Annotated in this window: 48 protein-coding genes and 1 other RNA gene (1 of these 49 running past the window's edge); 13 read left to right on the top strand and 36 right to left on the bottom strand. The window is 45.7% G+C overall.

The features are described 5' to 3' along the window. Positions 1 to 138: 138 nt before the first annotated feature. The 4 genes from ACFPFU_RS18185 to ACFPFU_RS18200 all read right to left on the bottom strand — a co-directional run bounded on the left by ACFPFU_RS18185 (position 139) and on the right by ACFPFU_RS18200 (position 3,574). On the bottom strand, positions 139 to 273 hold the full coding sequence (locus tag ACFPFU_RS18185; RefSeq protein ID WP_377066698.1) for a hypothetical protein: 135 nt from the start codon (positions 271 to 273) through the stop codon (positions 139 to 141). Next, positions 270 to 1,454, bottom strand: a complete 1,185-nt coding sequence (locus ACFPFU_RS18190) for a hypothetical protein (RefSeq protein ID WP_377066700.1) — start codon at positions 1,452 to 1,454, stop codon at positions 270 to 272. Before ACFPFU_RS18190 ends, ACFPFU_RS18185 begins: the two co-directional genes overlap by 4 nt. A 101-nt stretch (positions 1,455 to 1,555) precedes the next feature. Continuing rightward, positions 1,556 to 2,698, bottom strand: a complete 1,143-nt coding sequence (locus ACFPFU_RS18195; RefSeq protein ID WP_377066702.1) for a tyrosine-type recombinase/integrase — start codon at positions 2,696 to 2,698, stop codon at positions 1,556 to 1,558. Positions 2,699 to 3,214: 516 nt separating this feature from the next. Next, positions 3,215 to 3,574 (bottom strand): winged helix-turn-helix transcriptional regulator, encoded by a 360-nt coding sequence (locus tag ACFPFU_RS18200; RefSeq protein WP_377066704.1) that lies wholly within the window; start codon positions 3,572 to 3,574, stop codon positions 3,215 to 3,217. Between the two features lie 204 nt (positions 3,575 to 3,778). On the opposite strand from ACFPFU_RS18200, the gene ACFPFU_RS18205 reads away from it, so the two are divergent. Further along, the gene (locus ACFPFU_RS18205) at positions 3,779 to 4,264 is read left to right on the top strand and encodes a dihydrofolate reductase family protein (RefSeq protein WP_377066706.1); all 486 of its coding nucleotides are present in this window, start codon (positions 3,779 to 3,781) and stop codon (positions 4,262 to 4,264) included. A gap of 637 nt (positions 4,265 to 4,901) precedes the next feature. Here the strand turns inward: ACFPFU_RS18205 and ACFPFU_RS18210 are convergent. From ACFPFU_RS18210 to ACFPFU_RS18250, 9 genes are all read right to left on the bottom strand, one after another. After that, on the bottom strand, positions 4,902 to 5,432 hold the full coding sequence (locus tag ACFPFU_RS18210; protein WP_377066708.1) for a GNAT family N-acetyltransferase: 531 nt from the start codon (positions 5,430 to 5,432) through the stop codon (positions 4,902 to 4,904). A 622-nt stretch (positions 5,433 to 6,054) separates the two neighbouring features. Next, entirely contained in the window at positions 6,055 to 6,303 is a 249-nt protein-coding gene (locus ACFPFU_RS18215; RefSeq protein WP_377066710.1) for a hypothetical protein, read from the bottom strand. A gap of 15 nt (positions 6,304 to 6,318) precedes the next feature. Beyond that, entirely contained in the window at positions 6,319 to 6,975 is a 657-nt protein-coding gene (locus ACFPFU_RS18220) for a hypothetical protein (protein WP_377066712.1), read from the bottom strand. Between the two features lie 753 nt (positions 6,976 to 7,728). Next, positions 7,729 to 9,084: an enolase C-terminal domain-like protein gene (locus ACFPFU_RS18225; protein ID WP_377066714.1), complete on the bottom strand. Its 1,356-nt coding sequence runs from the start codon at positions 9,082 to 9,084 to the stop codon at positions 7,729 to 7,731. Positions 9,085 to 9,220: 136 nt separating this feature from the next. Continuing rightward, positions 9,221 to 10,486: a galactonate dehydratase gene (gene dgoD / locus ACFPFU_RS18230; protein WP_377066716.1), complete on the bottom strand. Its 1,266-nt coding sequence runs from the start codon at positions 10,484 to 10,486 to the stop codon at positions 9,221 to 9,223. Between the two features lie 40 nt (positions 10,487 to 10,526). Then, positions 10,527 to 11,594, bottom strand: coding sequence for a LacI family DNA-binding transcriptional regulator (locus ACFPFU_RS18235; RefSeq protein WP_377066718.1), 1,068 nt, complete (start codon positions 11,592 to 11,594; stop codon positions 10,527 to 10,529). Between the two features lie 96 nt (positions 11,595 to 11,690). Then, entirely contained in the window at positions 11,691 to 13,229 is a 1,539-nt protein-coding gene (locus tag ACFPFU_RS18240; protein WP_377066720.1) for a SusD/RagB family nutrient-binding outer membrane lipoprotein, read from the bottom strand. 5 nt (positions 13,230 to 13,234) lie between these two features. Then, a complete protein-coding gene (locus tag ACFPFU_RS18245) occupies positions 13,235 to 16,366 on the bottom strand; it encodes a SusC/RagA family TonB-linked outer membrane protein (RefSeq protein ID WP_377066722.1) in 3,132 nt (1,043 codons plus the stop codon). Between the two features lie 522 nt (positions 16,367 to 16,888). Then, a complete protein-coding gene (locus tag ACFPFU_RS18250) occupies positions 16,889 to 18,133 on the bottom strand; it encodes a mandelate racemase/muconate lactonizing enzyme family protein (RefSeq protein ID WP_377066724.1) in 1,245 nt (414 codons plus the stop codon). Between the two features lie 248 nt (positions 18,134 to 18,381). On the opposite strand from ACFPFU_RS18250, the gene ACFPFU_RS18255 reads away from it, so the two are divergent. Then, positions 18,382 to 18,876 carry a DUF4494 domain-containing protein gene (locus ACFPFU_RS18255; RefSeq protein WP_377066726.1) on the top strand — a complete coding sequence of 165 codons (495 nt, stop codon included), beginning with the start codon at positions 18,382 to 18,384 and terminating at the stop codon, positions 18,874 to 18,876. Positions 18,877 to 19,351: 475 nt separating this feature from the next. Here ACFPFU_RS18255 and moeB read toward each other — a convergent pair whose 3' ends face one another. From moeB to ACFPFU_RS18270, 3 genes are read right to left on the bottom strand one after another with little or no spacing between them, the layout of a single operon-like run. Beyond that, entirely contained in the window at positions 19,352 to 20,776 is a 1,425-nt protein-coding gene (gene moeB / locus ACFPFU_RS18260; protein ID WP_377066728.1) for a molybdopterin-synthase adenylyltransferase MoeB, read from the bottom strand. 3 nt (positions 20,777 to 20,779) lie between these two features. Then, the gene (locus tag ACFPFU_RS18265; protein WP_377066730.1) at positions 20,780 to 21,211 is read right to left on the bottom strand and encodes a M67 family metallopeptidase; all 432 of its coding nucleotides are present in this window, start codon (positions 21,209 to 21,211) and stop codon (positions 20,780 to 20,782) included. Positions 21,212 to 21,256: 45 nt separating this feature from the next. Beyond that, positions 21,257 to 22,657 carry an NAD-dependent epimerase/dehydratase family protein gene (locus ACFPFU_RS18270; protein ID WP_377066732.1) on the bottom strand — a complete coding sequence of 467 codons (1,401 nt, stop codon included), beginning with the start codon at positions 22,655 to 22,657 and terminating at the stop codon, positions 21,257 to 21,259. 284 nt (positions 22,658 to 22,941) lie between these two features. Here ACFPFU_RS18270 and rfbC point away from each other — a divergent pair, with 284 nt between their 5' ends. Next, on the top strand, positions 22,942 to 23,472 hold the full coding sequence (rfbC, locus tag ACFPFU_RS18275; RefSeq protein ID WP_377066734.1) for a dTDP-4-dehydrorhamnose 3,5-epimerase: 531 nt from the start codon (positions 22,942 to 22,944) through the stop codon (positions 23,470 to 23,472). A gap of 4 nt (positions 23,473 to 23,476) precedes the next feature. Then, the gene (locus ACFPFU_RS18280; protein WP_377066736.1) at positions 23,477 to 24,793 is read left to right on the top strand and encodes an NAD(P)H-dependent oxidoreductase; all 1,317 of its coding nucleotides are present in this window, start codon (positions 23,477 to 23,479) and stop codon (positions 24,791 to 24,793) included. Between the two features lie 29 nt (positions 24,794 to 24,822). Here ACFPFU_RS18280 and ACFPFU_RS18285 read toward each other — a convergent pair whose 3' ends face one another. Next, positions 24,823 to 25,398: a DUF3109 family protein gene (locus tag ACFPFU_RS18285; protein WP_377066738.1), complete on the bottom strand. Its 576-nt coding sequence runs from the start codon at positions 25,396 to 25,398 to the stop codon at positions 24,823 to 24,825. 324 nt (positions 25,399 to 25,722) lie between these two features. Then, positions 25,723 to 28,185 (bottom strand): TonB-dependent receptor domain-containing protein, encoded by a 2,463-nt coding sequence (locus tag ACFPFU_RS18290; RefSeq protein WP_377066740.1) that lies wholly within the window; start codon positions 28,183 to 28,185, stop codon positions 25,723 to 25,725. A 217-nt stretch (positions 28,186 to 28,402) separates the two neighbouring features. On the opposite strand from ACFPFU_RS18290, the gene rnpB reads away from it, so the two are divergent. Together rnpB and ACFPFU_RS18300 are read left to right on the top strand one after the other, a co-directional pair. Continuing rightward, an RNA gene (rnpB, locus tag ACFPFU_RS18295) (RNase P RNA component class A) lies at positions 28,403 to 28,790 on the top strand. A gap of 24 nt (positions 28,791 to 28,814) precedes the next feature. Beyond that, positions 28,815 to 29,972 (top strand): sigma-54-dependent transcriptional regulator, encoded by a 1,158-nt coding sequence (locus ACFPFU_RS18300; protein ID WP_377066742.1) that lies wholly within the window; start codon positions 28,815 to 28,817, stop codon positions 29,970 to 29,972. A 312-nt stretch (positions 29,973 to 30,284) separates the two neighbouring features. Here ACFPFU_RS18300 and ACFPFU_RS18305 read toward each other — a convergent pair whose 3' ends face one another. Next, positions 30,285 to 31,280, bottom strand: a complete 996-nt coding sequence (locus tag ACFPFU_RS18305) for a LuxE/PaaK family acyltransferase (RefSeq protein WP_377066744.1) — start codon at positions 31,278 to 31,280, stop codon at positions 30,285 to 30,287. A 77-nt stretch (positions 31,281 to 31,357) separates the two neighbouring features. On the opposite strand from ACFPFU_RS18305, the gene ACFPFU_RS18310 reads away from it, so the two are divergent. Next, on the top strand, positions 31,358 to 32,026 hold the full coding sequence (locus ACFPFU_RS18310) for a hypothetical protein (protein ID WP_377066746.1): 669 nt from the start codon (positions 31,358 to 31,360) through the stop codon (positions 32,024 to 32,026). Between the two features lie 72 nt (positions 32,027 to 32,098). Here the strand turns inward: ACFPFU_RS18310 and ACFPFU_RS18315 are convergent, their stop codons facing one another. Then, a complete protein-coding gene (locus ACFPFU_RS18315; protein ID WP_377066748.1) occupies positions 32,099 to 34,519 on the bottom strand; it encodes an alpha-ketoacid dehydrogenase subunit alpha/beta in 2,421 nt (806 codons plus the stop codon). Between the two features lie 415 nt (positions 34,520 to 34,934). Here ACFPFU_RS18315 and ald point away from each other — a divergent pair, with 415 nt between their 5' ends. The 3 genes from ald to ACFPFU_RS18330 all read left to right on the top strand — a co-directional run bounded on the left by ald (position 34,935) and on the right by ACFPFU_RS18330 (position 38,479). Beyond that, the gene (gene ald / locus ACFPFU_RS18320) at positions 34,935 to 36,047 is read left to right on the top strand and encodes an alanine dehydrogenase (RefSeq protein ID WP_377066750.1); all 1,113 of its coding nucleotides are present in this window, start codon (positions 34,935 to 34,937) and stop codon (positions 36,045 to 36,047) included. Between the two features lie 154 nt (positions 36,048 to 36,201). Further along, positions 36,202 to 37,551, top strand: coding sequence for an oxygen-independent coproporphyrinogen III oxidase (gene hemN, locus ACFPFU_RS18325; protein WP_377066752.1), 1,350 nt, complete (start codon positions 36,202 to 36,204; stop codon positions 37,549 to 37,551). Positions 37,552 to 37,615: 64 nt separating this feature from the next. Beyond that, positions 37,616 to 38,479, top strand: coding sequence for a hypothetical protein (locus ACFPFU_RS18330; protein WP_377066754.1), 864 nt, complete (start codon positions 37,616 to 37,618; stop codon positions 38,477 to 38,479). Here the strand turns inward: ACFPFU_RS18330 and ACFPFU_RS18335 are convergent. From ACFPFU_RS18335 to ACFPFU_RS18410, 16 genes are all read right to left on the bottom strand, one after another. Continuing rightward, a complete protein-coding gene (locus tag ACFPFU_RS18335; RefSeq protein ID WP_377066756.1) occupies positions 38,431 to 39,147 on the bottom strand; it encodes a sulfite exporter TauE/SafE family protein in 717 nt (238 codons plus the stop codon). The two genes, ACFPFU_RS18330 and ACFPFU_RS18335, sit on opposite strands and share 49 nt — an antisense overlap. Next, positions 39,148 to 39,573, bottom strand: coding sequence for a FixH family protein (locus ACFPFU_RS18340; RefSeq protein WP_377066758.1), 426 nt, complete (start codon positions 39,571 to 39,573; stop codon positions 39,148 to 39,150). It abuts the gene before it with no gap. An 83-nt stretch (positions 39,574 to 39,656) separates the two neighbouring features. Further along, a complete protein-coding gene (gene ccoG / locus ACFPFU_RS18345; RefSeq protein ID WP_377066760.1) occupies positions 39,657 to 41,084 on the bottom strand; it encodes a cytochrome c oxidase accessory protein CcoG in 1,428 nt (475 codons plus the stop codon). 65 nt (positions 41,085 to 41,149) lie between these two features. After that, on the bottom strand, positions 41,150 to 42,082 hold the full coding sequence (locus ACFPFU_RS18350) for a cbb3-type cytochrome c oxidase N-terminal domain-containing protein (protein ID WP_377066762.1): 933 nt from the start codon (positions 42,080 to 42,082) through the stop codon (positions 41,150 to 41,152). Then, positions 42,069 to 42,260, bottom strand: a complete 192-nt coding sequence (locus tag ACFPFU_RS18355) for a cbb3-type cytochrome c oxidase subunit 3 (protein ID WP_377066764.1) — start codon at positions 42,258 to 42,260, stop codon at positions 42,069 to 42,071. Before ACFPFU_RS18355 ends, ACFPFU_RS18350 begins: the two co-directional genes overlap by 14 nt. Before the next feature lie 11 nt (positions 42,261 to 42,271). Next, the gene (gene ccoN / locus ACFPFU_RS18360) at positions 42,272 to 44,404 is read right to left on the bottom strand and encodes a cytochrome-c oxidase, cbb3-type subunit I (protein WP_377066766.1); all 2,133 of its coding nucleotides are present in this window, start codon (positions 44,402 to 44,404) and stop codon (positions 42,272 to 42,274) included. Between the two features lie 11 nt (positions 44,405 to 44,415). After that, positions 44,416 to 44,586 (bottom strand): cbb3-type cytochrome oxidase assembly protein CcoS, encoded by a 171-nt coding sequence (ccoS, locus tag ACFPFU_RS18365; RefSeq protein ID WP_377066768.1) that lies wholly within the window; start codon positions 44,584 to 44,586, stop codon positions 44,416 to 44,418. Between the two features lie 2 nt (positions 44,587 to 44,588). Further along, complete coding sequence (locus ACFPFU_RS18370; protein ID WP_377066770.1) at positions 44,589 to 47,027, bottom strand: heavy metal translocating P-type ATPase; 2,439 nt, start codon at positions 47,025 to 47,027, stop codon at positions 44,589 to 44,591. A gap of 64 nt (positions 47,028 to 47,091) precedes the next feature. Beyond that, positions 47,092 to 47,733, bottom strand: a complete 642-nt coding sequence (locus tag ACFPFU_RS18375; protein WP_377066772.1) for a hypothetical protein — start codon at positions 47,731 to 47,733, stop codon at positions 47,092 to 47,094. A gap of 219 nt (positions 47,734 to 47,952) precedes the next feature. Further along, positions 47,953 to 48,567, bottom strand: a complete 615-nt coding sequence (locus ACFPFU_RS18380; protein WP_377066774.1) for an alpha/beta hydrolase — start codon at positions 48,565 to 48,567, stop codon at positions 47,953 to 47,955. A 2-nt stretch (positions 48,568 to 48,569) separates the two neighbouring features. Beyond that, a complete protein-coding gene (locus ACFPFU_RS18385) occupies positions 48,570 to 49,517 on the bottom strand; it encodes a ring-cleaving dioxygenase (RefSeq protein ID WP_377066776.1) in 948 nt (315 codons plus the stop codon). Positions 49,518 to 49,597: 80 nt separating this feature from the next. Beyond that, positions 49,598 to 50,125, bottom strand: a complete 528-nt coding sequence (locus ACFPFU_RS18390; protein ID WP_377066778.1) for a YceI family protein — start codon at positions 50,123 to 50,125, stop codon at positions 49,598 to 49,600. A gap of 91 nt (positions 50,126 to 50,216) precedes the next feature. Beyond that, a complete protein-coding gene (locus ACFPFU_RS18395; protein ID WP_377066780.1) occupies positions 50,217 to 50,666 on the bottom strand; it encodes a MarR family winged helix-turn-helix transcriptional regulator in 450 nt (149 codons plus the stop codon). A gap of 97 nt (positions 50,667 to 50,763) precedes the next feature. Further along, complete coding sequence (locus tag ACFPFU_RS18400) at positions 50,764 to 51,570, bottom strand: alpha/beta fold hydrolase (RefSeq protein WP_377066782.1); 807 nt, start codon at positions 51,568 to 51,570, stop codon at positions 50,764 to 50,766. Positions 51,571 to 51,645: 75 nt separating this feature from the next. Beyond that, complete coding sequence (locus ACFPFU_RS18405) at positions 51,646 to 54,141, bottom strand: ABC transporter permease (protein WP_377066987.1); 2,496 nt, start codon at positions 54,139 to 54,141, stop codon at positions 51,646 to 51,648. A gap of 19 nt (positions 54,142 to 54,160) precedes the next feature. Beyond that, on the bottom strand, positions 54,161 to 54,838 hold the full coding sequence (locus ACFPFU_RS18410; protein WP_377066784.1) for an ABC transporter ATP-binding protein: 678 nt from the start codon (positions 54,836 to 54,838) through the stop codon (positions 54,161 to 54,163). Between the two features lie 115 nt (positions 54,839 to 54,953). On the opposite strand from ACFPFU_RS18410, the gene ACFPFU_RS18415 reads away from it, so the two are divergent. The 3 genes from ACFPFU_RS18415 to ACFPFU_RS18425 all read left to right on the top strand — a co-directional run. Beyond that, on the top strand, positions 54,954 to 55,634 hold the full coding sequence (locus tag ACFPFU_RS18415) for an arylesterase (protein WP_377066786.1): 681 nt from the start codon (positions 54,954 to 54,956) through the stop codon (positions 55,632 to 55,634). Positions 55,635 to 55,770: 136 nt separating this feature from the next. Continuing rightward, positions 55,771 to 57,510 (top strand): GMC oxidoreductase, encoded by a 1,740-nt coding sequence (locus ACFPFU_RS18420; RefSeq protein WP_377066788.1) that lies wholly within the window; start codon positions 55,771 to 55,773, stop codon positions 57,508 to 57,510. Positions 57,511 to 57,524: 14 nt separating this feature from the next. After that, positions 57,525 to 57,671, top strand: the start of a protein-coding gene (locus ACFPFU_RS18425) for a gluconate 2-dehydrogenase subunit 3 family protein (protein WP_377066790.1). The gene runs 561 nt beyond the window's last position; only the first 147 of its 708 coding nucleotides appear in the window; its start codon is at positions 57,525 to 57,527; its stop codon lies beyond the right edge, outside the window.

Here is a 57,671-nt window from a genome sequence, read left to right on the forward strand (position 1 = left end):
GGGCAAGCTGTGTGCGGTCGGTGCCTTGTATGAATTTCATGGTAGAATTTACAAAAATTACCCTATATATCCCATAGAAAAAGTGTGAAATTTAATCTCCTACAGAACAGGGTTTTTAGACAGTCTGACGGTTCTCAGCTATACGCAGGCAGGGATTTGTACCACTGAACTTCCTACGAAGAACTGAACTTCAAATTTACCACTTTCCTGTCCTACGAAGCTCGAAACCCCTGCTTGCGTATAGGTGATGTTATGGCACGTTATTCTTTTCATTCTCTGTCTTTTATTACTTTTAAATTCGTTGAAAAATCGGAATATCGGTCGTCTTCTAATAGTCTTGTCCGAACTTCTTTTAACTGTTCAATCAATGGGTCAGGTATATTATATCTTGCTCCCAAACTTCTTCTTCTTTCTGTTTCTGTGAAATTTTGATATTCTTCCCAATGTATTTCTGGTGTATTCACTAAGTCAATCATTTCTCTTAATATCTCGAAAAGTTCTTTTGTCTCGTTTGAGCTACTGTCAAAATAGTCAAGTTGCTTCAGAATGTCGTTAGGAAGTGCATATCGCCAATTCTCCATTGAGTTCCTTCTATAATAATACCATCCGCCTTCCTTAAGGTTTCTGACAATTATCTTTTGAAGAATTATTGTATCCATTGAGACAGGTTTGTCACTAGAAAATGCTCTTTTAACTCTTGCAATCCGTTCCACAGAACTTTCAGTAATCTGTTTTTTCAAAATCTCAATGGTCTGTTCATTAATGTCCACCCCATATTTTTCCTTTGCATTTTTAATTTCTTGGTCAATATAGTTGTAGTCTTTTTCAAATTTTTGGTGATATGCTGAGTTGAGTTTTTCTTGATTAACTGTAGTTGATAATTGAAGTGTAAATGCTGTTAGTATGCAGAAAAGGAACGAAAGGAAAATCCACCTTCCTGCTTGATAGACAAGTCTAACCGTAAACCAACTTTGCATAAATACCACAATTGGTATTAGGACGAACAGTATCCAAAATTCTTCATAAAGGTTTAAATGATTGTCGTAACCGGGGGTTCCGAATAAAACAATTGGTAAGATTGAGCCAAACCGAGATATTATCATCAGAATGACCCAAAAAATCAAAATTACATTTGTGACTGAAAGATTTTTATAAATTCTGTCTTTTCTCCGATTTTGTTTCTTGTTCTGCATCCAAATCCATATTGTGATTGAAAGTCCCAATACAGTTGAAAGGAATGAGAAGAAATAATTAAAAAATAGAAGTTCATTGTTTTTTAAAATCAGTAAGTCCGCAGACATACTTGTTAAAAGTCTAAGCGATTCTCTTGAATGATTGAAAAATAACGAAATTGAAATTGCTGAAATCAGTCCTGCAACAATTCCAATCCAAAATCTCTGTCGACCGATATTCTGAATTGATATTTTTTCTTTTCTAAATAGAATGTTTGTCATTTAGCTCGGTCTTTCTATAATGTGCCATAACTCGTTTATTGGCGCGGTTTTTCCCCGCTCTATTGCAACATGCTGTTGGCTTGGCGCGGTTTTGCCTCCTTTTATATTTGAATGTCCATGTCCTCAATAGGGCTCCGGATCTCCCTGATTTCCCGGTTGCTCACATGGGTGTAAATTTCGGTCGTTCTGCTGCTTTGATGTCCAAGCAACTCTTGTATATACCTTATATCCGTCCCCCCTTCATGCAGGTGGGTCGCCCCGAAAAATCGGGGTAAACTATAGCTGTGGCGTAGCCAATGCGGCGTCACTGGCTTCTTGATGCCTGCCTTTTCTACCGCATTGTGTAAGACTTCAGCCAGGCTTCTCTCACTGTATTTGCCCCCTCCTTGCCCTTCAATCAGATAGTTTTCGGGTTTATAAGTTTTTAAATAGCTGTTAAAGTGAGTTTTTAGCATTTCTGGAAACCGGACAATCCTATCTTTGTTCCCCTTTCCTCGCCTCACTGTCACGATACCCCGGTCTGTATGGATATCCGTAACCCGCAGATTTAAAAGCTCACCCCGCCTCAGACCGCATGAATATAACAAAAGTAGCATAAACCTGTGCTTTGTGTTTGATAAGGCCTGTAGAATCGCCATTACTTCTTCCTTGCTCAGCACGTTCGGCAATGTCTTCGGCTTTTTTGGCCGCTTAATAAGTTCCGGGTTGAGTTGCCTATCCTCCAAAATGCTACAATATAACTTCACCCCATTAATTACCTGGGACTGGTAGGATGCGGAATACTTTCTTCTGATAATATAATCCCTGTTAAAAACCTCCAGGTCTTCGTTGGTAATGTTTCCCGGAGACTTGTTGTCCAAAAACCTGAAAAACAAGGCCACCGCTTCCGAATAGGTCTTGACGGTGGATGATGCATACCGCCTGTTTCGCAGCCAGTCCCTGAAGCGCTGTATTTCCTTTTCTAAAAAATCTTCCAATGCCGGCAAATCAGCGTGCCTCTCAGGCAAATCCACATCCTTAAATAAACTATAGTCCAGCCATACCTTCTTCCCCCTGAAATATTCCATCATTGAAGCAAGCTGAGTAGGCGTATAGGGAACCGCCCAAACCTTCTCTTTTACATGCCAGGTGCAGCCGGGATAGCCTTTCACCAATTCTTTTAACTCAAAGTCATAAGGGAACTCAAGCCGGATTACCGGACGCTTTTTTAAAGTTCCATTTTCCAGAATAATGGTTTTCCACATCGCTTTCAAAAAGTCGGTACAACCAATATATAAATTTAGTTCGAAACCCACCTGATTCATTGTTCTAAAACCCGGCTCCCAAATCCCCAAACCCCTCACTAAAACTAAAAAACATTTTCCAATTTAAAAATCCCCTGTTCACGGTATTTTTTCTTCATTACTCGTTAAAAAGCCTTATTATATATTTAAATAACCATACAAAAAGGATAACCCTACCGGTACCGCCCAGTCAGAAATCCCCTGCCCCCTACTTTTTTGCTATTGATTAAAGATGAAATTTTTTACACCCATAAGTGCCGATGGGACCATTTGATGACCACGTAGAGCAAAAGACTGTTTTCCCAGTTGGAAAAAACGCCATTTCCGCCTTGCGGATTTCCGGCGTTAGGAAATTTAAGAAGCGGGGGGCAAGGACCCACGCATGTCTGAGGAGGTTTTTGGCAGCAGATGCGGCAGATTAGTTTACTGTAAACTAAAAATTCACAAACACGCTTCACTGCCCTGTACCGCAATCTTTCACTTCATCATCGCCTTATGCCTTTCGCCCCAGGCTTGCAGTTCATTGATAATGGGATCGAGTTCACGGGTGATATCCGTCATTTCATATTCTACCCGCGGTGGCACCTCGGCATAGACGGTGCGCTTTACCAGCTTGTTGGCTTCCATTTTCCGCAGTTGGAGCGTAAGCATCCGCTCAGTGATTCCGGGGATGCTTTTTTTCAGCTCTCCAAACCGCAGCCTGCCTTTTTCCAATGCACAGCATATCGCCAGTGTCCATTGGCCGCTGATAAGGCCGGTGGCATAGACGACGGCGCAGCAGGCAGCCAGGGTTTGCTTGTTCTCAAAATTAACGGAGGATTCCTTTACCTTAGTCATTACTTACATTTATGTGAGTACCATACAATTGGTTGCAAATATACTAATAAGGGGAAACCCCTGTATATTGCACTGGATCCAATTTGATTTAAATAACCAAAAAAAGCAAAAATATGAAATCGAGCATGACGGGATCGTCACAAGCTGGGATGATTATAAAACATGCGAGATTCCATCTGACCTTAAAAAAACAATTATAAACAGATGAAAACTATTCTCTATGCTGCTGTTACGGCAAATGGAAACTACGGCGACAGCGATGCCGGGCAAATGCCAAAACAGGAAGAGCTGAACGACCTTTTCAACCACGCAAAAGAAGCGGGAAATATTGTGATGGGCCGCAGAACCTATGAAATTTTTGGCGGAGACGATACCTTTGCCGGCCTTGATGTGGTGGTGGTTTCGAGAACCGCTTCATTTGAAGGCGTAAAAACAGTGGCTTCGCTGCAAGAGATGCTGAATTACCTGGGGGAGAAAGGTTATCCGCAGGCATTTGTCATTGGCGGCGTTACCCTGCACAATGCCCTGCTTACCGAGGGGCTGATTGACGAATTGTACATCAACATCGAATCCTACATCGCAAAAGGGCTGGATTTAGGCCCTACCGATGACAGGTTTATCGAGTTGGAATTGATAGATCACCAACATATCGGCGCCGGCATCGTACAGATCCATTATAGAACAGTCTAAATACTTCTCTTATCCAAGAGCCACGAATGCCCTGAGGTGTACGTCTTTGTATGGGGATTCGTGGCTATTTTACTAAAGCAATACAGGCATTCTCTAGCCGATAACCTGAAAGAAGAGACTGCGTTCCCGGTTTGCGCGGGATTACCTCCTATCAAATCCGGACTTCAGAAAACCTTTAAAAATCAGTTTTCAGGGCATTTTTTGATCCAAGGCGGCAAAGCGGCTCAGCCCGGCATCCCGTACCGATCATTTGTTAATCGTTTTTAATTAACCGGCCGATTAAAAGCAAGTTAAAGCCAAATCTAAAGCAAGATTAAAGCAGGTTAGAAGCAAGAATACTTTATACCCTATTCCTATCAAAGCCGATGCCTACCTACCCTCTACCCCAGTCCCATACCTAGGCACGGCCGATAACTGATCCCAAAGAAGCGTGGCATCCCAGCCCCCGCATGAGAAAGATGCACCGTGCCTGCAGTATTTCCAGGGAAGGTTTAAGGTTCCTCTTTTTCCCCGGGGTTGAAACCCAAGGTTACATGATACCACCAAAACGGCATTTTGTAGCTGCATATCGGGCCTTAAAACCATGCAGACCGGCGTGGGTGCCTTCACCACTCTTTATCAGCAATATGAGGTCTTCTCATACTGTTTCGAATTCCTTTGGGTAAACTACCCTTCCCGAAATGTTTTTAAGCCCGTCCTTTACCAACTCAATGGCCATAAAAACGTTGGAAGGGACTTCAAACGGTGCTTTGATATTCCATTTTTCGGCTGGTTCAAATCCAAATTTTGGGTAATAGTGTTCGTGTCCCAATACGATGACCGACTGGAATCCCAAACCTTTTGCTACTTCCAATCCCTTTCTTATGAGTTGTCCGCCTATTCCGCATTTTTGAAATTCAGGTCTTACCGCCATGGGTGCAAGGGCCAAACTTTCATGAGCCTCTCCCTGGTCGTCTATTATGTTGATTTTGGTAAACAGAATGTGCCCCACCGTTTGATTGCTTTCGGTTGCGACAATTGAAAGTTCCGGAACAAAAACCACCGGGTTATTTCTTAAAGCATCCACCAATTTTGCCTCGCTGTCCTGTCCGAAAGCCAGGTGGTTTACTTCAAAAACTGCTGAAAAGTCGTCTTTTGTTTCTTGTCTTATATTTATCCGTTCTGTCATGCTGTTTACGGTGTCGTTTCAGGGTGAGGTAAAATCTCCCTGTTCTCTTTTCCCTATTCACTAAGTATTCAGAAAAGGAAAAATAGGGAACAGGGAACAGAAAATCGGGAACAGGGAACAGAAAATCGGACGAAAACTTCCCATTCCCGTTTCCCTATTCACTTTTAACTCAGTATTCAGGAAACAGAGAACAGGGAACAGGGAACAGAAAATCGAACAAAATCCCCCCATTCCCTTTTCCCTATTCACTTTTAACTCAGTATTCAGCGAGCCAGGAAACCGGGAACAGAGAACAGAAAATCGGACGAAATCCCCCATTAACTTTTCCCTATTCACTTTTCACGGAGTACTCAGGAAACAGAGAACCGGGAACAGGGAACAGAAAATCGGACGAAAACTTCCCATTCCCGTTTCCCTATTCACTTTTAACTCAATATTCAGGAAATGGGAACCGGGAAACGCAGGTGGCAAAAAGCCATCGCCCCTATTGCAATGACGTGGTATTTGGTCAGCTTGCTATATGGAAACTTTCAATAAAAGCCCGGAAGAGGTAAGGGCAAAAGATGGCAGAAACTAAAATTTGGATGTTTCTACCATCTTTTTTAAACAAAATCGTAGGCGATTATTCCTCAAACATCAGTTCATTGTAGTATTTGAAGCTGATCAATCCCAATGAACGTATAAATTGTTTTCGGGTAACCAAACCTTTTCTTTTGAGCTTTTTATAATCCACGATGTTCCTGTACACAAAAGCGTACAGCACCATCAAAAGTGCAAAAAGACCGTTTCCTATATTCTGAAAATAGTACAGATAACCGATTAAGGCAATAGGTCCTACTGTAATAATATGGTACTTAACTAATCTATTCATTTTTAACAGTTAAATTTACTGATTTTCTGGCTGTAATGCTCCATACCCTGCACATACTACGATTGAAAGTGGCGTATAAAGCCCTCTTGTAGATGCATTAAAAACCAGCGATATTCCATAGTCAGCAATTGAATACCCGGTAAAAGTATGGAACTTGTTGAAACAATCATTCGCATGCTCCCAAGTTTTAGAAAACCACCCACTGGTACCGTAACCCAAATCGGGATTCAAATAAATCATATCCCGCGAGCCGTCATTATAATCCCTATACCTCATTACAACCATCCCTTCTAAAGTGCGGATTTCGTTGTAAATACTTCCATCCCGCTCGACCCTCGTTGTACTCGCGAATGCCAGGTTGACTTCTCCTAAATTATTCAATGAGAAGGAAATCGCTTTGCTAGGATCGTTACTCAAAGGAGCCGAAATAAGGCTTCTGCTATACTCCGTATTTGTAATCTTAACCATATCAGCCGTGTTAAAGTTATAGTCATATCGGGCATTTGGATTGGCATTTAGCCAATTTTCTATTGGCTCTTTGTCAAGATGACCAGCGGATGAAATAATAAACAAATCCACTTCTTCGAATTCTTCATAAATATCCTGTTGACAAGAAAAAGTAACAGGAACCAATGCAAAAAGCAACAGACGATAGTTTAAACAGATTTTCATAATTACAAAATTTAAAGGTTAATAGATAAAACAATCAGCTGATGTGATACCAAACTTAACTAAAAAAACCAAAACTCAAAATAAATTCATAGTTTTCTAAACATTACCTCCCCCAAAATCAAACCTATTGCCGAGACTTTGGGGGCAATACGATTTTTGCTACTGGCATGGGCCTGGGAAATATGGTTCAGGTTCCATTTCCCCTTTCTCAAAAGAAGGCATGGAGGTTGCCTGCCATAAAAAATGGGGGCTTTACATCTATGGTGAAATAATAACCGTTATTCAGGGAACAGGGAATCGGGCGGAACTTTTCCCCATTCTCTATTCACTTTTAACTCAGTATCCAGGAAACAGAGAACCGGGAACAGGGAACAGAAAATCGGACGAAATCCCCCCATTCCCTTTTCCCTATTCACTTTTAACTCAGTATTCAGGAAACAGAGAACCGGGAACAGGGAACAGAAAATCGGACGAAATCCCCCATTCCCTTTTCCCTATTCACTTTTCACGGAGTACTCAGGAAACAGAGAACCGGGAACAGGGAACAGAAAATCGAACAAAATCCCCCCATTCCCTTTTCCCTATTCACTTTTAACTCAGTATTCAGCGAGCCAGGAAACCGGGAACAGAGAACAGAAAATCGGACGAAATCCCCCATTAACTTTTCCCTATTCACTTTTCACGGAGTACTCAGGAAACAGAGAACCGGGAACAGGGAACAGAAAATCGAACGAAAATAATCCCCCATTCACGTTACGGCCGTATGATCGTGCCGTCATGCTTCCTTACCGTCCAGTTGGACTTGGTGAACATGGGGTATTTGGCGGCGAGCTTTTCGTTGATGTCCACGCCCAGGCCGGGCACCTCGTTCACATACATGTAGCCATCCTTCATGGTCGGGGAACCGGGGAAAATCTCCCGCGACAGGTCCGAAATCCTGGCGGCCTCCTGAATGCCGAAATTCCACACCGCGAAATCGATATGGGCATTGGCGGCGTGTCCCACCGGCGACACATCCCCCGGCCCGTGCCAGGCGGTCTTGATGCCATAAAACTCGCCCAGCCTGGCCACCTTCATGGCGGGCGTGATGCCCCCAATCTGGGAAATGTGGATACGGATATAGTCAAACAAACGGTTGACCATAGGTTCCTTGAACTCGTTGATGTTGTTGAACAACTCACCCATGGAAATGGGCACCGAGGTGATTTTCCGGAGTTCTTTGAACCACTCCATCTGTTCGGGTGAAAAAGGATCTTCGATAAAGAAGGGCCGGTACGGCTCGGTGCTTTTGACCACGTTGATGGCGTCGATGGGATCCAGCCGCTCATGGATGTCATGCAGGAGCTCCACTTCCTCCCCGCACTGCTTGCGCACCTCTTCGAAAAGCCTGGGCACGGAGCGGATGTACCTGCCCTGGTCCATGTACTGGTCGGAAGGGATCCCGAATTCGGCCTTCTTAAAATCGGGCTCATCCGTAAGCCCCGTGCCCCCATAGCCGCCCTGCTGGATGCGGATGTACTTGTAGCCTTCCTCCATGAATTTGGTGACACTGTCGGCGGCTTCCTCGGGGGTCTTGCCGCTGGCGTGGGAATAACAGGGGATGGCAAAACGGCACTTTCCACCCAACAACTGGTAAACAGGCATGTTGGCCCGCTTGCCCTTGATGTCCCACAGGGCCTGATCCAGGCCGCTGATGGCATTGTTCAGCACCGGTCCGTTTCGCCAGTAGGAGCTGACATAGGCTGACTGCCACATGTCCTCGATGTTGTCCACATCCTTGCCCACGCAGAATTCCTGCAGGTATTTTTCTACGGCGGTGATGACCGTAAAGGCCCGCTGGGTAAAGGTGGCGCAGCCCAGGCCATACAAGCCCGGTTCGGAAGTCTCCACCTTGACCACGATCAGGTTCGAGCCGCTGGGAGCGGTGCCGATGGCCTTGACGTTGGTGATTTTCAATGGTGGCAGGCCCCTCATGTAGGAAGGTGTCTCTTTTTCTGCTACAGCTGCTTTGGCCTGTGCGCCGGGATAAAGCCCCAGCATGCCGGCCATGGACCCCAATCCAAGGCCTTTGAGTACTTTTCTTCTGGTGTTTTGGGTAAACTTGTTCATGTTTTTATTTTAATGGTTTAGGGAAACGTCAGGCCGGAAGTGCAAAATCCGAAACGCTGCTGGTGTTTCCCGTTATGGTTATTATTTTAATTTGTTGCATAATCCTGTCATCAGGTTCATGAGGTGAAACGCTTCTTCACCAGTCCACCACGGATCCGTCGAAGGGATGGTAGGACTCTGGGTTTTTCCAGTCATGGCCGATCTTGTCTTCCAGGGCATCTTCATCCAATTCCACACCCAGTCCCGGTCCCTGGGGGATCATGACGCTGCCGTCTGATTGCAGTTTAAAGGGATTCTTCAGATACCCCTCCCCCAAAGACACCTGTTCCTGTACCAGGAAATTGGGGATGCTGGCGGCAAGGTGCAGGCCACAGGCCAGGGAAATCGGCCCCATAGGATTGTGAGGGGCAATGGCCGCGTAGTAAGCCTCGGCCATGCCGGCAATCAGGCGGCACTCCGTCAGGCCACCCGCATGGCAGATGTCGGGTTGCAGGATACTGGCAGCCCCTTTCTCCAGGATTTCCCGGAAGCCCCACTTGGTAAAGATCCGCTCCCCGGTGGCAATCGGCAGGTGGGTGCCTCTGGCAATGTCCGCCATCACATCCACGTTCTGTGCCTGGCACGGCTCTTCAATGAACATGGGCTGAAAGGGTTCCAGTTCTTTGATGAGCAATTTGGCCGTTTGCGGGGAGATGGCGCCGTGAAAATCAATGCCGATATCCATCTCATCCCCTCCGGCCTCTCTCAGTGAGGCAAAATTGTCTATCGCGTATTTGACAAAGGCAGGATTTTCCACGATGCCGGCAGGCTGTTTTTTGGCCACGCCGGTTTTGATGACGGTATAGCCTTCCTGCTTGCGCTTTTTCATATCTTCGGCATTGCTGGCCCTTCCGTAGATGCGCACCCTGTCCCGGGTGGGGCCGCCAAAAAGTTCATACACCGGCACGCCCAACAGTTTTCCTTTGATGTCCCACAATGCCTGGTCGATCCCGCTCAGGGCACTGGTAAGGATGGGCCCTCCCCTGTAAAAAGCATGCCGGTAAATGGCCTGCCAGTGGTGGACCACCTGCCGGGGATCCTTTCCGACCAGGTAGGGCTCAATCTCCTTGATGGCCGTCTGTATGGTCAGCGCCCTGCCTTCCAGCAGCGGCTCGCCCAAACCCACGACACCTTCGTCGGTATGGATTTTCAGAAATATCCAGCGGGGTTTCACCAGAAACGTCTCCAACCGGCTGATCCTCACCTGCCCAGGCTCCTTTTTGGCAGCAGGCTGGTGGGCATAGGAAGAAAGCGGGAGCAAAAGACTGGTCCCCGCCAGACCAAGCACCGACTGTATGGCGGACCGGCGGGAAACAGTGGATGACTTGCCAACCCTGTTTTGCTTGATGGGTGGTTTTTTCATGGTTTATGATTAGTTAATTTTAATTTGCACACTACAAAAGTCATGGATGAGGTAATTTGGATGATTCTCCGATTTTTAATTTCGTTTCCATTAAAATTCTTTGAGACTGACGTTGGGGATCATGAAGCTTTGAGATCAATAACTCTACCGCTTTCCTTCCCAATTCACCCAGCGGTTGTTCGAGATAGGTAATCGGACACTCATATAATTCAAAGCTTTCGGCCTGTCCGTAACTCACAATAGCAAGCTGCTGGGGTATTTTGATCTTCAACTGTCTGATGTATTTTAATCCATTAATGGCCAAGCGATAAGTACCGAAGACAACGGCATGAACCGGATCCTCTGCTCGGAGCATTTCGTTCATCGCATTCTTCATATCCGTTTCTACTTTATCAAAACCGATATCTTTAAACCACGCTTCCTTTGGTTGAATACCTGCTTCCTCAAGGGCGCTGATTACGCCACGCTTCCTTTCCTGCATATGGAAAAGTTCCGATTCATATCCTATGAAGCCTATTTTATGAAATCCGTTTTTCAGCAAATGGTCCGTAGCCGAAAAGGAGGCCTGATGGCTGTCGATAGAGACATAATCCGTATCCAATTCAGGGAAGTACCGGTCCAAAAGCACAAAGGGATAATTTTTTTCCTGCAATATCCGGATCTGTTTGGAGGATTTTTCGGTACAGACAATGATCAAACCATCCACTTGCCGGTTGACAAAAACATTGATAAGATCTTTAAAATTTTCGGGTTTCTCATCCGAACTTCCTATTAAGACGGTATATCCCGATTTTTTGGCCTGGTCCTCTACTACCCTGGCAATATTGGCGAAAAAAGGATTGGCAATGTCTGCAATAATCAATCCTATCGTCAGCGTCTTGCCACTCCGTAAGCTTTTTGCTACATAATTGGGTTTGTATTTAAGATCCTGCGCGATTTTTCTTATTTTTTCGGTCATCGCTATCCCTACACGGCTTTCTTTCTCCTTCCCATTAAGCACATAAGAAACCAACGCAGTAGACACACCGGCTTTTTTCGCGATATCTTTTAATGAAATTTTCTTTTTATAAGTCATTGAAAACCGATGAAAGGCTCGAAATCCAGGCATAGCACCAAATATTAAAGATAACAAATTTTAATGTTTGGCGCTATGTTCTATGACAGCAATCCATACTGACCATGGTTTTTGCAAGTGAAACTGCCTTTAGGGAACGTCCCACCAGACTCTGCGATCCAGATTATTGGGTCCTTGCCTGCTCAAAGCTTCTTGCAGGTTGGAAAGGTTAACCACCGTTTCGCTATCGGGATAGGGCATGCTTCGAATGAAATCCCCCGAAATTTCAGAACCGGTATAGGGGTTTTTTTGCAATACGGGATAGCCGCTTCTTCTAAAATTGGCGAACAACTCTGATCCATCCAGGAATGATGCAATCCAGTACTCCGTATTGATCTGTTCCAACGCCGCTTCGGCTCCCAAAGGATGATCGGCAATGTATTGCCCGATATCATTTTCGGCGATGGCCGCAGCATCGTCATACAAAGCCATTTGCTCCATATGAGCCCTAATACCTGCATGGTAATAGTCAGCAGGACTTCCTGAGACCCAACCTCTATGAGCGGCTTCCGCAAGCAGCAACAGGGTTTGGGCATAAGTCAGGAAAAACTGGGGGGAATCGATTTTCAAAACCGTATAAATATTGGCCTGGGAAAAATCCCACAGGCTCACCACACCGTTTTCCGCCAGCACGCTATTGATGGACACATCGTCGTGTCCCATAGGCATCCCCACCTGTAGGGCAGGATCCGTACTGATCCGGTTGATGGTTTGGCTTGGCCCGTTGGTAGCCCCTACATGCCTTATGGCAATCGACTTCAATCTGGGATCATGGTTGTTTTTCAGATGATTAACAAAAGGAGCCGTCAAGTAGTAGTTGGCTTTTTCTCTGGCACCCAGATGTACTCCCAGGTGATTGTTGAAAACAGATGTGTTTCTTAAAACCGCGTTTTCGGCGTTGGAGGTGATAAGTCCTCCGTTCACAGCCACATTGACATAATTTTGGGCGGTGCCGGGATCTACTTTGGAAAGCCTCATGGCGGCCCTCAACATTAAGGAATAGCCGAATTTTTTCCATTTATCCGGCGAACCCCCATAAAGAATTTCACTGGTGGCAGTCGGGAGGGAAGGGTTAAGCGCGGCGGATGCCTGCTCAAGTTCGTTCAAAATGTCTTTATAAATGACTTCCTGACTATCGTACGCAGGAGTTACGATCTGCTCAATAAAACCTTTGGCCCCCTCATAATAGGGAATATCCCCATAATTATCCGTCAACACCATAAAACAATACGCTTTCCATATCCTTGCCGCATGGTAGAGATTGGCGTTTTCGGGATCTTCCTGGCTCTTTTCCAAAGCCTCCACTGTATTTTTCAGCGCGTTGCGGTAGGTGTTTTGCCAAATGTTCTGCGCTATGGGAAGGTTCAATTGGTTATAATTAGCGCCTGCAAGTGAGCTTCCAAAGGGAGTGATGATCTGCTGGACGATGCCGAAATTGTAGGACAGATCCTGTAAGGTAGCAAACCCATCCCTGTACCTCATATCCAATATTCCCTGGTTGAGCAAAAACAATGGGCTTAATGTGGTAGGATCCACTTTGTTGGTATTGATGTCATCAAAATTTTCGTCACAACTGAATACACCCATTCCTATGCATAGGCATACCAGGTATTTAAATAGTGTTTTCATAATTTCTAAAATTTTGCGTTTAGATTGAATCCCAAACTTCTTGTAGGTGGTAAAGCTGGCCAGAAATCCAGACCGTTGGCATTGTCAGAGGTCACGGCTATATTTTCAGGGTCCATGTTTTCCGTCCATTTTTTAATGATGAGGACGTTGTTGGATACCGCGCTGACCCTGAGGTTCTTTATAAATAGGTTTTGGGGCAGGTGCTTGCTGAAATCATAGCTTAAGGAAACCTGTCTGAGTTTCCAGAAGCCCGCATTGCTCACCCAGTCTTCATTGATGCCCAGCACATTGGTGGTTTCATAAAACGGCTGGATCAAAGAAGGTGTTGTGTTGGTCTCTCCGTTCGTATTCACACCTTCTCCTATGACAAACCCTTCCGCCCTGCCATCCAAAGTATTTTTATGCAAACCGTGTCTTAGGTAATTCTGATTCCGTCCGGCGATCATCTTGTGGCCCAACTTAAAATCTATCAATGTGAAAAGACTTAGTCCCCTATACGTAAAGGTGTTGGTAATCCCTCCAAAGTATTTAGGGATGACTGAGCCCACATTTTGGGGAACATCGTTGCGCAGGGGTCTGCCACTATTGGCATCAAATACCATTCTCCCCTGGTCATCGCGCAAATAGGTGAAGGTATACAGTTGACCTATGGGTTGCCCCACGACCTGACGAAGGATTCTTCCGCCACCGTCACTGACTGTGATCATGGTATCCGCCTCTGTTAACCCCAGCTGCAGCACCCTGGATGTGTTGTAGGTTGCGTTTACGCTGGCATCCCAGACAAAATCTTTTGTTCTGACCGGCGAACCCGACACCAAAAATTCAACCCCCTGGTTCATGCTCCGCCCTATATTTATCAGTTGGTTGGTATAGCTTGATGCATCGGAAATCTGTGTGGCGAGGATTTGATCATTGGTGATTTTCTTATAATAAGCAAAATCAAAGGTGATTTTTTCATCAAAAAGCCTCAATTCCATTCCGATTTCCGTCTCCTGAACCCTCAAAGGCTTGAGATTGGTGTTGGGAACGGTGTTGGTGTTCACCCTCCCAATGGGAGAGGGTAATCCGTCCGGATTGGGAAAAAGGTTGTTATCTACCGCAAAAAACAGGGCATTGGAATAAGGCGCCACGTTATCGTCTCCCACTTCGGCATACGCGGCCCTCAATTTTCCGAAGTAAAGCCAGTCGGGTAAATTCTGGAAAGCCTGGGAGAAGACAAAGCTCGTAGCCACAGAAGGGTACATAATGCTCCTGTTGGCGGGTGCCAATGTAGAAAACCAATCATTTCTCGCGGTTAGGTTTAAAAAGAGCCATTCCTTATAAGATACTTCAGCCAAACCATATAGAGAATTGATTTTTCTTTCTGAAAGGCTGTATAGCGGATTCTTAACCCTGCCATTCATAATGGTATATAACTGAGGAATTACAAAGTCACGCACGCTTACGCTGTTGTACTCCATCCTTACGAACCTTTGGTTCCCTCCCATGGTCAGGTCTACCCTGAAATCGCCAAATTCACGGTTTGCTCCGATCAAAAAATCGTGATTCGTTTCCCGGAACCTTCTGACGTCCTGGGTATAAGTTCCATTAACAAACCCGGCCGGAGCGGGCGGTATGGGTGCATATCCATTGGGGGTGTTGTAATCATGATCTCTCACATAAAAATCCATGGAGAGCCTGCCCATCGCATATAACCAGGGAGTAAACTGATAAGTCAGGGAGAGGTTGCCAATTAGGCGGTCCCGTTTGACGTTTTCAAACCGCCGTGTAGTGGAATAATAGGGATTGTTTCTTACCAAGAAACGGGACATCACAATTTCGCTGCCGTCGGGATAGGTAACGTTATTTCTCAAGGCTTCAAACGGCATGGAATTGGCCAGGGTCATGACTACCGTTGCTGTGGAAAAATCCTGGGCGTTTACCTGGGGCGGGTTCTGGTTGTCTTCATGAGAATAATTCGCATTGCCAGCGGCTACCAGTTTGGACGTAATATTTTGGGAAAATCCAAGATTAATTGTCTTCCGGTTCAGCTTGGAATTGGGGACTATACTTTTATTGTCAGTATTGGCAAAGGAGAGACTAAAACCTCCATTTTCCCCGCTGTTGGAAACCGTAAGGGTGTTGGTCCAGTTGGTTCCTATGTTATAAAACTGCCTGATTCTATTGTAAACCGGTTCATAGGGCCATTCTTCATTGTCGAAAAGTATCTGGGTCATGCCCGGCTGAAACCGTTCGCCAAAACTCCATACACCTGAAGTGGGAAAGGCCGAGGTGGGTCTTACTCCTCCTTCCCCTTGTCCGTACTCGTACTGAAAATCTGTAAAGTCCAAGGGCGTATCCGTCGTAAAGTTAGAATTCAACTCCACTCCGAGCCCGGGTGCCGTGTTTTTCGAACGCGTGGTGATCATGATGACCCCATCTTTCGCCCTGGAGCCATAGAGGGCTCCCGCAGTAGCGCCTTTCAGTACAGTCAGGGTTTCTATATCATCAGGGTTGATACTGAGCAAGCCATCCCCGCCATCGGAATTGTTCAGTTCCCTGTTTCCGAAGTTGCCTCCGAGCGAATAGTTGGAGTTGTCCATAGGAACGCCGTTGATGACGATCAAGGGGTTGTTTTGACCGCTGAAAGATGATTGGCCCCGTATCCGGATTTTACTTGTCCCTCCCGGACCAGTCGACATTGAGGAAATGTTCACTCCCGCTATTTTACCCTGCAAAGCATCGGCAAAATTCGGGGTCCGGTTTTCCGCTATCAGCCCCCGGTCCAGGGTTGTGGTGGCAAAACCCAGGGTCTTGGCTTCCCGCCGAATGCCCAAAGCCGTGACGACTACCTCGTCAAGCCCGATATCACTGCTGCTCAGCACGACATTGATTTGGGTACGGTTGTTAAGGCTCACCGTCTGGCTCTGATATCCTATGTAGGAAAAAACCAGTTCCGCCGTCGGCGGCGCACCTAGCATGAAATTACCGTCCAGATCTGTAACAGTACCCCTGGAGGTTCCACTGATGACAATACTTACTCCGGGAATAGGTTCTCCGTTGACATCGACTACGGTCCCGGTCACGCTGCTTTCTTGGGCATAACAAATCCCCCCGGAAAGCATGAGCAGGAAAAATGCAAATAAAATTTTTTCCATGATTCGGTTAAGGGTTGGGTTTAATGTATGTTGAACTGAGAAAATTGCTTTCATTAAATGCTTAATCAATTAAGCAGATGAATAAAACATCCGTTTATACCTGAACAAAGTGCACCTCTCTTTAACTACTCAACCGGAAAACATTCTTTGAAAACTAAAATCAGAATGAATATATGCTTAATCGATTAAATAAACAAGCATAAAATTATTAGAATGTTGAATTTAAAAGGCTATTATTTCAAATAAACAACATATTTAAGGATAAAAATACAATTAAAAAATAATACTTAATATATAATACTATAACTATTTTGATAATTTAAAAGCTTGAAATATTTTAAAACTAATCTCTTATATGACTATTTCAGTAACTTGTTTTACCTTTTGGAAATCTGAAAAAATCTGCAAAATTTATTTTGACACGGCCACGGATGTTATGCAAACGGGTTTCCAATCGCCGTCTGCCTGGCATGGTCGGGGCTGGCCTTGCAAAGAGCAGCCTTTCTGAAAAGACAAAACCTGCTACCAGTTATGAATAGCCCCATCCGGACTCAACAAATAGGGATGGGGAAAGGGGGTGTTTTCCGTCACCTCAAAAAGCAAATCCGCTTTGCCGGGGTCAAATTTCACCCCCAGGCCCGGGTTCGGGTTCAGATGCACCTTGCCCTCCCTGAAGTCTATAAAATCCTCATTGAAATAAGCCGGCTTTTCAGGTTCACCTCCGGCAAGTTCTATCATACAGCGCGTTGGGCTGGAAGAACCCAGCACATGGATCAGCGCTGCCGTGGACAGCGGTCCGGTAAAATGGGGGAGTATACCCACATAATGGGTTTCCCCTATGGCGAGGATCTTTTTCAGTTCGGTGATACCCCCTGTATTGGGCAAAGTGACCCGGCTGTAATCGATCAAGTGGTTTTCCATCAGCACATTGGTATCCCAGCGGTCCCCAAACTGCTCGCCCACCGCTATCGGCACCTTGGTCATGTTACGGATGGTGCGGTAGACCTCCGGGTTTTCCGAGCGGATGATGTCCTCCACGAAATAGGGCTCCATTTTCTCCAGTTCGGAACATATCTTTATGGCCTCAGGGGTATCAAAACGCGTATGCAGGTCTATTGCCCAGTTGCCCATGCCGCCCACTGCCTTGTCGATGCGTTCACAGAATTCAACGGTTTTCCTTGCGTGCTCATAGAAATCAAAAGGCTCATCTCCATTTCCCCCTGTGGGGCCTATGCGGTAGCAGCGCAGGCCGGCAGCCAGGCAATCCTGCGCGCGCCCCTCCTGTGTGGTGGCTTTGGAATTCCGGAACCCGGTGGCATAGCATTCCACATAATTTCGGGTTTTGCCCCCCAGCAGGTCATAGACCGGTACCTCAAGGGCTTTGCCTTTAAGGTCCCAAAGGGCCATTTCTATGGCGCCCAAACCGTGCAGCTTTTCCCTGCCAGGTGGATAAAACATACCCCGGTACAGGTACTGCCAGAGATGCTCTATCCTGAAGGGGTCCTCACCGATCAGCATTTCGGCGCACTGCCTTACCATGTCCGGCGTTCCCCCTTCGCCCACACCGATTAGGCCGGAGTCTGTTTCGACTTCCACGATGCCTCTTGCTTGGTTAAATAAAGGCTTGGTATAGCCGGGAGCGGCATAATATCGGATTTTTTTGATTTTAAGATCCGAATAATCAAAAGCCCTGGCAGGATGGGTCAAGCCCGTAAACAACGCAGCAGAACCTACAGCCCCCAGTTTCAAAAACTTTCTTCTTTGCATGGATTTATTGTCATCTGGAAAAACAAGGACAGCATATACTTTACTGTTTGGCCTTTTGGACCAATTATCTTTTAATGTTCTTATTTTTTTGTTAAAAAGCAAATGGTAACTGGTGAGGGGCCGGAATAAAGATTTGAAATGAGGCATCAGATGGCCAATGCGGTTTTCGGATTTTAGAAAAAACCTTTTTTGGTTTTGGGGATTTAAATTTACCTTCGCCCTTCGTAGGAAACAGAAATGATAAAAGAATGAGAACCTGGTTTTTGTGCAAAGTAAAATATGCCAAGGAAAATGAGCAGGGCCTGCTCAAAAATGTGTCTGAACAATACCTGGTGGATGCGGTATCCTTTACCGAGGCCGAAGCCAGGATTTATGACATGCTGGGCAGTGTGATCCGCGGGGATTTTCAGGTGACCAACATCAGCAAAAGCAATATTGTAGATGTTTTTTTCTATGAAGACATTGATGTATGGCACAAATGCAAGATCACCTATATTGTAGCCGATGCCGATAGCGGAAAAGAAAAAAAGGTGACGCAGTTCATGCTGGTTACCGCCCACGATGTGAAGGAGGCCTATGAAAGGATCTATGAGAGCCTCAATAACATGTTGGTGACCTTCAAGGTGCCGGAAGTGACGGAAAGCCCGATTGTAGAGGTGTTTCCCTATGAAAAAGACGACGAGGAACTGAATCCTCCGGTACCGGAAAACCTGAAGCCGGTTGAGGATAGGGCAGAGGAATAAGGTAGGAATGTAAGTTGATATTGACGGTTCCCCCGCCAATGCGGTGAATTACGATGAAGCCGTCCCAGACATTATATAAACATTATGGGATCGCTTCATCGCGGGAAACGGCTCCGTCAATTATTCCGACCGGTTTCCGCTTCTCACGATGACAGACTCCTGCGTCACGGCGGTCTAACATTTAAAAAATGTACAAATAGGGATGACGGTTTCCTTCATGCGCAGCCGGTATGGTCGTCCAAAACCGCCATAATCAGTGTTTTTCAACCAATTGAAAACAGTGCATTGTACAACACGTCATCGGCAGGAGTTTATCCAGGCCAACCGGGGAAGTGATCTTTTTCTGTACGCTATCGTCAAGGGATAGCTTCGTCGCAGGCAGCGATACGGTAAACCGGACGATCAGGTACTGCTCCTCGCTATGACGAAGAGCTACCCAGAACCACTTTCGCGGACAGACGGTTTTTTGGCTAAGTCAATACTTCTCCAAATCGGGTTCGTATTCCTCAAGGTATTCCAGAATCCCGCCTTTAAGGTTGTACAGGTTGGTGAAGCCGTGGTGCTCCTCCAGGTCCCTGATGGCTTTGGCGCTCCTGCCTCCCATTTTGCAGTGGACCACCACTTTTTTGTCCCGTGATATTTTGTCCGCATGATCCAGCACTGCAGCCAAAGGGATCAGCTCCCCGCCCAAATTCACTATTTCATACTCATATTCTTCACGCACATCTATCAATTGGAAATCATCCCCATTAACCCGCAAGTTATACAAATCCTCAGCGGTTACCTCCTTCACTTTCCTCTCCACCGCCTTCATGCCACAGAACTGCTCATAATCAATAAGCTCTCTGATTGTGGGATTCTTTCCGTTTAGAGGGTTAGTGTCTTTTCTCTTTATCGTAAAAGTCCGGGATTGAAAACTCAACGCATCAAAAATGTACAGTTTCCCGCTGAGTGGCTCACCCACGCCGGTGATGACCTTGAGTACTTCCAGGGCCTGCAGGCTGCCTATTATTCCTGGAAGCACGCCCAAAACCCCTCCTTCCGCACAACTCGGCACCAATCCTGCGGGCGGGGGCGTATCATACAGATCCCTGTAATTGGGTCCTAATACGCCTTCCTTATTCCTGTGGTTGAAAACAGACACCTGCCCTTCAAATTGAAAGATAGAAGCATACACATTGGTCCTCCCGGTCAGCACACAGGCGTCATTGACCAGATAACGGGTAGGGAAATTATCCGTTCCATCAGCTACCACATCATACTGGCTGATGAGACCCAGCGCATTTTTGGAAGTCAGCTGTTCATTATAAACACGGATATCGATGTATGGATTGATCCCCTCCAATCTTTTCTTAGCCGCATCCACTTTAGCCTGTCCGATTTCACCTACGCCGAAAAGCACTTGTCTGTGCAGATTGCTGTCATCCACCGTATCAAAGTCTATGATCCCGATCGTACCCACTCCGGCGGCAGCAAGGTATAAAAGCACCGGGCTTCCAAGCCCCCCTGAGCCGACCACAAGCACCCTGGCTTTTTTAAGTTTTTTTTGGGCTTCCATACCGAATTCAGGAATAATGATATGGCGGTTATACCTGGCCAGTTCTTCCTTTGAAAAAGTAACCTCATCCGCCCCCCCCGCTATGGCAGGCACGATGCTGATCACACTGCTTTCCTTTATCTTGGTCTTCTCCATATCCAGGTTACGGATATCGTCTTCATCTACAAAAATATTGATAAAAGAAGGGATTTTTCCTTCAGCGGTGTAAAGGTATTTCCTCAGATCCGGATACTCCCTGGAAAGTTCCTCCAAAAGTTCTGAAACCGAGTTGGCCCGGATTTCTATTTTAACAGAGCCATTGGTGAACTTCCGTAAAGGAGTTGGAATAAATATCGTTGCCATAAATTATATATTATTGATTTCTATTTTTTCTTCTTCAAACCGATAACTGCCATTCAATCTCCAACAACGCAAATCGGAAAACAGCAGGTTGTGCAAAGATATGATTACATACGATAAATTAGGAAGGGCGGATTCCCTATCTACTTCCGAGGGTGTTGCCGGACAATCCAGATGGGTATGGTAAATACCAAGCAATTCCAGCTCATGGTCCTCCGCAAAATTTTCGGCCATCAAATAATCAATGGCTGAAATCCTGTATCTTTTTGATCTGTCTTCTTCAGAAACATTTTTAACAGCAATAAAATTATTAATGCATTTATTTTCAAGAGAAATCTTACCAAATAAAAATCCACAGGATTCCTCGGGCACCCTCTCCACAAAATCCAAAATTTCCTTATATATTTCTTTATCAAGGTAAACCATATGATTGATCAAAGAACAAACCGGTTTTGCCTATCCGGTATAAATTATAATCTCAGATCAAGTGATCTGGTTAGTTAAAGACTCTACTCCCTTGTAGTAATTTGTCCCTTTCAACGAGCTGATCATGATAGGCACCATCTCTCCGAAATCCGAGACACTGACGTCCTCCATTGCCAAAAATTTAGGATCTATGCCCCATTTCAAAATATCCAAAGTATGTTTTTTGTCCACTTTTTCGAGAGAATCCACAAACATCTTTCTTAACCCCGCCAAAAGAATATGCTTTGCATTCGCCTCGCCTTCTACCTTTGCCAATTCATTTATCAGGTCTTTGAGAATGAAGGCAGAGGAAGGACAGATGTGGGAAATGATGATATCCTGATCATCGTTGCAGCTCATGACCTGGTTTTCATATACGTTGATCAGCAGGTTAAGACCTCTGGGGTCATTCCAATCCAGCTGCCCCCTGAAAAACTTCTCACCATAGCCTTTGGGATTGCCACTGAAAATGATCGGTACTTTTCTTTTATTTTGCTTCAGATAATACAAAGCCACTTCCAGGCTTTCTACCGGCCATTCCAGGTTTTTGACAAGTAGAAAATTGCATCGCCCTTTCTCGGCATACAGCAGGGAATTGAGCATTAAATAGGCAGCTTCCTTTACATTCTGGGCAGTGACAAACTTACCCGGCGAATGGATGGCGATGTAATCGTCATTTCGGGCGCTTTCCCGCAGCTGTATGTTCATCAGGCTGTTGTCAACAATATGGGTGAACCGCACCATTCCGTACTTTACCCTCCCCTCTCTCGAAAAAACATCCAGCATGTTTTCGCACACTTTCTTTGTGGCGGCATAAACCTCTTCGGTGTAATACCTGCTCGCCTTTCCCGTCGATGAAAAAACACATTGTTTCACAGAACCGGACTTTTCACAGGCATTGATGATGTTCCAGGTGCCAAGAACATTCGTCTTTACTGTTTGATGGATTTCCAGTTCGGCCAATCCAGGGTTTCTCTGGGCAGCCGTGTGAAATACATAATCGGGAGCATGCTTTTCAAAAACCTCCTGCAATCTCCGCTCATCAAGTATATTACAATTTTCATAAAAAATTTCGGCGGCATCCGGCAGCGTGTATTCGCTTTCCCCGGGGGTGATTTTGTCCAGTACAATCACGGATTCCGGGGAAAATGCCAATAATTCGCTGACCAATCTCGAACCCACACAGCCCAACCCCCCCGTTACGACACAAGTGCTCCCTTTGAGATGTTGATTTAGTTTTGCGCCCGGCAAACTCAGATCCCTGTTTCTGGAGGGTTCAAATGGATCTTCAAGCAGCCTGCCTTGCCGATCGTACAAGGCAATCAGTTGTTCTGTTAAAAATACCAGTTTATCATACACCTCTCTCTCCTTTACTTTTGGAGACAACTTCCATATTTCACTAAAAATATTTTCATCCATATCACCTTTGTTTTATTTCCCACCTGCACTTTAAAGAAATTCAAAATTATTATAAATTTCAAAAAGTAATTCCCATCTTTACAACAAGATACATTTTAGATAATTCGAAATGCATTTTATTATATTCATAGCAAAAATAACAATCATTTATTTATTAACAAAAATATTTTATATGAAAAGTCAGTTATTCTTTTAGCTTTCTTCTTTTACAGGAAAGAATTTTTAATTTAAAAATAAGCATTAAAACATTATTTTCATAAACTTTACAAAAACCATATTTAAATATGATTTTCACTGAAACACCATTAAAGGGAGCCTATATCGTCGATATTGAGAAAATAGAGGACGAACGCGGATTTTTTGGAAGGTCCTTTTGTGAAAGGGAATTTGAAAAACAAGGTCTGGAAAAAGGCCTTGTGCAGGCCAATGTTTCCTTTAACAAGAAAAAGGGCACTTTGAGGGGCATGCATTACCAGATAGCCCCTTATGAAGAAACCAAACTGGTAAGGTGCACAGGGGGCGCTATTTTCGATGTGATAGTAGACCTAAGGGAAGATTCTCCCACTTACAAAAAATGGTTTGGAGTGGAACTCACCGCCGGTAATTACAGAATGCTTTATGTACCCAGACAGTTTGCCCATGGATATATTACCCTAGAGGACAACAGTGCCGTAAATTACATGGTCTCCCAGTTTTATGCACCGGGGTCGGAAAGAGGCATTAAATATGATGACCCTCAGTTTGGCATAAAGTGGCCCGTAGAAGTTCAGGTCATTTCAGAAAAAGACAATTCCCACAGCTATTTTAATCAATAACATTATGATCATCATTGACAGCGCACTGCAAAAAAGACAAAAAGAAGGAAATCCTATTAGAGTGGGGATGATTGGCGCCGGATTTATGGCGCAGGGCATTGCCATCCAGATTGAACACCACACTCCCGGAATGGAGCTGGTGGCCATTTCCAACAGGACGGTTCCAAAAGCAGTGGATGTATTTCAAAAAGCCGGTAGCACCCATACCATCCGGGTGGAAAAATTAGAGGAGCTTAACAAAGCCATAAAGGATAGTACCAAAGCGGTAACGGACAATCCCGAGCTGCTCTGTGAAGCGGAAGGCATCGATGCTATCGTTGAGGTCACAGGTTCTGTGGAGCTGGGGACAAAAATTGCGCTCAAGGCCATTGATCACAGCAAACACATCATCATGATGAACGCCGAAACGGATGGTACCGTAGGCCCTATTTTGAAAGTCTACGCTGACAGGAAAGGTGTGGTATTCACCAATGCGGACGGCGACCAGCCCGGCGTGATTCTCAATCTTTACCGTTTTGTCAAGCAAATAGGATTAAAACCGGTTCTCTGCGGCAACATCAAAGGCCTTCATGACCCCTACAGGAATCCAACCACCCAGGAGGGCTTTGCCAAAAAATGGAAACAAAACCCGTCCATGGTGACCTCCTTCGCCGACGGCAGCAAAATTTCATTTGAACAGGCCATTGTGGCCAATGCCACTGGCATGCGGGTGGCCAAGAGGGGTATGCATGGCCCCACGGTAGAAGCCGGTGCGCATATCAGAGAAAGCCTGGACATTTATCCTCTCGAAGATCTGTTGGAAGGTCCGGGCATCGTGGATTATGTGGTGGGAGCCAGCCCCGGCCCAGGGGTGTTTGTCTTAGGCACCATGGATAACCCTATCCAAAAACATTACCTCAACCTTTACAAAGTAGGGGAAGGCCCGCTATACTGTTTTTATAACCCTTATCACCTATGCCATTTTGAAGTACCGATTACCATCGCCAGGGCGGTGTTGTTCCATGATGCCGCGGTAACTCCACTGGGAAAACCTATGGTGGATGTGGTAGCTACGGCCAAAACTGACCTCAAAAAGGGCGATAAGCTGGACGGGATAGGTCACTACATGACCTATGGCCTTTGTGAAAATGCGGATGTGGCGCACCGTGAGAGGTTGCTTCCCTTAGGCCTGGCGGAAGGTTGCCTACTCACAAGGGACATTGCAAAAGACCAGGTGATCACTTACGACGATGTCATCCTCCCGGAAGGCCGCATAAGTGACAAACTAAGGAAGGAGCAAAATGAACATTTTATGGGCGCCCATGTCGTGCTGGAAAAATAAATAAGCCCTCCATCATCAAATGCGGGTCGTCAATCCTGACGACCCTTTTCAATTTCCTCTACCAGGGACCGGTACCAGGATTCTCCGTATTTTCTTATCAGCGCGTCTTTGAGGAACTTGTACAAGGGGACCCCCAAAGCCTGACCCAATGTACATGCCGGATCACAGATATGCCATCTGTCATAATTTAAAGCATCATACTGGTCATATTTGGTGATGCGTATGGGATAAAGATGACAGCTGATGGGTTTTCTGAAAGCTGTCTTGCCTTCCGAATAAGCCTGTTCAATCCCGCATTTTAAAACCCCATTCCGGTCCCTGATGGCATAAGCACAAGCGCCATTATTGCCGACAGTAGTCGTGCCTTTTTCTCCCTCCATGTCAATTTCCCAAGTGCCTTTTTTCCGGATTGCCTCTCTTCCTTCATCGGTTAAATAGGGCGCAATGTCCGCATAGGCCTTCTCCAACAACCGGGTTTCCTCGTCTGACAACGGTGCCCCCGCATCACCTTCCACACAGCAGGCTCCCTTGCATTTTTCCAGGTCACATACAAAGAACTTCTCCTTGATATCATCACTCAACACGGCATTGCCAACAATAATCATATGTATTCCATTTTTCTAGTACAAAGGTAAAGGTTTTTATCGAAAGCGGTTAGGCAGGCCAGGTGAAAACTCCCTTTCGATCAGAGGCCAACAATGTGACTGAGGTTCAGGTTGCCGTTTTGAAGACCAAAAAATCCGTGAAAATCCGTGGTTCATAACATCATTCTCGCCTGCATTTCGGCTTGGTCATTAACCCCCGTCTCCGACCAAAAAAGCCGTCCCCTGATCGGAGACGGCATAACCCAGCACTATGAAGAAAAGCTCTTAACAAGCTTTATCTAATTTAATAACTTCAAATTCGAGTAATTGTTATGCCATCGGCCATTAAAATCTGAATTCATATCCGGCGGTGATAAACCTCGGCAGACCCACCCTGATCCCTTGGGGTCTTCTGGTGGCGATATACCGCTCGTTTGTCAGGTTTTTCACCGTCAGGTTAAAGCGGCTGTTCCATTTTTTGATATCATAAGCCACCATGCCGTCCAACACCATGTAGGAAGGGATCTGGCCGATTCTTCCATCCACAGAAGGTGCCACAGCATTGACCTCATCCGCAAATTGATTACCCACATAATTTCCCGACAGCCTCAAAGTAAGCCCTCCATTGGTTTCCAGGGTCAAGGCGGAATTGATGAACCATTCGGGAGCATAAGGCGTACGGTTGCCGTTGATATTCACATCGCCTTTGAACCGGTCTTCGGAAAAGACCGAATTCACATAGGTGGTGTTGATATCATATACGAGTTTGGTCCTTTTCATTCTAAATAACTGACTGATATCCGCTACCAAAGCTGATTCTACCCCCTGATGTAAGGTGGCACCGCCATTGACCACCCCAAACCCGATGCCTCCCGCGGATTCAGCCACGGGAATGATCTGATTGCTGAAGTCCATCCGGAAACCCGTCATTTCCAGATACAGCCATGATGCCAATTCAGACCTAAAGCCCAGTTCAAAATTCCAGCTTCTTTCCGCCTCAAGGTCTAAAACATCCCCGGTTGAAGTAATGGCATCTTTGGTCCTGGGGGGAGCATAACCTTTATGCACGCCTCCGAAAACACTCACGCTTGTAATGGGCCAGTAGTTGAAGCCCATCCCTGGGATAACTTCCAAAATGTTGTTTCCTGCCACCAATGTGGTGTCTCTGATACCTACGCCAGGGAAACTACGTCTGAAGATATCCCTCTCGTAGTTAAAGTTTTCGAGCCTCAGCCCCGTACTGAACACAAGTTTTTCCGTGAGGTTTATCTTATTTTGGACATAAGCACTGAATGCATGGCCGGTTCTTATCTCATCCTCAACCAGGTCCCCGCTTTTCACGCCTGCCCGGGTCCCGTTTACCCGTTGCTCAAAAGCTCTTTCGTACAAAAACCGAGTTCCTACGATCAGGTTATTTTTTAAATTGAAAAGATTATGATCCGCCTCCAGTCTCGGCTCGATACCGGCGACCTCAAATTGCCTGTTTCTGTTGCCCGTTCCTTCTCTCATGAATATCGCACCGCCGGGAATTTCCGTGTCGCCCCATACCATGCCCGTCCAATTAGACGGGGGGGTGTTGCCTTCATTGATGGAAAAATCCTGCCTGTTCCAGTTTCTGGTAGTGGTATACCCGTAGGCAATGGTTCTCAGTTTTACTTTGTCATTGAAACGGTATTTGTGGCTGAAGCTCAGTGAATACCTTCTCACATCCAATTGATCATCAGGAGCGAGACGGGTGTAATCCTCTCCTCCACGGTCATACATCACCTGATTGATCCCTATATAGGTCGCGTTTGAAGCTTCGTCATACACCCCCACTTTCACACCCAGCTCCGACTTTTCACTCATGTTAAAAAGCAATTTGGTATTAAAGTCCGTGATATCAAACCGGGTAGGCCCCACATTATCCGCTCTTTTTTTAAGGAGATTAACCTGAACGCCTGTATTGCCGTACGTGTTTCCATAGCTGACCAAGCCGCTGAAAAAGCCACCCTGCCCTCCCTGGATACGGACCGCACCTTCCTGTTCCAGCGGTGGGTTGGGTGTGATATAATTCACGACACCTCCGATAGTCTGGGGTCCGTACAAAATCTGGCCCGAACCTTTCAATATCTCTATACCGGCCATTCTGTCTATTGCAGGAGAGTAATACATCTCAGGTTCTCCATACGGGGCAAGGGCTACGGGAACCCCATCCTCCATTATCAGTACAGAACGGCTTCTGTCGGGATCCAACCCGCGTATACCGATATTTACCCGCATCCCCAAACCTTCCTCATCCACTACATGGACACCGGGAGATCTTCTGAGCACTTCATTTCCACTGATCGGCTGAATGGTCTGTATTTCCTTGTTGTCCAGATAGGAAACAGAACCCGGTACCTTGCTGAATATCCGGTCTCTGTCTGATATGACCGTAATTTGGGGCATTTCCACTCCCATTTCATCAAACGCCAGTATCAGTTCCTTTATTTCGCCGCCAATTACTGCCACTTCCCTGTAGATGGGTTTATATCCCACAGCTGATACCTTCAAGGTGTAATTCCCGTCTTCAAGGTCATAGATTCGAAAAGTCCCGTCTACATCTGTATGGGCTCCTTTTACGGTGCCCACCACATGGATGTTGGCATAAGGAACAGGCTCCCCGTCTTCCGCCATCACTGTCCCTAACAATACCAGTTGCCTGTCCGCTTTGTCGTTGGCCATCGCCGGAACCACATAGAAAACCAAAAAGAAGGTAATCAACATCGAAACGCCTACAAAAGTGATGGGATTTCGGAAAATGGAATGTATATAACTGGTTCTCATACTCAATTCAAGAAAAAAGACTGGGACACAATTCTTATTTAGATCAATTTTAATTTAATGCGACAAAGATATTTCCTATTTAAACTTAATCCAAATAAGGAAGGGTGAAAACTTATTGATTATTGCAATCGGATTTTTTTTTACATAGTTTTTAAACATCATACAATAATTTGCGTTTTCATTACCACATATGGCCTGATTTCGCTTACTTTTGTAAAGTGCAAGCTGATTTGTCGCTCCGATAGCCATCGGGGAGGAAAGTCCGGGCAACATAGAGCGCCATACTTCCTAACGGGAAGGGGCCAGGTGGGTGACTGCCTGGTTACAGCCAGTGCCACAGAAAATATACCGCCCGCCTCGGTGGGTAAGGGTGAAATGGTGGGGTAAGAGCCCACCGCTCCAATGGTGACATTGGGGGCATGGCAAACCTTATGGGTTGAAAGACCAAATAGGCTCCGGATGAAGGGCTGCTCGTCCAATCCCGACATCTCGGGAAGCCGGAGTGGGTAGGTCGATAGACCCTTTCCGCGAGGAAAGGGCTAGATAAATGACAAATGCCCTGCTAAAACAGGGGACAGAACCCGGCTTACAGGCTTGCACTTTTTTCAATTTTAACTATTCAGCCAACTATGCCGAAAATATTGATTATCGATGATGAGAAGGTGATCAGGGCCACCTTGAAAGAGATTTTGGAATACGAGAATTATGAGATTCATGAAGCCCAGGATGGCGAACAGGGCTTTCGAATGATTGAAGACCATGATTTTGATTTGGTACTTTGTGATATTAAAATGCCCAAAATGGACGGGATGGAGGTCCTGACCAAAGTCACTACCTTGGATAAGCAGCCACAGTTCATCATGATTTCTGCCCATGGTACCATTGAAACAGCTGTAGAAGCCACCAAGAAAGGCGCCTTTGACTTTATACCTAAGCCGCCGGACTTAAACAGGCTATTATTGACCGTAAGAAACGCGCTGGATAAGAAAAACCTGGTCAACGAAACCAAAGTCCTCAAGAAAAAGCTTTCCAAGAAATTTGATATGGTGGGCGAATCGAGAGCCATTCTACAGGTAAAAGAAACCATAGAAAAGGTGGCCCCTACCGATGCGCGTGTTTTGATTACAGGACCCAATGGAACCGGAAAAGAACTCGTGGCCCATTGGATCCATCAGAAAAGCGCGCGGGCAAATTCTCCCTTCGTCGCAGTCAACTGTGCGGCTATTCCGGCCGAATTGATTGAAAGCGAATTGTTCGGACATGAAAAAGGGTCATTTACCTCTGCCGTCAAGCAAAGGCAGGGTAAATTCGAACAGGCGCATGGCGGCTCTTTGTTTCTGGATGAAATCGGGGATATGAGCCTGTCTGCGCAGGCCAAAGTGCTGAGGGCACTCCAGGAACATAAGATCATGCGCGTAGGCGGGGACAAGGATATCAAGGTGGATGTAAGGGTATTGGCAGCTACCAACAAAGACTTGAAAAAGGAAATCGAAGAAGGAAAATTCCGGGAGGATTTGTACCACAGAATCAGCGTAATACTCATTCAGGTTCCCGCGCTAAAAGACAGGACGGAAGATATCCCTCTTTTGGTGGACAAGTTTCTCTACGACATCGCTCAGGAGTATGGCACCTCCAAAAAAGGCATAGAAGAGGACGCGCTGGAAAAGCTCAAACAGTATCCATGGACAGGTAATATCCGGGAACTAAGAAACGTCGTCGAAAGACTGGTGATATTGGGCAACAAAAAGATTACTGCCGATGATATTAAAAAGTATGCTGATTACTAAACCAGCATACTTAAATGTTTGCCTCCTGCGTCTTTTCAACCTTTGCATACGCGGGACAAGGCTTGCTGGAGGCGCAGGCAGACATGGCCAAAACCGCGGAAGCCAAAATTAATACCAGAAACGTTTTCATATGAATATAATTTGTTTTTTTATCGGCCACATGCTTGCGTGCCGTAATTCACTTCAGCATGCAGGCATGGAACCTCGCATACCTTAAATTCATCACAGTATGTGACGTTTTCGTCATGCTCGGTTTCATGTCATAATGATTTTAATCGGTCAAATATGATTAATTACTCAAGGATTACAAAATTAATTTGCCATTAAATTACATCCTCTGATCTCACTGTTGTCCATTCTTCCCAATACTTTGAAACTCCCATCCGCGTGTACAGTACCCAAATCCTGGGTTTCAATAAAGGCACAGGAATGAAAGTTGGCCAGGTCCACCACATTGATCCCCCCCGATTTCCTGGATTCGAGGTTAAACGGGTCATGGGTATCCCGGATATAAACGCCCACCCAAGCTGATTTGGTATAAATACCTTCCCCTTTTGAATAGGCCTGCGACATCATTTCGGTCATCCCGTATTCGGAATGGATCTGTTCTGCCCCGAAGGCGGATTTCAATACATCATGGACCTCTTCACGTATCATTTCTCTCCTTCTGCCCTTCATTCCGCCGGTTTCCATGATGATGAGGTTAGGATTGGCTGGCAGCCTTGCTGCTTTTTCAGCCAAGTCCAGTAAAGCAAAGGTGACCCCTATCAAAAGGATTTTCTTTTGCCCCTCTCTTAACCGGTCCAGTTTCTCCAGCAGTGCCTCATGATCATAAAGGTAAAAACCCGACTCCGCGGATTGGCTTTTCTTTATGAAATGGTCCACCATGGCCACCAGCGAACTGCCTTGCCGCTCCAGGTAAGAAGGCAGCAAGGCCAAAACGTGATATTGATCCAATGACCCGTAATGCGCCTCAAAAACCCGTGCCGCATGTGCCAGGTAAAAATCTTCCGACCATACGTAATGCCTGCTATTGACTGTCCCTGTGGTCCCGCTGCTGGTGTAAACCACCGGAAAGTCCGCTGATGTCCCGGTAACCACCTGATGGGTCTTAAAAAAAGAAACCGGAAGAAACGGGATATCTACAATCCTTTTGATCCCTTTAGCGTCCACTCCTCTTGCCTTTATATATGATCGATAAACCGGATTCTTTTCAGCTTGGTACCGGAACAGTTCCAAAGTTGTCCCCTCAAAATCACCTACTTGCCCCGTTTTTATTTTATCTGAAAAACTTTTGAAATATTTCATCGTTTATTTATTGGGAAGAACCAAAATTTGATCATTTTTACAAAACACTGGACATTCTGTAAATTTACTGATTACCAATGAAGGTTAAAAGTCATATATTTTCTCTGGTCGTGTTGCTTGGGTGTTTTTCCTGTGTCTCCCCTCCTGATAATTTCCCTTCCGTTCCTGAGATCAGTTTCAATAACGTGGAATATATTGAAACCAATGATGCTGATTCTTTAATACTTACCATCAACTTCAGGGATGCTGAGGGGGATCTGGGATTGAATCCCCGGGACATTTTCCCACCTTTTCATGAGTTGGAGTACCTTAAAGATGGGGCTGGAAATTACATCACCTATAGCAACAGGCCCCCCAACGCCCCGTCTTTTAATAACCGGGATTGGGTAATATTTCCGCTTATCAACAACGTGGAAATAAAGGACACATTATGGGTGAGGGAAAATCCGGATTATTATAATATTTTCATCAAATTTTTCATCAAAAGAAGTGGAGAATATACCGAATTTGACTGGTCAAAACCTCCTTATTATACCACTTTCAACGGACGTTTCCCCCGTATCCTGGAAGAAGAAAGGGGGCGGGCCATCGAAGGCCAGATCCGGTACGCCATGCTTTCCCTGGGATGGAACAGCATTTTCAGAACGGATACCATCCGGCTGGATGTACAGATTCAGGATCGGGCCTTAAACAGAAGCAACATGGTATCCACACCCGATTTTACCTTGTCACAAATCAGAAGATAGGGACTTTTTCTGGTCCTTTCATAAGTAAATTCCATTCATTGATTTTTCCTCCCGTTTTTATTATTGCCCGTATCAAAACAAAGAGGGGAACTTTACAGGATCCGCCTCATGCATGATGGCATAGGCTTTTTCGATCACATCATCCACACTGGGTTTGGAAAAATAATCCCCATCTGAGGAATAGGCGGGACGATGCTCATTGGCGGCCAAGGTGGTGGGTTCCGCGTCCAGATAAAAGTAGGCTTTTTGTCCTTCTATGACCTGCTGCATCATAAATGCAGAGGCCCCTCCCGGAACATCCTCATCCGCAAAAATTACCCTGTTGGTTTTCTGAATGGATTTCAGAATGGTCTGATCCAGATCAAAAGGTATCAAGGTCTGAACATCGATCACTTCAAGTTCTATACCTACCGCGGCCAATTGCTGGGCAGCCTCCATTACTATCCTGCACATGGCCCCATAAGTCACGATGGTAATATCCGAGCCTTCCCTCAGTATTTCAGCTTTGCCCAAAGGCACTTTGAACGTACCTACGTTTGCCGGCATTTTTTCTTTCAGCCTGTACCCGTTCAATACCTCAATCATGAGGGCCGGCTCATCGGCTTCCATAAGGGTATTGTACATGCCCGCAGCTTGTGTCATATTCCTGGGAACACAAAGCAGTATACCCCGCAAACTGCTCAATATCATCCCTATCGGCGACCCCGAATGCCATACCCCTTCCAATCTATGTCCACGGGTCCTGATGATCAACGGCGCTTTTTGCCCGCCTTTGGTACGGTAATGCAGACAAGCCAGGTCATCGGATAAGGTCATCAAGGCATAAATGAGGTAATCCAAGTATTGTATTTCGGTGATGGGTCTTAGTCCCCTAAGCGCCGCACCTACTCCTTGACCAATGATAGAGACTTCCCTGATGCCGGTATCCGTAACCCGAAGTTCTCCATATTTCGCCTGAAGGCCCGCAAAAGCCTGGTTCACATCCCCTATTTTGCCCACATCCTCACCAATGGCAAACACCCTAGGGTCTCTCGCCAGCAGCGCATCAAAACACGCCCTGAGCACTTCCCTGCCATCCACCATAAGCGCTTCCTCCTCGTATTGCACGGGTTCCTCTTCAATAGCCGTGGCCTTAAACGCCGATTCACTGTAAAGATGACTGCTATACCGATCCTTATTCCGAAGTTGTTGTTCCTTATACCATTTTAGAAGCTCAGCTTTCACCTCCACTGGATCGTGCCGCATCAACAAAAGAACCTTTCTCACCGTGCTGATCACATCCATTCGAATAGGGTTCAGTGTTTGCTGAAGTTCCTGGGCGAGCTGACCCAACTCTTCCCGGTTCTGACCCTTACCTGCGGCCTTTCTTATCAGTTCCGCCGCGGCATCAAGTTCTTCCTTTATTGAGGAAGAGAAAGCTCTCCAAGCCTTTTCCTTACTCTCACGCACCTCTTTTTTTGTCTCTTGGTCGATCTTGTCAAGTTCTTCCGTGTCAGCAAAACCGTTTTCGATAATATATTTTCTGAACTGTGGGATACAGTCATATTCGGCTTCCCATTCCAATCTTTCTTTGGATTTATACCGCTCATGCGAACCGGAGGTTGAATGCCCTTGAGGTTGGGTCATTTCGGTCACATGGATCAACACGGGAACATGCTCTTCCCTGGCGATTTTGGCAGCCTTATGATACGTCCACATCAGCGCTTCATAATCCCAGCCCTTTACCACCAGAATCTCATAGCCCTGCTTATCGCCGTCTCTTCTAAAACCCTCCAACGCCTCCGAAATACTGGATTTGGTGATTTGAAAATCATTGGTAACGGAAATACCGTAGTCATCATCCCATACAGATATGATCATAGGAACCTGCAATACGCCGCCGGCATTGAATGTTTCAAAAAACATCCCCTCAGCCGTGGAGGCATTGCCAATGGTTCCCCACGCTATTTCGTTCCCTTTATTGGAAAATTCCTTGAACCCGTGCAAGGCTTCATTTTCTTTGTACAATTTGGAAGCATAAGCCAAGCCCACTAATTTGGGCATCTGCGCCGCTGTCGGTGAAATGTCCGCAGTGGCGTTTTTGATTTCCATCAGATTTCTCCACGTGCCGTCGGCATTCAGGGATCTGGTGGCAAAATGCCCGTTCATCAACCTGCCTCCGCTGGCTGGCTCCGCCTCCACATCCGCATGCGCATAAAGCTGGGCAAAATACTCCTGGACGGTAAGCTCGCCCACGGCAAACATAAACGTCTGGTCCCTGTAATACCCCGACCGGAAATCCCCCGGTTCAAAAAACCGCGCCATAGCAAGTTGCGCCAATTCCTTGCCATCACCAAAAATCCCGAATTTAGCTTTCCCCATGAACACTTCCTTTCTACCCATCAATGAGGCATGGCGACTCACCATAGCAGTCCGGTAATCTGCCAATACACGATCCTTGTCGTTTGTCACTGCTTTTTCTTCCGTCAATGTGGATATTTCTTCCGTGTTCATCAATTAAGCGCTTTTCGTAGGGGCAACCGCCAGTATTTCAAAAATACAGAAATTTGTCAGTATTCCCAATTTATAATAAGATATCTTTTTTATATAAAACAATAAAATTTTGACTGATGCTTACTATATTAAGGTATTCAAAATTTTATTCTGAAATAAAATTTAACTATCTTTCTATCCGTAAAATATCGGCCAATATATTAAAAATCCTTAGAATATAACAAAAATATTGCAGAGGACATGTAGATTTAGCTCTATATTAGTACTAAATAATTCTTTTTTTGAATTATTTAAATATAAATTTCCTTGATAATTAAAATTATAGAACAATTATTATAACATATTTAAAAGACCAAACCCAACCTTTAAAGTGCTATTATATTTGTGTTGCAAGTTAATCTAACCAAAAGATATTATGCTAATCGGTGTTCCAAAAGAAATTAAAAACAACGAAAACAGGGTAGCCCTTACGCCTGCCGGTGCGAAAGAGCTTGTAAAACAGGGCCATCAGGTTTACTTACAAGAGAATGCCGGCGCGGAGAGCGGATTTGGTAATGAACTGTACAGAAAAGCCGGCGCAACCATTCTGCCTTCGATCGAAGAGATTTACCGGGTGGCTGAAATGATCCTCAAAGTGAAAGAACCTATAGAACCGGAATATCCCCTTATACGGGAAAACCAGCTTCTCTTTACCTACTTTCATTTTGCCTCATATGAACCGTTAACCAAGGCTATGATCAACAGCAAAGCGGTGTGTCTGGCCTATGAGACCGTGGAAAAGGCCGACAGAAGCCTGCCGTTATTGATCCCCATGTCTGAGGTGGCCGGGAGAATGGCTGTGCAGAAAGGTGCCAATTATCTGGAAAAACCTTTGGGCGGACGTGGAATCCTTTTGGGAGGGGTGCCGGGCACGCTTCCGGCTAAAGTACTGATTTTAGGAGGGGGCGTAGTAGGCACCCATGCGGCGCTAATGGCAGCCGGCTTGGGAGCTGATGTCACCATCCTGGATGTTTCCTTGCCACGCATGAGGTACCTCGCTGATATGATGCCGCCCAATGTCAAAACCATGATGTCTAATGAATACAACATCAGAAAACTCATCCCCTCTGCTGACCTTATCATAGGGGCTGTCCTCATTCCGGGCGCCAAGGCTCCCCATCTCATCACCAGGGACATGTTGAAAGAGATGTTGCCCGGGACGGTATTGGTAGATGTGGCAGTGGATCAAGGGGGCTGCATAGAAACCTGCCAACCCACTACCCACGAAAATCCCACTTATGTTATCGATGGGGTTTTGCACTATTGTGTGGCCAATATGCCTGGAGCTGTCCCTTATACATCCACCCTGGCCCTGACCAATGCCACCCTTCCCTATGTTTTAGAGGTTGCTGAAAAAGGATGGAAAAATGCCGCCATCCAAAATCCCGAACTTCGTGCCGGGCTTAATATTATCGATGGCGAAGTGGTATATAAAGCCGTGGCCGATACTTTCTCTTTGGAATATGTTCCTGTCGAAAAGCACTTGTGAGCCGATGGCCTCATCAAAATGAGCCGTAGTAATCGAGGGGAAGGCACCCTCTACCCTATCAAAAACTGACAAAAATCAGTTTTTTCACTCAGATCCGTCATGAAATTTCAATTGGTATTTAAGGAGTTTTGTCCTGTAAATAAATCCCAACTTGATGATGAATGCTGATCTGATCCAAAAATACAATGTTCCTGCACCTAGATATACCAGTTATCCTCCTGTTCCTTTCTGGAACAATGAACTCAGCCACGAAAACTGGCCAAGGTTGTTTCAGAAAGCTTACCATGAATTCGGGGAAGAAGGCATAAGTCTTTACATCCACCTGCCCTATTGTGAAAGCCTCTGCACTTATTGCGGCTGTAACAAGCGGATAACAAAAAACCACCAGGTGGAACTGCCTTACATTTCCGCCATCGTCAAAGAATGGAACCTGTACCTTGACATGCTCCGGGATAAACCCAAATTGGCCGGAATTCATCTTGGAGGAGGTACTCCCACATTTTTCTCCCCCGCATCACTCAGCATGATGCTGAGGCACATACTTTCCACTTCTACCGTAGCGGAAACCGCGGAATTCAGTTTTGAGGGCCATCCGAACAATACTACTTATGAACATCTGGCCGTTCTAAACGGCTTTGGTTTTGACCGGGTAAGCTACGGTATCCAGGATTTTAACCCAAAAGTACAGGTGGCCATACACCGGATCCAACCTTATAAAAAGGTAGAAGAAGCTACCTCCAATGCCCGGGAGATAGGTTATAAGTCCATCAATTATGACCTCATATATGGTTTGCCCCATCAGACCCTGAAGACTTTAAAGGACACTATTGCCAAGGTCAACACACTCAGACCGGACAGAATCGCATTCTACAGCTATGCACACCTGCCTACAGTCTTCCCTTCCCAAAGAAGCTTCGAAAAACACCTGCCGAATGAACGCGAAAAGCGTGAACTTTATGAAAACGGAAAACTGTGGCTTAGCCAAATGGGGTATTATGACATCGGCATGGATCATTTTGCGCTGCAAAGGGATCCTCTTTTCAAGGCGAAAGAAACAAAAACACTCCATAGAAATTTTATGGGATACACCACTTCCCCTTCCAAAATATTGATCGGGTTGGGATGCAGCGCCATCAGTGACCTTTATTATGCCTATGGGCAGAATGAGAAGCATGTCGAGGATTATAAGACTGCCATTACAGACAGCCAGCTCCCGCTCATAAAAGGTCACACACTCAACCAAGAAGACATCTTGATGAAAAAGCTCATTATGGACTTGATATGCAACGGGGAGGCTGATTGGACACCAAACCTAACACCCCTGCCGGAGCCTGTGGCGGATAAACTCACAGAATTTAAAAATGAAGGCTTGCTGGACTTCTGCGAGCGGGGCATCAGGGTAAACGAACACGGAAAAACATTTATCAGAAACATCTGTATGGCCATTGACCCTTATTTCCAGACTCCCGCACACGCCAAACCTGTTTTCAGCAAATCCATATAAATAAGGGGATTAGGTTTAATGTTAAGTTTTTGTTAACTTAAAGCAACAATTACTTAACATTGGGATGAAAGCGGCAAAATTCGTCTTTTTGTACATGGGGCTCTTATTCGGCCTCCTGAACCACTCAAGGGCACAAATATATCCCAAAGAACTTTCCTTCTATCCCGAAATCCTGAAAACACACGGCCTGGAAGCCTATCCCGCCGATGACCCCTTTGTCTACCTCCAGTACCTAAGGCCGGAAAGTATGGTCAACAGCCATAAATGGCAGAGACTGATCAAAATATTGGATAAGAAATTTAAGAAAGAGAGGGGAACAGATTTTTTGCGTTATATTTTCTTTAAGACCCAGGAAATGGTCTTGCAGGACTATATGGTTTATGCCTCCTTTTCCGAAACACTTGCTGAAGGGAAATATGATTGTGTGACAGGATCAGCCGTATATGGGCTGCTGCTGAAAAGATATGGTTTTCCTTTTGACATCATAGAAACAGACAACCATGTTTTCGTTATCGTTTCCCGCGACGAAAAACACGACATTATATTCGAAAGCACCTGGAAAATTGACGGCTTTATCCATGCTGCTCATGAGGCAGAGCACTTTTTTTCCCAATTCACAGCCACCTCTTCGGTCTCTTCCAACGCCGAATCCACCTTGCATTTAGGAAACTTATCCCCGGCCCATTCAAAAAACAGCACTTTTAGAACCATTGGATTTAAAGAATTGAATGGATTACAGTTTTACAACGATGCCATCAAAAAATTTGAGGGCAGAGCCTATAAGGAAGCTTATTTTCAGATGAAAATGGCAGCTACCTGGTACCCTTCGGAAAGAATCCTACGCCTTCAGGCCTTGTTGAAGCAACTCAATGAGGAGCATCAATCACATAAGGTCATTTCCACAATACCTGATTCCGCTGCTCCCTGAACGGCCTCCACATCCACCTTCGGGCTGATGTAATGAATCCCAAGCCCCATGCCTCTGACGATAAAAAGGACCCCGATAAACATGGCAAAATAAGGAAGTGCCCGGCTTATCCTTTGTTTGAGCCGAAAACCGAATAAGTCTTTTGAAAACATCAGGGTGAGCATCACAGGTATGGTTCCCATTCCAAAAAAGAGCATATACAGAAAGCCGTAAAAAACACTTTGGAGGGCAAGGGTGGCCGCCAAAGCAATATATACCATACCGCATGGCAGCAGACCGTTCAGTAAACCCGAAACAAAATAAGCCTGGGAGCCCCCTTTCTTCAGGTACTTGCCCAATTTCAACTTCAAACGGTTCATTCCGCCAAAAATCCCCGAACCGGCAATGATTCTTTCTGACCTTTTATAAAATAGGGCCATCACCACGATCGCAGAGCCCATGAATATGGAAAAGAATTGCTGGAATCCGGTCAACGCCAACGAAAAACCGATCAAACCAATCAGCGCTCCCAGAGTGGCGTAAGTCAGGGTTCTGCCAAGATTGTAGGCCAGTTTATTCCCCGCAAACCTACTGCGGTCCTTTGCTGCCAATGTCATGGCAATCGGGCCGCACATGCCCAAGCAGTGGAATGAGCCAACCAAACCCAGTATAAAGGCTGTCCAAAGCATTTACAATTCTATTTTTTTCTCTTCAAAATATTCTTTGTCGCCTGCTGTCCAGGATAATTTGACACGCCAGTAGCCCGGTTTCAAACCCTTTAGGTCTAGCGAATTAGAGGAAGATCCATCTATTTTAACCTCTACTTTCCTGTCCAGACTGGCATCAGAAGGGCGAAAAAGATGCAGCTCTCCCAGGGCGCCCACGGGCAGATCAAGGTGCAACACCTTTCCATCGCGGTCAAATACCAGCGTTTCCCGGTCCAGGTGGACGGTATTGCTGACTTTATCGATGTGTTGCTGATACTTTATTTCCTCCTCATAATAATTGGCTGTCACCAAATGGAGATCATCCTGTTTCATACAGATGGTCACCATGGTCACCATGATCGTGGCAAACACCGCAAATACGATTACTATTCCTTTTCCCCAATCCATGCTGTCATTTATTTATATTTTAATAAGATGATGTGTTATAACTTTTAACTGCTTCCCGGCGCAAGGCAACGAGGTGAATCTTTTTATTGCCCACCACTGCTGGACATTGGCCCCATGAAGCTTGTTTTTATTTTGTCGATTACCTTGCCATCCTGCAAGAACAGTAACGTGATATTTTCCTGGGGGGCCTGAATGTTTTCTTTGTCCTTCACGATAAAGAACCTTCCTTCCAATTTGGTCTGTCCATCCAGCTTCCAGTCAGTAGCACCCACCACCTCAACGGTATATTGCGGATCTTCCGCCATGAGAGAAACCTCCTGCAACTGGAATGTCTTATTGATAATGGTGGTTTCATACAGATTGCTGATTTTTCCGCCCTCCCTTTCCTGGTAGGTCATACCCCTGAACCTGGTCACAGTCGCGCCCAGATCGTCCCGCGTAGCCAACAAGGTGACAAAGGCGCCGATCAGCAGGAGTAAAACGGCTGTATAGCCTTTAACCCTGGCGGTCATCAGTTTTTGGGTACCTTTTTTAATACTGGTTTCGGAAGCGTAACGGATCAGGCCTTTGGGCCGGCTTATTTTTTCCATGACATCGTCACAGACATCCATGCAAGCCGTGCAGTTGACGCATTCCATCTGAACCCCGTTTCGGATATCGATCCCCGTAGGACAGACCTGAACACATAAGGTACAATCCACGCAGTCCCCCAGTTTTTCCGCAACCGCCCTGTTTTTTCTGATGGGCCCGCGGGGCTCTCCCCTTACATAATCATAAGCCACATTGATGGAATTGTCATCGAGCATTACCCCCTGTAATCTTCCGTAGGGACATACTACAGTACAAGCCTGTTCTCTGAACCAAGCGAACACAAAAAAGAATATCCCTGTGAATGTCATTAACCCGATAAACCCTGCAAGGTTTTCCGTAGGCGGCTGCACTACAATTTCCTTTACCTTGTCAATCCCCACCAGATAGGCCATCACCACGTGTGAAATCAAAAGAGATATAAGAGCGAAAATCAGGTACTTGATCCCCTTCTTTCTGATTTTCTCACCATTCCACGGCATATGATTCAGCTTTCTTTGCTGGCCCGCATCCCCTTCTATCCAGTATTCTACTTTCCGGAAAACCATTTCCATAAACAAGGTCTGAGGACATGCCCATCCACAAAAGGCCCGGCCAAACACCACGGTAAACAAAATGACGAAGACAAAGAAAATCAGCAAAAGGAAAATCAACAGGTAAGTATCCTGCGGCCAAAATACCGCCCCGAAGACAATAAACTTCCGCTCGAATATGTTAAACAGCAACCAGGGTCTCCCTTCTATTTTTATAAAAGGCCCTGCGAACAAAAGGCCCAGTAATAACCAGGAAATGTAAGTTCTCCACTTATAGAATTTTCCCGATACTTTCTTGGGGTATATCCAATTCCTTTTACCGTCCTCTTTGACCGTGGCAAGAGCATCTCTGAATTTTTCCGGATCCGGATTTCCGTTTCTCATCGTCATTTTTCAATCAGCACTTTTGAACAGGGATGCTTGAAGAGAACTGCAAATTATCCCTGTTTTCAGGCTCATTCCAAAGATGCGGACTCCAAGCCAAGTTCATCTTCACCCAATGCATCGACAGGTTGTTCGATGGCAGATTCATACCGCTCTCCCTGAGGTTCCTTAGGATTGGCGGGAGTGGTGCCTTGCATGGTAAGTATGTAACTGGCCACCTGTTGCATCTGTTCAGGACTTAGCTGGTCATTCCAGGGGATCATCCCTTTTTCTACTACGCCATATTTGATGATTCTGAACACATCATTGATGGAACCGCCATGCAACCAATATTCATCGGTAAGATTAGGACCGACCCCGCCGCCGCCATCCGCGGCATGACAAGCAGCGCAGTTGCCTTCGTATAAGGTTTGACCAGCCTTTAGAGAAGGGCCTGAAGCATCAAACTGCACATTGGTTTCATCTATGCCGGTGAGGTTGAAGGCTTTTCTTTCCTCCTCCTGAAGGGCCGCCAGTCTAAGTTCTTCTTCGTATTCCTGAATCTGGGTCTTTCCGATCTGGAAAACCGAATAATTAAAGAAATAAACGATTCCAAAGGCTATGGTAGCATAGAAAAGCCACTTAAGCCAGGGAGGCATGAAATTGTCCAGTTCCACGATGCCGTCATAACTATGGTCCAATGCTATCTCTTTTTCCTCATCAATGGGTTTCATCTTACCCGAAACAAAACGTTCGTTGAACCTTTGCCACCAAGAGGGTGCTGTTTCCTCCGCGGAAGTGTTTTTTCTCAAAACAGACCTAAGAAATGATAATAAATATAGCATCACCAGCATCAGAAAGAGAATCAGGACGAGGGTCACGCCGATGATAACCAGCAGCACCATCTGGTTACGGTCCATTTCCTGAAGTTGGCTCACCCAGTTGATATCGGATTGTTGACCATAAACAGGCATTGCCAAAATCAGACACACCCATGTGATTAGAGACAACTTAAGCTTTTTCATGTGCAGTTTCATTTTGTGATTCATCATTTAATGGCATCCCTTTCATATGGTCAACGTATGGCTTATCCACCCTAAGCACCCACCAAAACATCCCCAGAAAGAACGCCACAAAGATGATTAATGAAATGATGGGATAGATTTCTATGTTTTCTATTGATCTTAATATTTCCTTATGCATGTCGAAGCTATTTATGGATTTGCAGCAGTCGTTTTTTTGATATCTGTACCCAGCCTTTGCAGGTAAGCGATGAGGGCTACGATTTCCGTGTCAGGTAATACCTCCACCCCGGAAGATTTTAGGCTGGCTACAATTTGCTCCGCCTGATACTGTAAATCATCCATAGCCACCTGATCATAGTCTTCAGGATAGGGAACACCCAGTTTCTTCATGGCACGGATTTTGGCCCCTACATTGCTATGATCCATCATGTTGGTAGCCATCCAGGGATACGGAGGCATAAGGGAGCCTGGGGACATGGTACGGGGGTCCACCATGTGATGATAATGCCAGCTATCAGGATACTTTCCCCCTACCCTTTGAAGGTCCGGACCGGTCCGTTTGGAGCCCCACAAGAAAGGTCTGTCGTAAACAAACTCCCCGGCTTTGGAGTATTCCCCGTACCTTTCTGTCTCAGAACGGAAAGGCCGGATCATTTGGGAATGACATCCCACACAACCGTTGGAGATGTACAGGTCTCTGCCCTGAAGTTCGAGAGGTGTATAGGGTTCCACGCTGCTAATGGTAGGCACGTTGGATTTGACAAGGATCGTCGGAACAATCTCGATCACACCTCCGATGAGAATAGCCACTGTCGCCAAGATGGTAAAGAAAACAGGCTTGCGTTCCCATGCCCTGTGCCAGAATTCCCCAGAAGTACTTACCTGTTTGGCCAGTGTCGGGGCCTCGTCCAATTCCTCCTCCTGAAATGCTCCTTGTCCGGCGGTTTTCACCAGGTTATATACCATCAGGATGGCACCACTGAGATAAAGCAGCCCCCCAAATGCCCTGAGCATGTACATAGGAACAATCTGGATAACCGTTTCAAGGAAATTAGGGTAAGCCAAACGGCCTGCTTCGCTGAACTCTTTCCACATCAGGCTTTGGGTAAGGGCTGCCACGTACATGGGAAGTGCATAAAATAGAATTCCAAGCGTCCCCAGCCAAAAATGGGTATTGGCCATTTTGACGGAGTATAACTTGGTTTTCCACATGCGCGGCCAAAGCCAATACAGCATGGAAAAGGTAAGAAAGCCGTTCCATCCCAATCCCCCAATGTGCACGTGTGCCACTATCCAATCCGTATAATGTGCGATGGCATTTACATTTTTTAGCGACAACAAGGGACCTTCAAAGGTAGCCATCCCGTAAGCAGTGACCGCCACCACCATGAACTTCAATACCGGATCCATCCTCACTTTGTCCCATGCACCCCTGAGCGTAAGGAGGCCATTGACCATCCCGCCCCAGGAAGGCGCTATTAACATGACAGAGAAGGCCACGCCAAGCACCTGGGCCCATTCAGGCAACGCCGTATATAACAAATGGTGAGGCCCGGCCCATATGTAAATGAAAATCAGTGACCAAAAGTGCACGATGGACAGCTTGTAGGAATAAACCGGCCTGTTGGCGGCTTTTGGGAGGTAATAATACATGAGGCCCAAAAACGGGGTGGTGAGGAAAAATGCCACGGCATTGTGTCCGTACCACCATTGCACCAAGGCATCCTGTACTCCTGCATAAGCAGAATAACTTTTGAAAAAGGAAACCGGCAATGCCAGTGAATTGAAGACATGCAGTACCGCTACCGTCACAAACGAGGCCAGGTAAAACCAAATGGCGACATACATGTGCTTCTCTCTCCTCTTCAGCAAAGTGCCGATCATATTGGCTCCGAAAGCCAACCAAACCACGGCTATGGCGATATCAATGGGCCACTCCAACTCCGCATATTCCTTGGAAGTAGTCAAACCCAATGGAAGGGTAATCACCGCTGATAAAATAATTACCTGCCATCCCCAGAAATGAAACCAGCCAAGGGATTTTTTCCACATAGGAGTTTTCAGCAAACGGGGCATGGAATAATATATTCCGGCAAATATAGCATTGCCAACGAAGGCAAAAATCACTGCATTCGTGTGCAAAGGCCTGATCCTTCCAAAGGTCGTATAAGGGTTACCTAAATTCGCCTCCGGCAGAAAGAGCTGTGTGGCAGCGATCACGCCGATCAACATCCCGGCAAGCCCCCAGATAATCGTGGCAGCCCCGAAATATTTTACGATCTTATTGTCGTAACTGAACTGTTCCAGTGTTGTTCCTGACATGTTACTATGATTTATGGATTGTTTTTTTTGGTTTTCTTTTTTACTTTTTCATCAAAGAGCATCCGGATCGATGGGGTGCAGTTGTCGTCAAATTGCCCATCTCTCATCGCCCGGAAAAAGAGCCACATAAAGCCAGAGGCCATTGCCAAGCTTATTCCGATCAATATGAATATCACTTCCATCTTCAAAACACTTTACTTTTTAATCCATTTTTATAGGCTTTGTAATTGGTCACCAACGTGGTAAACAATATGACAGAGATGCTGCTGGCGGGCATGAGAACAGCGCAAAAAAGCGGACTTACCAAACCCTGTACGGCAAAATAGACGCCTACGAGATTATAGGTAAAGCTGAGGCCGAAACTGGCTTTAATGATGTTTCGGCTGGTTTTTGCAAAGCGCAGAAAAGCCGGGAGTTTATGAATAGCCGAGGCATCCATGATCCCGTCGCTGGCAGGAGAGAAGTGCGATACATTATCAGTGAGCGCTATTCCAACTTCACTTTCCCTTAGAGCTCCTGCATCATTCAAGCCATCTCCTATCATAAGCGGCTTGGCTCCCCACTTACGCATTTCCCGAATATACTGAAGCTTGTCAACCGGTCCCTGGTGAAATCTCATACGGATTCCTGGTCCGAATACCCTTTTCAGGCTCTCCCTTTCATGATCATGATCTCCCGATAGAATATGGATCTGGTGATCCTCTTTAATGCTGGCCACTATCCTTTCAATCCCCTTCCTAAGACCGCTTTCTATGATAAAATACCCCAATAATATTCCCTCAACGGTAAAATAAACCAGGTTGCCATTGGCAGGAGTAGGTACAGGAATCACGCCGGTAAATTCAGCAGAGCCAAGGCAAAACTGCTGGTCCTTGTAGATAGCCAGCAATCCCTTGCCGGAAAATTCCTGTATTTCCGTAAGTCTAACGGCCTTTACCCCTTCCAGCCATCTGTTGATCCGGTTACTTAAAGGGTGGACGGAATGGGAAACGATACCTTTGAGTATGGATTGACTTTCCGCAGAAAGTTCCACCCCCGCATAATTTATAGACGCCTCAGATGGATCGGTAAGGGTGCCGGTCTTGTCAAAAACAACGGTATCCAATTTTGCCATTTTTTCGATGACATGGGCGTTTTTCAGGTATAATTTCCCATGCCCAAACACACGCTGCGTATTGCCCAGTGTGAAGGGCGTGGACATGGCCAAAGCACAGGGGCAGGTGATGATGAGCACCGCTGTAAAGGCCTTTATCCCCATGGAAAAATCACTGAAACTCCAGAAGACCAATGCCGAAACGGCAATCAACAATACCGTCAAGGTAAATTTGCCACTGATCTGCGTGGCAAGAGAAGCCAATGAGCCTGATTCCTCTTTTTTATCAAAGGCATCATTGTTCCACAAATCGGTCAAATAGCCCTGAGAAGGCAATTTCTGGACAACCAAGACAACCGGTCTTCCTTTCTGTCTGCCTCCGGCAAATATCAGTTCTCCCTTTTTTTTCACCACAGGCACTTCCTCTCCCGTGACAAAACTATAATCTATATGGGCATCCCCTTCCACCAAAATACTGTCCGCAGGGATAAGCTCCTCATTCCTCACTACGATCACATCCCCAACCTTAAGTTTGATCAGGGCGACGACCTCTTCATCATCATTCACTATTTTCGTGACTGCTATAGGAAAATAGGATTTATAATCCCTGTCAAAAGAAAGCGCGTCATAGGTTTTTTGTTGGAAAAGCTTGCCTATCAGCAAAAAAAACAGCAGTCCACCCAAGGTATCCATATAACCTTCCTGGCCCAGGATAAAAATCTCATATAAACTGTAGGTGAAGAGCGTGACGATTCCCAGGGCAATGGGCACGTCCATATTGACAGCCCTTTGTCTTAAGGAAAACCATGCGGATTTGTAATAATCCGTAGCGGCATAAAAAAAAACCGGCAAAGCCAATATCACATTGAGGTAATTGAACAGGCGTTTAAACCCATCCCCCATTAATTCTGCCTCCGAAAAATATTCCGGCAAGCTGAAAAACATCATATTGCCGAAACAAAATCCCGCCACTGCTAATTTATAAATCAGTTGGCGGTCGGCCCTCGCAGCCGGTCTGTGGTCAACATCCGCCAGGTTGATCTCGGGTTCGTAGCCGATTTTGGAAAGCAATAAGACCACCTCCTTCAGGGATATCCGATCCCGTTGGAATTTGACCTGAACTTTTTTCTTTATAAAATCCACTCTCGCCGCCACAATACCCTCGTGAAGCTTGTTGAGGTTCTCCAGCAGCCAAATACAGGAAGCACAATGGATCAAAGGGATATGAAAGGTTATATGTATCTCATCCTCATCCCGGTAATCTACCAGTTTTCCCTCTACATCCCTGTCATCAAGATAGTCGAACCGATTGCTTCTGTCAGAAGCATTTTTTCTGTTGGTACCTGGAGCATCCGCTATATCATAATAATTGCACAGGTCATTTTCCTGTAAAACCTCGTATACCAGCCGGCAACCTGAACAGCAAAATTTTTTCCCGTTAAAATGAAGGAATTCATCCCGGCAGGGTTCTCCACAGTGATAGCAGGTAGCCGTTTCCTTATCTGTCGCTATTTTATTGATCCTTGACATTTGGCAAGCAAGTTAGTCCCGTGAAACAGCTAAAAACATGACGAAAGTCAGTAAATAATATGATTTAAATCGACAAATAGAAAGAGAGCCTGTCATACCACATACCTCCTTTATAAAAATGAAAAAGTACTTTGGCGAGGTCTGCCTGGTTATTTTTGGTGGTGACCAGCAAGGTACACCGGTGTTTTACGGCGTATGACCAAAAATCCCCGATCCGGTTAAAATTGAACTTGATAAAAGAGGTCTCCGCCGTGTGCGTATTGACCAACTGGATGATCTCCTGCTCTTCTTTCAATTTGGATTTGGGAATAAATGAGGGGGAAATGATGGTGGCTTTGCTTTGGGTGATATTATCGGCAAAAAGCATAAGAAAATTCCTGATCAGATTGGCGGATGCAGGGGTACCGTCATAATGGAACAAAAGACTCTCAAAAGAAAGCTCACAGTCGTATAACAAAACAGGCACCCGGCAGGGAAAATTTTCTAATGCTTTAGGCTTTTCCAGTCCATGTAGCCAATCCAAAACTTTTGGCAAATGGGCGGTGTACAAGGTCGGAATATTCTGGCCATAATGCCTATGCATTTTTGCTTTGCCGTTTTTGTCGATGATGTATCCAAATCCTTCCGGTAGTTTCTCACAAAAATGCGTGGTGATGATTTCTTCCGGAAAAGCGAAGCTTGCAGTATTTTCCAACTTCTCTTGCATTGGTTTAACTTTTTTTACAAAGCTAATGCAAGGGTTCTTCTCCCAAATTGACATTCAGAAGGTCCAAACATGATTTAAGTCATGTTTTAAATCAAAACAAAGCCTTTATGGAAATCTATTGGGAAGATAACCCGTTGTCCCATTGAGGGTTTGCAAAAAAATAAAAGTAAAAAAACCTACAGTAGAAAGAACATATGTCTTGAATCTCAAAATGACTTTTTAAGATTTCAATATGTTCTTTTTTACCCAATCCACCTCTTCCCTTCTTATAGTATGCAGCGTATCCTCAAAAATCATGGTCTTTACATCCGCCCCCATATCTTCCAATAAAGCTGCCGATGCTTTGATTCTGGCAAGAGGAACGTGGACATCCCTATGACTTGCTCCTATAAAAACGGGGGTATTATCAAATTCGCCTTTATATTTACTTTCTTTCAAATCTTCACCGATCAACCCGCCAGTGAATGCGACTACCCCTCCATATCTCCGGGCATGCCTTGCCACATAGTCCAAACACAAACACGCACCCTGTGAAAATCCTACAAAATAAATACGCTCACTTTCTTTTCCCGCCTCCATCACACCATGGACGATTCTGTCTATAGTGGCAAGCGAACGGCTCAAATAAGGTTCATTCTCTTTTTCCGGAGCCATAAAACTGTAAGGGTACCAAGTGTGATCGGGGGCTTGGGGCGCCAATAGGGCATACTCCTCAAGACCAAGGACTTCTTTTAGGGTTAAAATACTATGTGCGTCGGCACCTCTACCATGAAGCATGATAACCGCCCTCTCCGCATATTCCATGTTTTGTCCCGCCAATGTGACTTCCTCCATAATCAACCTATTTTATAATTCAATTTTACCTCCGGCAGTTGCCTTTCGATGAGGTCCTTTTGGGGCAGAGCCCAGTCCGGCAACTTCAGCTTTTCACCCAGATGAGCCACCTCCTCATCAATGGCAAAACCCGGGCCGTCGGTAGCCACCTCAAAGAGTATGCCGCCCGGCTCCCTGAAATATATTGACTTAAAGTAATTGCGGTCCTTCACAGAAGTAACCTGCTGTCCATAATCCAACAACTTATGCTGCATTTCTGACTGTGTATCGGTATTGTCCGTTCTAAAAGCGATATGGTGTACCGTTCCGGCACTCTGAATGGACCTGCCCTCGGGATCATTGAGAACGATGTCCAGGATTTCTCCTGGCTGTTCATCCACCACATATCTAAACCGGCCGTTGTCTTCTGCAAGCAAACGGTAATCCAACACATTGGTCAGCAATTCCGCGGTCAAGTCTTTGGCCCGCAGATTCAAAGTAGCCCCATAAAAGCCTTTAATGGCAAACCCGGCGGGAATACTTTCAGGCGCCCAGCCTTTCCGGCTGTCTGTTTCATTGGCCACCAGTTCTATTCCCAAACCATCGTGGTCTTCAAAACGAATCAACCGGTCGCCAAACCTTTCCAGTGTATCAGAAATGCTGATGCCAAAACCTTTCAGCCTCTCCCTCCAATAAGGCAGCGCATCCTTGGCGACTGAAAATGCCGTATAGGTCATTTCTCCTACACCTTTTCTTCCCCTCTTCGCCCCGTCAAAAGGAAAAAAAGTCAGGACGGTACCGGGAGAACCCACTTCGTCACCAAAATAAAAATGGTAAACGTTGGGTGCGTCAAAATTGATGGTCTTCTTCACCAGACGCAGACCCAAAACCTGTGTGTAAAAGTCCACGTTCCTCTGAGGATTGCTTGCAATGGCCGTGATATGATGAATGCCTCTGATTAACTTTTCCATGAGTGTCGATGTTTAAACAGCAGAACCGGGCCCGAACCGGAATATCCGGAGCCTGGTCCTGCCTGAAAGTAAACAATTATTTACTGTTTTACCAATTGCACGCTGGCCAATAGCCTGACCTCGTCACCTACGACCACACTTCCTGCCTCTGTGACAGCAGACCAGGTAAGTCCAAACGCTTTTCTGCTGATTTTTCCCTGTAGGTCAAATCCCGCCTTAACCTGTCCATAACCGTCTTCGGCCACACCACCCCACTCAGCTTCAAGTTCCACAGGCTTGGTAATGTCCTTGATGGTCAAGTCTCCCAAAACTTTGTATCCTGAACCGTTTTTTGTAAGCCTGGCATTGGAAAGTCTCAGGTGGGGATGTTTCTCCGCATCAAAGAAATCAGCTGATTTCAAATGGGCATCCCTGTCGCTTTGGTTGGTATCAATGCTGCTCACCTCTGCTTTAAAGTCTATTTTGGCATCGGAAAAATCATCCGATCCGACTTCAGCCACGCCTTCAAATTCCCTGAAATAGCCGGTTACGGTGGAAATCACCAGGTGTTTCACTTTGAACGAAACCTCTGAATGGGTGGGGTCAATAATCCATTTCGTAGTACTCATAATTGTTGAATTTAATTTGTTATTTAAATCAGTTTGAAATTTATTACTGTTAAAACATTAATTGTCTATACATATATTTAGGTAAAATTTTTTAGCCCCTCAATTTATCCAACAGGTCATTAAGGAGCTCCACTTCTTTTTCATTAAGATGGATGACTGATCTATTGAACTCATTCACACTGTCTTCTAACGCTTCCAATAATTTAAGCCCTTTTTCCGTGATCGTTACGTCAACCTGTCTTCGATCAGCGGGGCACTCCCTTCTTTCGACCAGATGCTTTATTTTCAGTTTTTCCACCAACCTTGAGGCATTGCTCATTTTGTTGAGCATCCTGTCCTGTATGGAAGACACTGTAGTGGGAACCGGATGCTGTCCCCGCAATATTCTTAATACATTGTACTGTTCCGGAGAAAGATCATTAGGCTTGAAGATCCTGCTTTGACGGGTGACGATATAACTATGGGTATACAATAGATTCACTACCGCTTTGTTATAATTGTCTTTAAACGTCTTCTGCTTGATCGCTTCCTCAATTTTCATGATCACTGTCAAATGTATTTAATGTATATACAATTAATTGATCGAAAAAGTTTTCATATTTGGAATTTTTTTTCATTTTTTTTTTCATGCGCGGTGATTAAGCAGGGGAATCATCCAGAAATTGCCGGATCAGCACATTCACTTCCCCGGGTTTTTCAATACTGATGCTATGGCCAGAACCGGGCAATACGTGCAGTTTGGAATCGGGTATGGCCATTTGCAGGTACTTTGCTTTTTCGGATTTGGTGGCTACATCCTCATCTCCTACAATTATCATCACGGGACACCGGATACCCCTGACTTCTTCCTCAATCCCTTTCCGTTCCATCACGGCCTTAAAAGAATGATGCATCGATTTGCTGTTTCCGCCCAATTGCTGACGCCAATATTTATAGGCCTGCCGGTTTTCAGTGCTCTTTATCCAGCTTTCGGCAAAAAGTACCTCCATTAACTTGGCTGTAACCAAAGGAATGAAGCCAAACCATTTAATCAAGCCGTTCAAAAACCGGTATTTAGGCAGGTTTTCCACCGGTTCGGGACTCGCAGAGGTTTCCATCAAAACCAAGGTTTTAATTTTGTCCGGATACCTGGCTGCCAGCCGTAGTCCAATAAATCCTCCCATTCCCAAACCCACAAAATGTACTGCTTTGCCAGCAAGCTTGTCAATGATTTCCACGGCGTCCTCCGTAAGGGCATCCAATGAAAAATCTCCGTCAGCACACCCACTTTTTCCCTGGCCCCGGTGATCATATGCGATAACGGTATATCCCTCTTTAAATTCCCGTATTTGCTTTTCAAACATCATATGGCTCCAAAAGAGACCATGGGAAAAAAGAATCACTTCCCCGCCAGCGCCTTCTTGGATATAAAACAGTTGGGCTCCTTTTATTTGAATGTATGGCATTTTTAAAAACCTTGCTCGATCGTGAATGATTTCTTTTATATAGATCGTTGCATGAAACGGGCCAACCTTCCAAAATCAGGTCCTGAGAATTTCCATGGTCTTCGCCTTGAGGATACTCAGGCTGTTCATCCATCCCAACAGCACCGTCACTGCAGTGATCAGAGCAAACACTAGCAATAAGGGTACCCATTCCATCCTAAAAGGTATTTCAAACACATAGATACTGAGAAGCGCGGATGCCAAAAGTGATAACAAAACCCCTCCTCCTGCGGCCAAACTACCTAAAAACAGGTATTCCAACGTATTGATCACCAACAGTATTTTTTTTCTCGCCCCAAGTGTTTTCAATAGGACATTTTCCCGGATCCTTTGGTATTTGGAAATCAGCAGTGAACTGATCAGCACCAAAAGCCCGGTCATTATGCTAAACAGGGCCATGAACTGTATCACAAAACTGATCTTTCCTAAAATCTCTTCCAGCGTATCCACGATCATGGCCAGGTTAATCACCGATATGTTGGGAAAATCCCTCACAATCCTGTTCTGCACCGATGCTGCCTGAAAATCATCCTTGGTTTTAGTGACCAATACATGGAATTTGGGAGCATTTTCCAGAACCTTATCCGGAAACACAACCAAAAAATTGGTGGATACCTGTCGGAAATTGACATCCCTAAAGCTCCCGACATAGGTCTTCAGGGGCCTTCCCTGCACATTGAACAGGATCTCGTCCCCTAAAGCCAATCTATGCCTTTCTGCGTATCCCGTTTCCAGGGAAACAAAAATGCTGTCCCCCGGATTTTCAACCGCTTTCAAAGCCCCAGCGGTAATTCTTTCCGAACTGATAAGGCTATCTCTGTACGTCACCCTGAATTCCCGGTTATACAGGGATCTGGACCTTCTTTGCTCCTCATCCAATGCCTCATTTTCCTTTTTATTAATGCCGTTGATGGCGTCTAATGACATGGTCACTATCGGTACTTGCTGCAATATCGGCAAGCCTTCTTCTTTCAGCCTTTCTTTCACGGGATTCACCTGATTGCTTTGAATATCAAAAAACAACATATTAGGCTGATCCTCTTTATCGGCAAACCTGACTTCATTCAGCAGCTGATTTTGTACAAAAAACAGGGTTCCGATCATGGCGGTGCCCAGGCCTATGGTGGCCAAAAGGGAGACGGTTTGATTGTTGGGCCTGTATAAATTTGCCAGGGCTTGTCTGATCGGATATAACAGTGCGACAGGAAGAAATCTCCGGATTCCTCCCATGAGTGCCACCGCCAACAGCCACAGTATCAAAAAGGCAAATACCACGAAGCCGGTGAACCACAGCGTCTGTAACCAGGTTCCTAAGAGAAAATAGCTGAAGAATACCATAAAGGCGACGATAACCGCTATCACCATCCAGCGTATAGGGTCTCTGGTAAAAGCCACTGTACCCTCTTCGGGTCTCAACGTCATCATCGGCGACACTGTCCTTATTTTTAACAACGGGATCAGGGCAAACAAAAGCGAAATAAGCGTACCGGTAAAAGTCCCCATGAATACGGCCTTCCAGGAAACGGAAACGCTGACCTCCACAGGCAAAAAATCGCTGAAAACAGAAGGCAGTATATATTGTAACAGCACGCCGCCAGCTGCTCCAAGAATAGACCCAATCAGCCCCATTACCAAAATCTGGACCATATATATACCCAATATACCTTTGGACTGAACTCCCAGACATCGTAACACGGCAACCGCGGGCAGTTTTTCTTTTACAAATACGTTTACGGCACTCGCCACCCCCACGCAGCCGAGCAGGACGGCGATAAATGCTACCAAGCTCAAAAAATTGGAAAGGTTCTGAAATGATCTGCCGGTAGAGGCTTTACGGGATTCCACTGTCTCATGGCGGATGTTGGCCTCTTCCCACTGTTCTTTGTTAGCCTCCACCAACACATCGACGGACTTATCCTCCTTTAAACGAAAATAATGGACATAATTGACCCTGCTGCCATACTGAATGAGTCCAGTCTCTTCCAGTTGATCCATCGGGATATACACAGCCGGCGCCACTGTGGCGGCGATACCGGTTTGTCCAGGCACCTTTTGAAGCTCTCCTACGATTTCCAACGTGATGTTTCCCACCTTAATGGAATCGCCGACTTCCGCATCAAACTGCACCATCAACGTTTTTTCCACCAAGGCCCTTTTACCTCCCAGCCGGAATACCTGATCCCCTTCCCGGGGGATGGTTTCCAACCTGCCATAAAAAGGAAAACCGCCTTTCAACGCCCTTACCTGCGTAAGCCTGCTCTCTTCCTTTCCCGAAAAGACCACCATCGAAGCAAAGTTGATTTCCATGGCGCCGGAGGTGGCCATTGTGTCCACGGCTGCGGGCAGATCAAAGGGCTGGTTTTTGCTTAATACCAGATCGGCTCCGAGCAGTTCCTTGGCCTGGTCGTCAATGTCGCCACGCAGATTGTCCCCAAAGGAAGTAACGGCCACCAGGGCAGCGATTCCCACAATAATGGCGGCGACGAAAAGCACCAGCCGCCCACCTGTCTTCCGCAAGTCCCGGCGGGCCATCAAAACCGACCATCGCCAATCAGCCACTGACCACCTCCTGTATTTTTCCTCCTTTTATATGTATGGAATGTCGGGTTCTTGACGCCAGTTCCAGATCATGGGTTACCAATATCAGCGTGGTTCCCTCATCTTGATTGAGGTTAAAGATAAGGTTTTCCACCAGTTCGCCTGTTTCCGTATCCAAATTCCCGGTGGGCTCATCCGCAAACAGGATTTTGGGTTCATTGGCAAATGCACGGGCTATAGCCACCCGCTGCTGCTCCCCCCCTGACAACTGGCTGGGATAGTGGGTAGTCCTATCCTGAAGCCCGACCTTTTCCAGAAGTTCATTGGCTTTTTTTCTTGCATCCTTTCTGTTTTTGAGTTCCAGCGGAACCATTACGTTCTCCAATGCCGTCAAAGTCTGCAAAAGCTGAAAGTTTTGAAAAATAAATCCCACATATTGATTGCGCAAAGCTGCCCGGCTGTCTTCGTCCAAACTTTCCAATGAGTAGCCATCCAGGCGGACACTCCCCGAAGTGGCCACATCCAGTCCGGCGCATAAGCCGAGAAGGGTGGTTTTCCCACTACCGGAAGGCCCCACAATAGAAAGGCTGTCTCCATAGGCCACCTCAAAATTAACATTATCCAATATGGTCAGCTTTCTGTTGCCGCTTTGGTAGGTTTTTGTTAAATTTTCGACTTTTAAAATGCTCATTGTATTCCGGGGTAAAAATGTTTCTTTCAAAGCTAACAAAAACACACCTGTAATTAGTTTAATAATATGAGGAAACGCTAAAAACATTTGTCCATCGTTGGGGAGAAAACACAAAATGAAAAACAAACAAGTGATACGATCTTTTTGGACCCTGCTGCTGCTGTCATCCTTCTTCTGTTGTTCGGAAAAGAAAAACACCGGAACCCTTGTCCGTGAGGAAGCCTCCGACAGAATCCGCCAAGAAAATGAAAAACTGATTTTGTTTTTTGGGAACAGTCTCACCGCCGGTTACGGAATCGACGAAGAGGACGCTTTTCCTGCCCTCATCCAAGATAAAATTGACAGCTTGGAGCTTGATTACCGTGTCATCAACGGCGGGCTCAGTGGAGAAACCACGGCAAGTGGCTTAAACCGGCTTGACTGGTTTCTGGAAGAGCAACCCTATATTTTCGTGCTTGAACTTGGGGCCAATGACGGCCTCAGGGGGATAGCCCTTACCGAAACCAGAAAGAACCTAAATGCTATCATTGAAAAGGTCAAGACAAGCTATCCTGATACTAAAATACTTTTGGCGGGCATGCAAATCCCTCCCAATATGGGGCCGGAATATACGGCTTCGTTCCGATCCATGTACGGAGAAATAATGACCCAACAAGAGGTTGGGCTTATTCCTTTCCTTTTGGAAGGTGTCGCTGGAAACCCTGATCTTAATTTGCCGGACGGCATACACCCCACGGAAGAGGGTCATCGCATTGTGGCAGAAACGGTATGGAAACAGCTTTATCCGCTATTATAAGGACGTTTCCTGAAATTTGCATTATTCGGTCAATGGCCCTTCTCTCAGATATCCAGTAATACAGAAAGCATAATAGCGTTTTTATATATCAAAATTTTAACTTACTTTTTGCCCAAAATAAAAAGATTTAAAAAACATGAGCATTCATATACAGACTTCCACAGAGGAATATGACGTAATCATCGTAGGTTCAGGAGCAGGAGGAGGCATGGCATCCAAAGTCCTGTCCGAAGCCGGTCTGACTGTGGCAGTGGTAGAAGCAGGAGCGGATTTTGATCCGGCCAAAGAAGAGCATAGAACACAATTAAGATACCCATGGGAATCCCCAAGAAGGGGAGCTGGTACCGTCAGACCGTTTGGAGATTTTGATGCGGCCATAGGAGGCTGGGATATAGAGGGGGAGCCCTACACCCGTGGAAGTGGAAGCGAATTTGATTGGTTCAGATCCAGAATGCTTGGCGGAAGAACCAATCATTGGGGAAGGATTTCCCTCAGATTTGGTCCATTGGACTTCAAAAGAAAAGAACTGGATGGATTGGGGGATAATTGGCCCATCGGCTATGAAGATGTTAAGCCGTATTATGACAAAGTAGACAAACTCATTGGTGTTTTTGGTTCCAAAGAAGGGATCAACAATGAACCTGACGGTTTTTTTCTTCCTCCACCCAAACCGAGACTCCATGAGCTGTATATAAAGAGAGGAGCCGATAAGATCAACATTCCTGTCATTCCTTCGAGGCTCTCCATTCTTACCCGTCCGGTTAATGATGAACGGGGTGTTTGCTTTTTCTGCAGCCAATGTAACCGGGCCTGTCAGGTCTACGCTGACTTCTCATCAGGTACCTGTCTGGTAAAGCCTGCCATGAAAAAAGGAAAGGTGGACCTGTACACCTTTGCCATGGTGCGGCAAGTCACTACCAATGACAGGGGCGAAGCCACAGGCGTCTCTTATATCAGCAAGCTTGACATGCAGGAGTACAAACTTAAGTCCAGGGTAGTTGTACTCGGAGCTTCTGCATGCGAGTCAGCCCGCATCATGCTCAATTCCAAATCAAAAACCCATCCGCAGGGCTTGGGCAACTCATCAGGTATTGTGGGAAGGTATCTTCACGATTCCACCGGAGCAGACAGGATGGGAATCTTGCCAGAAATGATGGACAGGGACCGATATAATGAAGATGGTGTAGGCGGCATGCATGTGTATACACCTTGGTGGCTGAATGAAAAAAACCTTGATTTTGCAAGAGGTTACCATATAGAATACTGGGGGGGTATGGGTATGCCGTCCTATGGATTTGGCGGCGGCATGGATACCATGAGAAAATATGTGAAAGACGAATTCGGCAATCCCGGTCCAAGCGGAGGATATGGTGAAGGATTGAAGAATGATATCCGGAAATTTTACGGAAGTACCGTAGGCATGTCGGGAAGAGGAGAAAGCATACCTCAATATGACAATTACTGTGAGATCGACAACCAGGTGGTAGACAAATATGGTATTCCTGTATTGAAATTCCATTACAAATGGACGGATCAGGAATTAAAACAGGCCAAGCACATGCACGATACTTTTGAAGAAATCCTCACGAATATGGGTGCCATTTTGCTGGGCAATAAGCCGGGACCTGAAAACCAATACGGTCTCCATAAACCAGGCAGAATTATCCATGAGGTTGGCACCACCCGCATGGGCGATGATCCCAATACTTCCGTATTGAATCAATATTCCCAAGCACATGACTGCAAAAACCTTTTTGTGGTGGATGGCGGCCCGTTCGTTTCCCAGGCAGACAAAAACCCGACCTGGACCATCTTGGCCCTGTCTTGGAGAACCTCTGAGTACATCATCGAAGAATTGAAAAAGAAAAACATATAAGACAACAAAAGGCTATGAACAGAAGAGAAAATTTAAAGCTGTTGTTTACCGGTTCCTTGGCTTCCGGCTTCCTTTTTACGGGCTGCGGTCCGGAAACCAAAGACATCCCACACGAACCAAAAATCGGTGAGTTTGGCAGCTATGGAAGAACTCCTGAAGAA

It is taken from the genome of Negadavirga shengliensis (genome assembly GCF_042652345.1).
Lineage (GTDB): Bacteria > Bacteroidota > Bacteroidia > Cytophagales > Cyclobacteriaceae > Negadavirga > Negadavirga shengliensis.

Bases quoted from the DNA above. Each gene is read 5' to 3' on its own strand.
- ACFPFU_RS18185 (WP_377066698.1), bottom strand. From the start codon at position 273: ATGAAAAGAATAACGTGCCATAACATCACCTATACGCAAGCAGGGGTT.
- ACFPFU_RS18190 (WP_377066700.1), bottom strand. From the start codon at position 1,454: ATGACAAACATTCTATTTAGAAAAGAAAAAATATCAATTCAGAATATC.
- ACFPFU_RS18195 (WP_377066702.1), bottom strand. From the start codon at position 2,698: ATGTGGAAAACCATTATTCTGGAAAATGGAACTTTAAAAAAGCGTCCG.
- ACFPFU_RS18200 (WP_377066704.1), bottom strand. From the start codon at position 3,574: ATGACTAAGGTAAAGGAATCCTCCGTTAATTTTGAGAACAAGCAAACC.
- ACFPFU_RS18205 (WP_377066706.1), top strand. From the start codon at position 3,779: ATGAAAACTATTCTCTATGCTGCTGTTACGGCAAATGGAAACTACGGC.
- ACFPFU_RS18210 (WP_377066708.1), bottom strand. From the start codon at position 5,432: ATGACAGAACGGATAAATATAAGACAAGAAACAAAAGACGACTTTTCA.
- ACFPFU_RS18215 (WP_377066710.1), bottom strand. From the start codon at position 6,303: ATGAATAGATTAGTTAAGTACCATATTATTACAGTAGGACCTATTGCC.
- ACFPFU_RS18220 (WP_377066712.1), bottom strand. From the start codon at position 6,975: ATGAAAATCTGTTTAAACTATCGTCTGTTGCTTTTTGCATTGGTTCCT.
- ACFPFU_RS18225 (WP_377066714.1), bottom strand. From the start codon at position 9,084: ATGAACAAGTTTACCCAAAACACCAGAAGAAAAGTACTCAAAGGCCTT.
- dgoD (WP_377066716.1), bottom strand. From the start codon at position 10,486: ATGAAAAAACCACCCATCAAGCAAAACAGGGTTGGCAAGTCATCCACT.
- ACFPFU_RS18235 (WP_377066718.1), bottom strand. From the start codon at position 11,594: ATGCCTGGATTTCGAGCCTTTCATCGGTTTTCAATGACTTATAAAAAG.
- ACFPFU_RS18240 (WP_377066720.1), bottom strand. From the start codon at position 13,229: ATGAAAACACTATTTAAATACCTGGTATGCCTATGCATAGGAATGGGT.
- ACFPFU_RS18245 (WP_377066722.1), bottom strand. From the start codon at position 16,366: ATGGAAAAAATTTTATTTGCATTTTTCCTGCTCATGCTTTCCGGGGGG.
- ACFPFU_RS18250 (WP_377066724.1), bottom strand. From the start codon at position 18,133: ATGCAAAGAAGAAAGTTTTTGAAACTGGGGGCTGTAGGTTCTGCTGCG.
- ACFPFU_RS18255 (WP_377066726.1), top strand. From the start codon at position 18,382: ATGAGAACCTGGTTTTTGTGCAAAGTAAAATATGCCAAGGAAAATGAG.
- moeB (WP_377066728.1), bottom strand. From the start codon at position 20,776: ATGGCAACGATATTTATTCCAACTCCTTTACGGAAGTTCACCAATGGC.
- ACFPFU_RS18270 (WP_377066732.1), bottom strand. From the start codon at position 22,657: ATGGATGAAAATATTTTTAGTGAAATATGGAAGTTGTCTCCAAAAGTA.
- rfbC (WP_377066734.1), top strand. From the start codon at position 22,942: ATGATTTTCACTGAAACACCATTAAAGGGAGCCTATATCGTCGATATT.
- ACFPFU_RS18280 (WP_377066736.1), top strand. From the start codon at position 23,477: ATGATCATCATTGACAGCGCACTGCAAAAAAGACAAAAAGAAGGAAAT.
- ACFPFU_RS18285 (WP_377066738.1), bottom strand. From the start codon at position 25,398: ATGATTATTGTTGGCAATGCCGTGTTGAGTGATGATATCAAGGAGAAG.
- ACFPFU_RS18290 (WP_377066740.1), bottom strand. From the start codon at position 28,185: ATGAGAACCAGTTATATACATTCCATTTTCCGAAATCCCATCACTTTT.
- ACFPFU_RS18300 (WP_377066742.1), top strand. From the start codon at position 28,815: ATGCCGAAAATATTGATTATCGATGATGAGAAGGTGATCAGGGCCACC.
- ACFPFU_RS18305 (WP_377066744.1), bottom strand. From the start codon at position 31,280: ATGAAATATTTCAAAAGTTTTTCAGATAAAATAAAAACGGGGCAAGTA.
- ACFPFU_RS18310 (WP_377066746.1), top strand. From the start codon at position 31,358: ATGAAGGTTAAAAGTCATATATTTTCTCTGGTCGTGTTGCTTGGGTGT.
- ACFPFU_RS18315 (WP_377066748.1), bottom strand. From the start codon at position 34,519: ATGAACACGGAAGAAATATCCACATTGACGGAAGAAAAAGCAGTGACA.
- ald (WP_377066750.1), top strand. From the start codon at position 34,935: ATGCTAATCGGTGTTCCAAAAGAAATTAAAAACAACGAAAACAGGGTA.
- hemN (WP_377066752.1), top strand. From the start codon at position 36,202: ATGATGAATGCTGATCTGATCCAAAAATACAATGTTCCTGCACCTAGA.
- ACFPFU_RS18330 (WP_377066754.1), top strand. From the start codon at position 37,616: ATGAAAGCGGCAAAATTCGTCTTTTTGTACATGGGGCTCTTATTCGGC.
- ACFPFU_RS18335 (WP_377066756.1), bottom strand. From the start codon at position 39,147: ATGCTTTGGACAGCCTTTATACTGGGTTTGGTTGGCTCATTCCACTGC.
- ACFPFU_RS18340 (WP_377066758.1), bottom strand. From the start codon at position 39,573: ATGGATTGGGGAAAAGGAATAGTAATCGTATTTGCGGTGTTTGCCACG.
- ccoG (WP_377066760.1), bottom strand. From the start codon at position 41,084: ATGACGATGAGAAACGGAAATCCGGATCCGGAAAAATTCAGAGATGCT.
- ACFPFU_RS18350 (WP_377066762.1), bottom strand. From the start codon at position 42,082: ATGAAAAAGCTTAAGTTGTCTCTAATCACATGGGTGTGTCTGATTTTG.
- ACFPFU_RS18355 (WP_377066764.1), bottom strand. From the start codon at position 42,260: ATGCATAAGGAAATATTAAGATCAATAGAAAACATAGAAATCTATCCC.
- ccoN (WP_377066766.1), bottom strand. From the start codon at position 44,404: ATGTCAGGAACAACACTGGAACAGTTCAGTTACGACAATAAGATCGTA.
- ccoS (WP_377066768.1), bottom strand. From the start codon at position 44,586: ATGGAAGTGATATTCATATTGATCGGAATAAGCTTGGCAATGGCCTCT.
- ACFPFU_RS18370 (WP_377066770.1), bottom strand. From the start codon at position 47,027: ATGTCAAGGATCAATAAAATAGCGACAGATAAGGAAACGGCTACCTGC.
- ACFPFU_RS18375 (WP_377066772.1), bottom strand. From the start codon at position 47,733: ATGCAAGAGAAGTTGGAAAATACTGCAAGCTTCGCTTTTCCGGAAGAA.
- ACFPFU_RS18380 (WP_377066774.1), bottom strand. From the start codon at position 48,567: ATGGAGGAAGTCACATTGGCGGGACAAAACATGGAATATGCGGAGAGG.
- ACFPFU_RS18385 (WP_377066776.1), bottom strand. From the start codon at position 49,517: ATGGAAAAGTTAATCAGAGGCATTCATCATATCACGGCCATTGCAAGC.
- ACFPFU_RS18390 (WP_377066778.1), bottom strand. From the start codon at position 50,125: ATGAGTACTACGAAATGGATTATTGACCCCACCCATTCAGAGGTTTCG.
- ACFPFU_RS18395 (WP_377066780.1), bottom strand. From the start codon at position 50,666: ATGAAAATTGAGGAAGCGATCAAGCAGAAGACGTTTAAAGACAATTAT.
- ACFPFU_RS18400 (WP_377066782.1), bottom strand. From the start codon at position 51,570: ATGCCATACATTCAAATAAAAGGAGCCCAACTGTTTTATATCCAAGAA.
- ACFPFU_RS18405 (WP_377066987.1), bottom strand. From the start codon at position 54,141: ATGGCCCGCCGGGACTTGCGGAAGACAGGTGGGCGGCTGGTGCTTTTC.
- ACFPFU_RS18410 (WP_377066784.1), bottom strand. From the start codon at position 54,838: ATGAGCATTTTAAAAGTCGAAAATTTAACAAAAACCTACCAAAGCGGC.
- ACFPFU_RS18415 (WP_377066786.1), top strand. From the start codon at position 54,954: ATGAAAAACAAACAAGTGATACGATCTTTTTGGACCCTGCTGCTGCTG.
- ACFPFU_RS18420 (WP_377066788.1), top strand. From the start codon at position 55,771: ATGAGCATTCATATACAGACTTCCACAGAGGAATATGACGTAATCATC.